The 57,671-nt window shown below is 62.4% G+C and carries 45 protein-coding genes and 2 tRNA genes (2 of these 47 running past the window's edge); 27 read left to right on the forward strand and 20 right to left on the reverse strand.

From position 1 onward, the window contains the following. Positions 1 to 1,487, forward strand: the 3' portion of a protein-coding gene (locus E0E00_RS13100) for an AAA family ATPase (RefSeq protein ID WP_130812982.1). Its footprint begins 589 nt before the window's first position; only the last 1,487 of its 2,076 coding nucleotides appear in the window; its start codon lies beyond the left edge, outside the window; the stop codon is at positions 1,485 to 1,487. A gap of 246 nt (positions 1,488 to 1,733) precedes the next feature. Here the strand turns inward: E0E00_RS13100 and E0E00_RS13105 are convergent, their stop codons facing one another. The 5 genes from E0E00_RS13105 to E0E00_RS13125 all read right to left on the reverse strand — a co-directional run bounded on the left by E0E00_RS13105 (position 1,734) and on the right by E0E00_RS13125 (position 4,060). Further along, positions 1,734 to 1,919, reverse strand: a complete 186-nt coding sequence (locus tag E0E00_RS13105) for a hypothetical protein (protein ID WP_130812983.1) — start codon at positions 1,917 to 1,919, stop codon at positions 1,734 to 1,736. A gap of 123 nt (positions 1,920 to 2,042) precedes the next feature. Then, positions 2,043 to 2,118: transfer RNA gene (locus E0E00_RS13110), tRNA-Phe, on the reverse strand. A 537-nt stretch (positions 2,119 to 2,655) separates the two neighbouring features. Further along, a complete protein-coding gene (locus E0E00_RS13115; protein WP_130812984.1) occupies positions 2,656 to 2,910 on the reverse strand; it encodes a hypothetical protein in 255 nt (84 codons plus the stop codon). Beyond that, entirely contained in the window at positions 2,907 to 3,695 is a 789-nt protein-coding gene (locus E0E00_RS13120; protein WP_130812985.1) for a DNA glycosylase, read from the reverse strand. Before E0E00_RS13120 ends, E0E00_RS13115 begins: the two co-directional genes overlap by 4 nt. An 8-nt stretch (positions 3,696 to 3,703) precedes the next feature. Next, entirely contained in the window at positions 3,704 to 4,060 is a 357-nt protein-coding gene (locus tag E0E00_RS13125) for an acylphosphatase (protein ID WP_130812986.1), read from the reverse strand. Positions 4,061 to 4,202: 142 nt separating this feature from the next. Here E0E00_RS13125 and E0E00_RS13130 point away from each other — a divergent pair, with 142 nt between their 5' ends. Both E0E00_RS13130 and E0E00_RS13135 read left to right on the forward strand, forming a co-directional pair. Next, on the forward strand, positions 4,203 to 5,150 hold the full coding sequence (locus E0E00_RS13130) for a DegV family protein (protein ID WP_130812987.1): 948 nt from the start codon (positions 4,203 to 4,205) through the stop codon (positions 5,148 to 5,150). A 68-nt stretch (positions 5,151 to 5,218) separates the two neighbouring features. Beyond that, the gene (locus tag E0E00_RS13135) at positions 5,219 to 7,204 is read left to right on the forward strand and encodes a subtype A tannase (protein WP_130812988.1); all 1,986 of its coding nucleotides are present in this window, start codon (positions 5,219 to 5,221) and stop codon (positions 7,202 to 7,204) included. A 100-nt stretch (positions 7,205 to 7,304) separates the two neighbouring features. Here the strand turns inward: E0E00_RS13135 and E0E00_RS13140 are convergent, their stop codons facing one another. Next, positions 7,305 to 9,068 (reverse strand): adhesin, encoded by a 1,764-nt coding sequence (locus E0E00_RS13140; protein WP_130812989.1) that lies wholly within the window; start codon positions 9,066 to 9,068, stop codon positions 7,305 to 7,307. Between the two features lie 223 nt (positions 9,069 to 9,291). Between E0E00_RS13140 and E0E00_RS13145 the strand changes: the two genes are divergently transcribed. From E0E00_RS13145 to ilvD, 11 genes are all read left to right on the forward strand, one after another. Continuing rightward, a complete protein-coding gene (locus tag E0E00_RS13145) occupies positions 9,292 to 10,026 on the forward strand; it encodes a peptidylprolyl isomerase (RefSeq protein ID WP_130812990.1) in 735 nt (244 codons plus the stop codon). Between the two features lie 192 nt (positions 10,027 to 10,218). Then, positions 10,219 to 10,719 (forward strand): CarD family transcriptional regulator, encoded by a 501-nt coding sequence (locus E0E00_RS13150; protein ID WP_130812991.1) that lies wholly within the window; start codon positions 10,219 to 10,221, stop codon positions 10,717 to 10,719. A 207-nt stretch (positions 10,720 to 10,926) separates the two neighbouring features. Further along, positions 10,927 to 11,223 carry an ACT domain-containing protein gene (locus E0E00_RS13155; protein WP_130812992.1) on the forward strand — a complete coding sequence of 99 codons (297 nt, stop codon included), beginning with the start codon at positions 10,927 to 10,929 and terminating at the stop codon, positions 11,221 to 11,223. Positions 11,224 to 11,297: 74 nt separating this feature from the next. Beyond that, entirely contained in the window at positions 11,298 to 12,827 is a 1,530-nt protein-coding gene (locus E0E00_RS13160) for a citrate synthase (RefSeq protein WP_242622276.1), read from the forward strand. Further along, the gene (locus E0E00_RS13165; protein ID WP_165443705.1) at positions 12,817 to 13,707 is read left to right on the forward strand and encodes an HAD family hydrolase; all 891 of its coding nucleotides are present in this window, start codon (positions 12,817 to 12,819) and stop codon (positions 13,705 to 13,707) included. The genes E0E00_RS13160 and E0E00_RS13165 overlap by 11 nt, the downstream gene beginning before the upstream one ends. 302 nt (positions 13,708 to 14,009) lie before the next feature. Continuing rightward, positions 14,010 to 15,020 carry a phosphoglycerate dehydrogenase gene (locus E0E00_RS13170; RefSeq protein WP_130812994.1) on the forward strand — a complete coding sequence of 337 codons (1,011 nt, stop codon included), beginning with the start codon at positions 14,010 to 14,012 and terminating at the stop codon, positions 15,018 to 15,020. A 385-nt stretch (positions 15,021 to 15,405) separates the two neighbouring features. Beyond that, entirely contained in the window at positions 15,406 to 16,035 is a 630-nt protein-coding gene (locus E0E00_RS13175; RefSeq protein ID WP_130812995.1) for a bifunctional 4-hydroxy-2-oxoglutarate aldolase/2-dehydro-3-deoxy-phosphogluconate aldolase, read from the forward strand. Between the two features lie 18 nt (positions 16,036 to 16,053). Then, the gene (locus E0E00_RS13180; protein WP_130812996.1) at positions 16,054 to 16,515 is read left to right on the forward strand and encodes a PTS sugar transporter subunit IIA; all 462 of its coding nucleotides are present in this window, start codon (positions 16,054 to 16,056) and stop codon (positions 16,513 to 16,515) included. Between the two features lie 50 nt (positions 16,516 to 16,565). Continuing rightward, positions 16,566 to 16,850 carry a PTS sugar transporter subunit IIB gene (locus E0E00_RS13185; protein WP_130812997.1) on the forward strand — a complete coding sequence of 95 codons (285 nt, stop codon included), beginning with the start codon at positions 16,566 to 16,568 and terminating at the stop codon, positions 16,848 to 16,850. Positions 16,851 to 16,917: 67 nt separating this feature from the next. Continuing rightward, complete coding sequence (locus E0E00_RS13190) at positions 16,918 to 18,294, forward strand: PTS galactitol transporter subunit IIC (RefSeq protein WP_130812998.1); 1,377 nt, start codon at positions 16,918 to 16,920, stop codon at positions 18,292 to 18,294. 79 nt (positions 18,295 to 18,373) lie between these two features. Next, positions 18,374 to 20,014, forward strand: a complete 1,641-nt coding sequence (gene ilvD, locus E0E00_RS13195; protein WP_130812999.1) for a dihydroxy-acid dehydratase — start codon at positions 18,374 to 18,376, stop codon at positions 20,012 to 20,014. A gap of 185 nt (positions 20,015 to 20,199) precedes the next feature. Here ilvD and E0E00_RS13200 read toward each other — a convergent pair whose 3' ends face one another. Further along, complete coding sequence (locus E0E00_RS13200; protein WP_130813000.1) at positions 20,200 to 22,536, reverse strand: KUP/HAK/KT family potassium transporter; 2,337 nt, start codon at positions 22,534 to 22,536, stop codon at positions 20,200 to 20,202. A 458-nt stretch (positions 22,537 to 22,994) separates the two neighbouring features. On the opposite strand from E0E00_RS13200, the gene E0E00_RS13205 reads away from it, so the two are divergent. Further along, on the forward strand, positions 22,995 to 24,497 hold the full coding sequence (locus E0E00_RS13205; RefSeq protein ID WP_130813001.1) for a S10 family peptidase: 1,503 nt from the start codon (positions 22,995 to 22,997) through the stop codon (positions 24,495 to 24,497). Between the two features lie 24 nt (positions 24,498 to 24,521). Here E0E00_RS13205 and rlmKL read toward each other — a convergent pair whose 3' ends face one another. Continuing rightward, positions 24,522 to 26,801, reverse strand: a complete 2,280-nt coding sequence (gene rlmKL, locus E0E00_RS13210; RefSeq protein ID WP_130813002.1) for a bifunctional 23S rRNA (guanine(2069)-N(7))-methyltransferase RlmK/23S rRNA (guanine(2445)-N(2))-methyltransferase RlmL — start codon at positions 26,799 to 26,801, stop codon at positions 24,522 to 24,524. Between the two features lie 273 nt (positions 26,802 to 27,074). Here rlmKL and E0E00_RS13215 point away from each other — a divergent pair, with 273 nt between their 5' ends. Then, positions 27,075 to 28,799, forward strand: a complete 1,725-nt coding sequence (locus E0E00_RS13215) for a phospho-sugar mutase (protein WP_130813003.1) — start codon at positions 27,075 to 27,077, stop codon at positions 28,797 to 28,799. 104 nt (positions 28,800 to 28,903) lie between these two features. Here the strand turns inward: E0E00_RS13215 and E0E00_RS13220 are convergent, their stop codons facing one another. Together E0E00_RS13220 and E0E00_RS13225 are read right to left on the reverse strand one after the other, a co-directional pair. Next, positions 28,904 to 29,707: a tyrosine-protein phosphatase gene (locus tag E0E00_RS13220; protein WP_130813004.1), complete on the reverse strand. Its 804-nt coding sequence runs from the start codon at positions 29,705 to 29,707 to the stop codon at positions 28,904 to 28,906. Next, positions 29,688 to 30,023: a hypothetical protein gene (locus tag E0E00_RS13225; protein WP_207302766.1), complete on the reverse strand. Its 336-nt coding sequence runs from the start codon at positions 30,021 to 30,023 to the stop codon at positions 29,688 to 29,690. The genes E0E00_RS13220 and E0E00_RS13225 overlap by 20 nt, the downstream gene beginning before the upstream one ends. A 647-nt stretch (positions 30,024 to 30,670) precedes the next feature. Between E0E00_RS13225 and E0E00_RS13230 the strand changes: the two genes are divergently transcribed. The 7 genes from E0E00_RS13230 to E0E00_RS13260 all read left to right on the forward strand — a co-directional run bounded on the left by E0E00_RS13230 (position 30,671) and on the right by E0E00_RS13260 (position 37,338). Continuing rightward, positions 30,671 to 31,240 carry a low molecular weight protein-tyrosine-phosphatase gene (locus E0E00_RS13230; protein WP_130813005.1) on the forward strand — a complete coding sequence of 190 codons (570 nt, stop codon included), beginning with the start codon at positions 30,671 to 30,673 and terminating at the stop codon, positions 31,238 to 31,240. Positions 31,241 to 31,455: 215 nt separating this feature from the next. After that, the gene (locus tag E0E00_RS13235) at positions 31,456 to 31,611 is read left to right on the forward strand and encodes an FAD/NAD(P)-binding oxidoreductase (RefSeq protein ID WP_207302767.1); all 156 of its coding nucleotides are present in this window, start codon (positions 31,456 to 31,458) and stop codon (positions 31,609 to 31,611) included. After that, the gene (locus E0E00_RS13240) at positions 31,608 to 31,766 is read left to right on the forward strand and encodes a hypothetical protein (RefSeq protein WP_242622277.1); all 159 of its coding nucleotides are present in this window, start codon (positions 31,608 to 31,610) and stop codon (positions 31,764 to 31,766) included. Before E0E00_RS13235 ends, E0E00_RS13240 begins: the two co-directional genes overlap by 4 nt. 382 nt (positions 31,767 to 32,148) lie before the next feature. Beyond that, entirely contained in the window at positions 32,149 to 34,659 is a 2,511-nt protein-coding gene (locus tag E0E00_RS13245) for an ATP-dependent helicase (RefSeq protein ID WP_130813006.1), read from the forward strand. 608 nt (positions 34,660 to 35,267) lie between these two features. Then, positions 35,268 to 36,080: a mechanosensitive ion channel family protein gene (locus tag E0E00_RS13250; RefSeq protein WP_130813007.1), complete on the forward strand. Its 813-nt coding sequence runs from the start codon at positions 35,268 to 35,270 to the stop codon at positions 36,078 to 36,080. A 15-nt stretch (positions 36,081 to 36,095) separates the two neighbouring features. Next, positions 36,096 to 36,620, forward strand: coding sequence for an S-ribosylhomocysteine lyase (locus E0E00_RS13255; protein WP_130813008.1), 525 nt, complete (start codon positions 36,096 to 36,098; stop codon positions 36,618 to 36,620). Further along, the gene (locus E0E00_RS13260) at positions 36,610 to 37,338 is read left to right on the forward strand and encodes a 5'-methylthioadenosine/adenosylhomocysteine nucleosidase (RefSeq protein ID WP_242622278.1); all 729 of its coding nucleotides are present in this window, start codon (positions 36,610 to 36,612) and stop codon (positions 37,336 to 37,338) included. The genes E0E00_RS13255 and E0E00_RS13260 overlap by 11 nt, the downstream gene beginning before the upstream one ends. 413 nt (positions 37,339 to 37,751) lie before the next feature. On the opposite strand, the gene E0E00_RS13265 is transcribed toward E0E00_RS13260, so the two are convergent. Continuing rightward, positions 37,752 to 38,609, reverse strand: a complete 858-nt coding sequence (locus E0E00_RS13265) for a DegV family protein (protein ID WP_130813009.1) — start codon at positions 38,607 to 38,609, stop codon at positions 37,752 to 37,754. Positions 38,610 to 38,743: 134 nt separating this feature from the next. Between E0E00_RS13265 and E0E00_RS13270 the strand changes: the two genes are divergently transcribed. Together E0E00_RS13270 and nhaA are read left to right on the forward strand one after the other, a co-directional pair. After that, on the forward strand, positions 38,744 to 39,421 hold the full coding sequence (locus E0E00_RS13270; RefSeq protein WP_130813010.1) for a DUF1836 domain-containing protein: 678 nt from the start codon (positions 38,744 to 38,746) through the stop codon (positions 39,419 to 39,421). 82 nt (positions 39,422 to 39,503) lie between these two features. Continuing rightward, positions 39,504 to 40,922, forward strand: a complete 1,419-nt coding sequence (gene nhaA / locus E0E00_RS13275; RefSeq protein WP_130813011.1) for a Na+/H+ antiporter NhaA — start codon at positions 39,504 to 39,506, stop codon at positions 40,920 to 40,922. 59 nt (positions 40,923 to 40,981) lie between these two features. Here nhaA and E0E00_RS13280 read toward each other — a convergent pair whose 3' ends face one another. Next, positions 40,982 to 42,418, reverse strand: a complete 1,437-nt coding sequence (locus E0E00_RS13280) for a lipopolysaccharide biosynthesis protein (RefSeq protein ID WP_242622279.1) — start codon at positions 42,416 to 42,418, stop codon at positions 40,982 to 40,984. A gap of 270 nt (positions 42,419 to 42,688) precedes the next feature. Between E0E00_RS13280 and E0E00_RS13285 the strand changes: the two genes are divergently transcribed. Both E0E00_RS13285 and E0E00_RS13290 read left to right on the forward strand, forming a co-directional pair. Further along, a complete protein-coding gene (locus tag E0E00_RS13285) occupies positions 42,689 to 45,451 on the forward strand; it encodes a phosphoenolpyruvate carboxylase (RefSeq protein WP_130813012.1) in 2,763 nt (920 codons plus the stop codon). Positions 45,452 to 45,727: 276 nt separating this feature from the next. After that, a tRNA-Val gene (locus E0E00_RS13290) sits at positions 45,728 to 45,802 on the forward strand. A 330-nt stretch (positions 45,803 to 46,132) separates the two neighbouring features. Here E0E00_RS13290 and E0E00_RS13295 read toward each other — a convergent pair. The 8 genes from E0E00_RS13295 to E0E00_RS13330 form a co-directional block, all read right to left on the reverse strand. Beyond that, a complete protein-coding gene (locus tag E0E00_RS13295; RefSeq protein ID WP_130813013.1) occupies positions 46,133 to 46,852 on the reverse strand; it encodes a hypothetical protein in 720 nt (239 codons plus the stop codon). Positions 46,853 to 46,860: 8 nt separating this feature from the next. Beyond that, a complete protein-coding gene (locus E0E00_RS13300; RefSeq protein WP_130813014.1) occupies positions 46,861 to 49,995 on the reverse strand; it encodes a type I restriction endonuclease subunit R in 3,135 nt (1,044 codons plus the stop codon). 4 nt (positions 49,996 to 49,999) lie between these two features. After that, complete coding sequence (locus E0E00_RS13305) at positions 50,000 to 51,283, reverse strand: restriction endonuclease subunit S (protein ID WP_130813015.1); 1,284 nt, start codon at positions 51,281 to 51,283, stop codon at positions 50,000 to 50,002. A gap of 2 nt (positions 51,284 to 51,285) precedes the next feature. Continuing rightward, complete coding sequence (locus E0E00_RS13310; protein WP_130813016.1) at positions 51,286 to 53,088, reverse strand: class I SAM-dependent DNA methyltransferase; 1,803 nt, start codon at positions 53,086 to 53,088, stop codon at positions 51,286 to 51,288. A 45-nt stretch (positions 53,089 to 53,133) separates the two neighbouring features. Beyond that, positions 53,134 to 53,661, reverse strand: coding sequence for a hypothetical protein (locus tag E0E00_RS13315; RefSeq protein ID WP_130813017.1), 528 nt, complete (start codon positions 53,659 to 53,661; stop codon positions 53,134 to 53,136). After that, a complete protein-coding gene (locus E0E00_RS13320) occupies positions 53,658 to 55,394 on the reverse strand; it encodes an N-6 DNA methylase (RefSeq protein WP_165443706.1) in 1,737 nt (578 codons plus the stop codon). The genes E0E00_RS13315 and E0E00_RS13320 overlap by 4 nt, the downstream gene beginning before the upstream one ends. Positions 55,395 to 56,273: 879 nt before the next feature. Then, complete coding sequence (locus E0E00_RS13325) at positions 56,274 to 57,164, reverse strand: DUF4238 domain-containing protein (protein ID WP_130813019.1); 891 nt, start codon at positions 57,162 to 57,164, stop codon at positions 56,274 to 56,276. Between the two features lie 9 nt (positions 57,165 to 57,173). Continuing rightward, positions 57,174 to 57,671, reverse strand: the 3' end of a protein-coding gene (locus tag E0E00_RS13330) for a S8 family peptidase (RefSeq protein ID WP_130813020.1). Its footprint extends 1,959 nt past the window's final position; only the last 498 of its 2,457 coding nucleotides appear in the window; the start codon falls outside the window, past its right edge; the stop codon is at positions 57,174 to 57,176.

Here is a 57,671-nt window from a genome sequence, read left to right on the forward strand (position 1 = left end):
TGGCCGTGGATACGCTTGTGCCGCAGCATCCCGCCCAAGGTGCGACGCCAGGCGCGGAGACAGTCATGGACCGCATGCGCCGAAGCTCGAAGTGGGGCGATATATCTCGCCTGTGGGAGGGGGATACGTCGTCCCACGGCGGGGACCACTCTGCGGCTGACCAGGCGCTGTGCAACCACCTCGCGTACTATTGCGACCGCGACGAGGCCATGGTGGACGAGCTTTTCCGCCGCTCTGGTCTCATGCGCGACAAGTGGGACGAGGTTCATGACGGGGAACACACCTATGGCTGGATGACGATTCACGATGCGGTGACAACGTGCCGCGAGTGCTACTCCGAGCGCCACACCACGAGAGAGCCAGCGGCAGGCACAGCCACAAAAGGAGAGTGGAGAAGTCTCATGGGGTGGATAGACGATGACGTGCCAGAGGACCCCGAACTCATAGCCGGGCTTCTCAGGAGCGGAGAGAAGTCGATTCTTTACGGCGCGTCCAAGGCAGGCAAGTCGTGGGTGTCCATGCACCTGGCAGCGTCACTCGCGGCAGGAATCCCGTTCCTCGGGCACGAGTGCGTCTCTGGGCCTGTCAGGGTCTGGTACCTCAACCTAGAGATCCACGACAACATGTTCAGGAAGAGGATGCGTGGGATATGGCGCGCACGGGGCATCGACCGCGACGCACAGGCTCTTTTCATGTGGGAGCCGAGGAGCAAGGCAGTGAGGAGCGCAGCGGACGCAGAGAGCGCCACAAACGACCTGCTGTGCATGGTGTCAGCAGGTGACTTCGTAGTGCTCGACTGCCTTTATATGATGCTCAACGGGGGCGACGAGAACTCGGCACAGACTATGCAGCCCATGATGAGGCAGTTCGACCGCCTCCTCACGGAGGGCGGGTGCTCGGGGGTGTGGCTTGTGCACCACCAGGCGAAGGGAGCGGCAGGCCAGAAGTCCGTCATAGACCGTGGCGCAGGCTCTGGCGTCTCCTCGCGGTTCGTAGACAACGTGTTCTCGCTCAACCACCTGGACGCCGACCCCGACAGCGAGTTCATCTCGCAGGCAAGCGCAAAGAAGCTTCACCCGCGCCGCCTGTCCTGCGTCATGCGCAACGCGGAGGATGACGAGGACGTGGACTTCCTGTTCGGCGGACCACGGCTGGTGCCAGTCACAGACGGGAACCTCGCGGACTTCTATGTCACGGGAAGCCCGCAGGCCAACGGCAGGCACGCGAAGAAAGCGAACGAGGAGCGCGCAGAACGCAACTGGGCCAAGAAGGTGGCGATGGTAGAGGCTGCCATTGCTGCCGCTGAGGCCGAGGGAGCGGAACCCACGAGGGGGTATGTGGTCAACTGGTGCACCGCAAACCACTCGGAATACGGCGTAGACAGAACATCAGAGAGCACCTTGGAGAAGTGGTTCCAGCCCAGCTTCGATAGAATGCCGTTCGTCATGGACAAGGGCAGCAAGACCGTAGTGGCCGTGGATGGATGACAACCGCTTAAGGGGCTACCGTCCATCCATCCGTCCGCGAATGACTTCTGAATATCCCACAGGAGGGAGCGTCCATAGACGGATGGACGCTCTACTCTTTAGCGGTAGACATCCATCCATCCACGTACCCCCCACTACCCGACCACCCCTCTGAAATAATCCGCGTGGACCGGCGGCCCCTCCACGAATTTTGACTGGCTGGCCCGAAGTAAAAAATTTCCCACTAGAAGCTTCACCCGCGCCTAGTCATTTGTTCGTGTGGGATTCCATGTCCTCGCGTATGAGCCGCTTGATGTACCCCTGTTTGTTGGGCTGTGCGGACAGCCATTCCCAGAGGTCTGCCTCTGTGGGGTAGAAGCGTGTGGTCAGCTGCCTCACGCTCTCCTTGCGGTACCTCTCGCTGGCCCTCTTCTGGGCCTCCGAGACTGCCATCAGCGCCTCCCTCGCGAAGGGAAACCGCGAATGTGGTAACCAATGTGGTAACCAGCATAGTAACCAAGCGCCCCGAAGCAAAGCCCCCGCACCGCATTTACGCAGGTACGGGGGCCTTTCTTATGGTGGCGGGGAAGGGAATCGAACCCCTGACACGGGGATTTTCAGTCCCCTGCTCTACCAACTGAGCTACCCAGCCAAAAGGCTTGCTCTTGCAAGCTCGTTTACTATATCAAACCGGAAGCAGACGTCAACGCCAAAGTTTCGCCAAACGAGAAAATCATCGTTGTGCTGTGGCTTGGAACTGGGCCTGATGGCTTTGGGGATGGCTTGCTTGTTGGATTCCCTGGGTCTCTCAGCACTGATGGCGCTTGTGTGGCAGAGGTTGGCCATCGTGCGTACGCACGACGGAGAAAAACTGGCAGGTTGGGGCCTTGACTGAGATGTTATGGCAGAACAGGTCCGTTGTGCGTACGCACGACTGACAATTCCTGACAAGGCTTCGGCGTTTGCCCAGTTGGGCGAGAGAGACACGTCAACGATTTGGGGTTGTGCGTACGCACGACAGCACTTTTCTGCCACACGGCGGCTATGAAAGGGTCAATTGGGCAGAAAATCCCAGTTGTGCGTACACACGATGGCACTTTTCTGCCAGCAGCGAGATTTTGGACGGCCAGCGATGCCCAAGCGGTGAGACTCCGCGGTTTGCAACGCCGGCACTCCCGCCGCCCGGCCCCTATGCAAGCCGAAACGACTTTCCGTCCTCGTCGAATGCCACGGGCTTCGTGCGCCCCACGAAGTACGAGCTCACAACCTCGCGCGCCGATGCCAGCACCGCCGCCTCGTCCTTCTCGGCAACTGCCTCGCGGCTCACCTCTACCCAGAGCGACTGTCCACCGCACGCATCGCGCAGCCGCACGCGCGCGGGAATGCCTGCGTTGAGCAGTGCCTCGTTGACGTCCGCAATCTCCAGGATGTTGACAACCTTCATCTCTCGCGCCCCTTCTCGCGCATCCACGCGAATACGAACTGCTGCTGGATTCCGCCCCACACCGGGTCCCACGTCACGTGGTACTCGCGCTCGGCTCGCTTGATCCAGGTGTCACGCGGCACTGCCTCGAGATATCCCAACCCAAAGAGGCAGATGCAACTTGCCACCTTAGGACCAATGCCTGCGCTCTCCTCGAGCTCTTCCATGGACTCCTCGAGCGTGACGTCGCTACGGTCAAGCCGCATGGGATGCCACGTGGCCGCGCGCTCGGCAAGCGCCTCAAGGTAGGGCCTGCGGTATCCCAGCTTGAGTCCCTCGGCAAACGACTCGTCGGCGAGAAGCGCCGCCAGCTCGCCTGGTCCAGGGACGTATCCCGCACCCGCGTCGAGCAGTGCGTCCATCGTCCTCTGTATGCGTGCGATGTTCGAGTTCTGCGACACAACAAAGCTCACGGTAGTGTCCCACCAGTTCTGCGCAAGCACCCGGATTCCAGCGCCCACGCGAATCACCTCGTCAGGCATCGCAAGCTCGCCCAGAATCTTCTCGTAATCCACGTCGAGGGCCAGGTAGTGGCACCAGAAGGCAAGTTCGCCGACCTCAACGTCTTCCCCGTTGGCGCGTCGCACGCACACCGCGCCCTGCTCGGCACCGCCCTTCTGCGAGAGCAGGCAGCGCCTGTGACCGCTGGCCACGAGCCAGCCATTCTCGACCTGCCGCCACGTGAAGACCTGACCCGATGCGGCAACGGCATCAAGCGAGAAAAGCGCGGTCTCAATCGTCGCCATGGAGACGCCTAGAAGCGCACGGAGAACTCGGTCTCGTCCGGGACGGGCGCGATGTCCTCCTTGGCGTCGATGGAGTAGCGGATGGGGAAACGCCGGTAGCTCTCGAGGAGGCGCGTGAAGAACGTGGAGACAGTCTCATCCGGCCCCTGGAGCTCCATGCTCACGGAACCGTCCGGCTCGTTTCTCACCCAGCCGGTGAGTCCAAGATCAAGTGCCACGCGCTGGCTGGTCCACCTAAAGCCCACGCCTTGGACCTGGCCCACGAAGCGCACGCGGATGCGCCGCGTGCCACCGCCGCCAGCCGCCGCTGCGCCGCCAGTCGTCGCGTTGTCCCTTCGCCTGCCCTCGTGCCTTTTCCCAAACATGGTACCTCCCTCGAACGCCCGCCTGCGTCACCAAGCCCCCTGCCGGCTTTCCATTTCTCGTGGTTGTTGCCTGCGCAGCAGCCCGCGTACACGGGTACGCTTACAATACTACCCGGATATCAAGGGCAACTGAGGAGACCACATGGCGACCAAGTGCAACATCATGACGGACTCGTGCTGCGACTTTTCCGTCGGGGAGGTCGAGCAGGCGGGCATCACGTGCCTCTCGTTCACCTACACCGAGGCCGGCAAGCCCGACGGTGGCCTCTCGGGTGTCGATGACCTCTTCCAGTCCCGCACCGCCCATGAGTTCTACTCCGCCATCGAGAACGGCGCTTGCCCCATGACCTCGCAGCCCTCGCAGATGGCCTACGAGGAGGCGTTCGAGAAGGCCATTGCCTCCGGTGTCCCCACGGTCCACTTTGCCCTCTCCAGCGGCATCTCCGGCGCGTATAACGGTGCCGTTACGGCCCTTGAGCGCGTGCGCGAGAGGCACGGCGGCACGCTCCCTACGCCCATCTACGTTATTGACTGCCTTATCGGCTCCACCACGCAGAACCTACTTGTCCACGCTGCCGTCGAGAAGCGCGACCAGGGTATGACCGCGGAGGAGATTGTCACGTGGGCCGAGGATGCGCGCTTCCACGCGCACACCATCTTCATGGTGGACAACCTCGACGCGCTGCACCGCGGCGGACGCATCCCCAAGTCGGTTGCCGTGGTGGGCGGTCTTCTCGACGTGAAGCCGCTTCTCACCTTTAACCTCGACGGCTCGCTGGCCATCATGGGCATGGCGCGCGGGCGCAGGAAGGCCATGCGCAAGATGGCCGACTTCTACGAGGAGCTCCACGATTCGTCCTACCTCGGCCATGTGGTGGCCATTGGCGACGCGGACTGCGTGGCCGACGGTGACTCGCTCGCCCGCATACTCAAGCCGTCCGAGCACGCGCTCAAGGTCTATCGCTCCACCATTGGCCCAACCATCGGCTGCCACGTTGGGCCCGGCATGTACTCCTGCTGCTTCTGGGGTCCGGACCGTCGCGATGACAGGTACAACGATGCCAAGAACAAGGGCAAGTCGGCCAAGTAGGCACGTCTCGCCACACCAATCACGTTTTCTGGGGCAGCGCGCCCCATCGCATCCAGGGGAGGTCTGCAATGAGCTGGACAAGAAGGGAATTCCTCGAGCTTGCATCGGCTGGTGCGGCGAGCGTGGGCCTTGCTGCCTGCAGCGCTCCCACGCGGCAGCAGCCTAGTGACACCACAGACCAGTCGGTCGATTCGACCTTGCAGCCCGCGGAGAACGTTGACCTGGGCGAGTTCAAGAGCCTGGCGCTCGACACCACTGCCTGGAAGTACGATGCAGACAACGACGTCTACTACCAGCTTGGCCTTACGTACTGCCTGAAGCCCGCCACGACCACCTACGAATCCCTGGCGATCTTCGTCCCCGGCAAGTACTTCACCGCCGAGAAGAAAGGCGACACCTACTCCTGCACCATAAACGATAAGGCCGTGGTGGGTGGCTTCACGCCGTCGACGGCGCCCATCCTTCTGCCCATCAACAGCGGCACGCTCTCCCCGCAGGCGAGTCCCACCAAGTACGGCTATGACGGGCTGGGCACCTTCCTCGATGCCGGCTGTATCTACGTCTATGCGGGCTTTCGCGGGAGAAGTGCCGGCTACGACTCCTCGAACGGCTCGACCGACCTCTATCCCGGAGGCGCCCCCTGGCCGGTGGTGGACCTCAAGGCTGCCATCCGCTACCTGCGCTACAACAAGGACGTGCTCCCCTGTGACGCGTCGCGGGTCTTCTCGTTTGGCTTCTCGGCGGGCGGCGGCGTAAGCGCGCTCCTCGGCTCTGCCGGTGATGCGGAGGCCTACCAGCCCTACCTGGACTCCATTGGCGCCATCACGCACGACGCCGAAGGCAACACGGTCTCCGACGCCATCTTTGGCAGCGCCTCATGGTGCCCCGTTACCTCCTTCGACACTGCCGACGCCTCCTACGAGTGGATGATGGGGCAGTTCTCGACCGCGGCCACACGCGCCGACGGCACATGGACTGCAGCTCTCTCACAGGGGCTTGCCGCAGACTACGCCAGCTACATCAACGCGATGGACCTACGCGATTCCGATGACTCCCAGCTCACGCTCGACGAGTCGGAGGGCAGCGTTTACACGCTGGGCTCCTACGCGAGCCAGATCCTCTCCATCCTCGACGAGTCTGCGACCAACTTTGTCTCGGACACCACGTTCCCGTACACGTACACACCGCAGCGTATCGACGACCCAACCTTTCCCGGCGATCCCAACCTTGCGACCACGCGAGCGTCAGAGGCTGCCGTGGCGGCGGCCAAACAGGGAGCCCAGTCCTCGGCAGAGGCGCAGTCTTCGGCAGAGACATCGGCCGACGGCAGCACGGAGACCACGGAGTCGACAGACGCGACCACGACGACTACGACAACCACGACCACGACGCTCCCCACGGGGACCACGCAGGTGCAGTCCACCATTTACGACACCGTGCAGAATTACTTCTCGGCACTGAACTCCGACTACTGGTGGATCAACTACAACGTGAGCCGCCAGACGGTCTCGATCTCGAGCCTGCGCGACTTCTCGACGCATCTGTGCCCCGCCGAGGCTTCGGTTCCCGCCTTCGACGCTGCTGACCGCTCCACCAAGACCAACCAGCTCTTTGGCATTGGCGAGGAGAGCACCCTGCACTTTGACGAGATCGTTGGCAATCGCGTGGCGGCAAACGCGGACAGCTACGCCACGCTCCAGGGCTGGGACGGGCCCTTTGCTACGGCCTGGCAGGACGACCTCGAGAAGACCGACTCCCTCGACACCGACATGGTCACACGCGTCTCGATGTTCAACCCGCTCTATTTCCTGAGTGGCACCTACGCAGGCTATGGCACGGGTGCGGTGGCGCCGCATTGGCGCATCAGCGACGGCGTCTTTGACACCACGACGCCGCTTGCCGTCTCGGCCAACCTGGCTTTGGCACTGCGCCACTTTAGCGGGGTCGAGGATGTGTCCTACGTGCCCGTGTGGGGTCAGGGCCACGTGATGGCCGAGCGCTCGGGCACCGCGAACGACAACCTTCTCGCCTGGATCGCCTCCTGCTGCGCATGAGACAAGGGACGGTCCCCTTGTCTCATGAGTGCGCCCCCGGTAGGTGGGATACCGGGGGCGTATGTGCATGGCAGCAAGGCTGGGGAAGAGGAGGGACAGCCTACCTGCCTGAGAAGAAATCGACGATTGCGTTCCAGATGTCGAGAAAGACGTTGCCCGTGCTCGTGGAGCCGCTTGCGGTGGGTTCCTCCGAGGTTGCAGTGCCATCCTGCGCTGTGTCCGACACAGTGGTGGCAGCGGTGATGTCTGAGTCGCCCATGGCAAATGTGGTGCTCGTGCCGCATTCCGCGTCGAAGGTACTGCGGTCGATGAGGTCGGTGCTGGCAGTCGATGCGCCCGTGCCGTCGTAGGTCGTGGAGTAGGCGCCTGTCACGGTGACGGTGAGGTCGGAGGTGCCCTGGACCATGGTCTGGCCGTTGGCCACGATTGTCACGGTCTTGCCGCTCTCGTCCACCACGCTTCCGCCGGAGGCCACGTTGAGCGCCGAGACGGTCGAGTCTGCCGTCACAACCCACGTTGACCCGTCGTCTACGTTTACGGTGATGGGGGAGTCGCTGGTAGAACCATTGGCGTTCTCAGTGATCGAGACCGCGCCCGTCCAGGTGCTGCTGTCTGTAAGGTAGAGCGCCAACGAGGAGGTCGTGTCCACGCTCACGTTGCCCCTGACATTCTCATCCGCAAGCGTCAGCGTTGCCGTGCCTCCGTTGGAGCCAGCCGTACCCCAGTTGTTGGAGTCGTTGCCCTCGATCTGGATGAGGTTGGCTGCCGAAGAGTCGTAATCGAGCTGTGTACCCTCAAGCAGGATGTTTGCCGTGGTGTTGGTCACGTAGAAGAACGACCCAGACTGGATGGCACTCGAGAGCTTGGAGCCAACCGCCTGGAAGCATGCTGCCTCGCCGGTTGTCGACTCGGCGTCACCCGAGGTGGACTGGTAGATGATGACCGCGTTGGCCACGGGGTCCGAAGCGGTCTTTTCGGTGATGGTGCTCGAAAGCGTCGAGTTGTTGATGAGGATGGTGTTGAGCCCCTCCATGCCGGCGATCTGGCTGCCGGTGGCGGTGCCCGTCACGCCCGAGACCTCGATGTCGCCGGTCGAGTAGAGCAGAGGCGAGCCGGACCCCGCAGTCGAGAGCGTGGAGCTGGTGACCGAGATGTTGCCGCCGCCACGGTCGGTGGCGATGCTTGCGCAGTGGTCGCCCTCGGTCGAGATGCCCATCTCGTTCGCGATGATGGTGCCGTCGTAGGTGGCATCAAGGCCACGCGAGTTGTCGGCCGAGGTCGTGATGGTGTCGCCGTTTGCGTAGATGGTTGCGCCGTCGGTGGCAAAGATTGCGTTGGAACCCTCGCTTGTGGCATTGAGCTTGGAGTTTGAGACCTTTGCGGTTGTCCCATCGCCCACGGCGAGAAGGATTGAGTTCACGCCATAGAAGTTGCAGTTGTCGCCGTTGGTGTCGTCGCCGGACTTCTCGAGCGTGACGCCGGAGAGCGCGAGTGTGCCGCCGTCCTCGGCCAGCGCCGCGTTGACGTCTGCATCGGTCGCGGTGATGGTCTGGCTTGAGGCCTCCTGCGTGTCTCCGTTGGCCACGAGGGTGCCGCAGAGGGCGCCCGTGTAGTCGTAGGTCATCGTGTTGGCTCCGCCGCCTGCGTCGCCGGGCGCACCTCCGTTGCCGGGTGCCTCGCCTCCACCGGAGGGCGGCTGTCCCGACGGGGCGGTTTGGCTCGCTTCGGCGCCGGAGCCGCTGGTACTGGAGCCCGCTGCCAGCGCGGGTAGGGGAGCAAGCGAGAGGAGCAGCGCTCCTGTGACAACTGCGATGCCTGCCTTGTGTACGATCTGGTCCACACACCCCATATTGTCTCTTCTCATCCCGGACCTCCTATGATGTGGTCTGGCAACGTTCCCTGGCCTCAGTATGTCCAGCCAAGGGCTGGGCTCCCGCGTCGTGGGCGCATCGACAGCACGTGGGCATAATGTTGAATCAACTCTCAAAGGTCCCTGTGTGAATACTGAAGTGAGACAAGGGGGCTGTCCCTCTGTCTCCTGCTATTGTTAGCGGAGGAAACGGCACACCCAGACGATTGGCACGCACATGGATCAGGACACGTTCGGCGAGAACAGCGCACGTACGACAGCCACAGCCCTTACCAGGCGGGGATTCTTGACCCTGACGCTTGTTGCGGCGTCGCTCTCGCTTGCCGCCTGCGGCACCCCTTCTGACGCGGGTGGCGAGAGCAGCACAAGCTCGACGACTTCCTCCTCGGATGGCTCCACCAGCGTCTCGACTGACGCTGACACCAGCGGCCAGCCCACGGGGACCTACGCCTCGGGCGTCCACCACGCGACCATCGACGTCACGGATTACGGCACCATCTCGGTCGCGCTCAACGCCGACGTTGCGCCCATCACCGTCTCGAACTTCGCCGGCCTTGTCGAGCAGGGCTTCTACAACGGCCTTACCTTCCACCGTGTGGTGAGGGACTTCATGATTCAAGGCGGCGACCCCAATGGCGACGGCACGGGCGGCTCTGACAAAACCATCAAGGGAGAGTTCTCTGCCAATGGGGTCACGAACAGCATTGCCCACGTGCGCGGCACCATCTCGATGGCGCGTTCGTCGGATTACAACTCGGCCAGCTCGCAGTTCTTTATCGTTCAGAAGGCGGCCTCGTCGCTCAACGGGCAGTACGCCGCCTTCGGCAACGTGACCGATGGCATGGACGTGGTTGACGCCATCGTGGACGCAACGGCCGACAAGGGAGATTCCAACGGCATTCTTCCCGCCGGGGACCAGCCGGTGATTGCCTCCATCGCGATGGCGGACTAACGCCGGCGCTGGCGGTTTTGCTCCCGGCGCCTGTACGCGGCCCATCCGACATCTTGGAAATCGTGCATCACGTCATCGAAATAAACGTAATAAAATAGTGGCCTTTGCGCCATATGGCAAGGGGTATATCAAAAAGCTATAAAAAACGCTGCTATGCTGCTATAATCTCATACATGAGAAAGGAGATTCTGCATGTATGAGATTGGTGAGTATGTTGTCCATCCGGGTCAGGGCGTGTGCCGCGTCGAGGATGTGACGGATGGTCCCAGCCCCTGCTACCAGCTCATGCCCGTGGGTGAGCGCCGCCCCATGCGCATCAGCTACCCTGTCTCCAGTGAGTCTCGCCTGCGTCCGGTCCTCTCGGCCGAAGAGGCTCGCGCCATTATTGACGAGTATCCCACCATGGAGGCGGAGCCGTACTCAGAGCATAGTGGGACCCTTGAAGAGCAGCACTTCAAGGACGAGATTCGCCGTGGCAGCTGCCTAGATTCCGTGCGCATCGCGAAGACCTTCCGCGAGCGCATCGACAAGGCCAAGTCCCGCAACAAGAAGCCACCCGTGGCATTCGACCGCATACTCAAGCTGGCAACCGCCCGCTCGCTCCAGGAGCTCTCCGTCGCGCTTGACACTACGCCCGAGGACGTCCAGGCGCTCTTCCAGGGCGCACTCGACGCCGCAGAAGGGGAGAACTAGCGAGAGAAGCACGATTCCGCGGCAACCGCCGCCGGCTGCCTCCCACACAACGCCGGCCGCCACGCGCGGTCGGCGCTCTCTCGTATGCGACCCTTGTCGTGCGCATTCTTTCCGCTGCGTTGCCATTCCCGGTGGCAGGCGACCTGTGCCGCTCTTCTTGAGTAGAATTAGCTCCAAATACAAGATGGCCTCGACCGAGGAGGGTTCGTGCCTACCGCAGACGAGACAGACAAGAACCGCGCGATCATCACCGTCCTAGGGCATGACCGCCCGGGTATTGTTGCAGCAGTGTCCACGGAGCTCTCCGAGCGTTCCGTAAACATCCTCGACATCTCGCAGACCATTCTGCAGGGCACGTTCACGATGACCATGCTCGTGGACCTGGCCGAGGTCGAGACGGACTTCTCCGAACTCAAGGGGGCTCTCGACGCGCTCTCGGAGCGACTGGGCGTTCAGATTCGCATCCAGCGCGAGGAAGTCTTCCACTATATGTACCGCCTGTAGCCCATATCCGCGCAAATACACGGCCAGTTTTGCGTTCGCCCCGCGTTTTAGGGCGGAGAGAAAGGTGTTAGGCAATGCCCCTTTTCAAAACAAACCGCAGCAGGAACGAGGTCTTTGGGCCCATCCTCTCGACGCTCGACACCTCCGCCATGACCCACGTGGTGGATGCCTACCCCATGCCCTCCAAGGGGCTGGGACGGCCTCCCGTCTCTGATGGCCTCTACGAGGGCTACAAGGACGCCGACGTCTTTGACGGAGGCCTCTACGGCCGCTACGACGTGAAACGCGGCCTGCGCAACGCCGATGGCTCTGGCGTGCTGGTGGGTCTCACCACCATCTCGAACGTGCACGGCTACGCCAAGGAGAACGGCGTTGTTATGCCCGACAAGGGCGACCTCATCCTTCGCGGCTACCATATCGAGGACTTGGTGGCAGGTCCGCAGAGAGAGGACCGCTTTGGCTACGAGGAGGTTGCCTACCTTGTGATCACGGGGCACCTGCCCACGGCTGGCGAGCTGGACGACTTCCGTGCCCGCATCGACTCGCGCAGGCAGCTTCCCGACGGCTACCTCTCGATCTTCCCCCGCACTACCTACAGCCACTCGATCATGAATGTGCTGCAGCGCGCGACGCTCCTGCTGTATGCCTTCGACCCCATGCCTGACGACACGTCACCTGAGCACGAGATTGACGTGGCGCTCTCGCTTCTCGGCCGCTGGCCGCGCACGGCTGCCGTGGCGCACGCCGCAAGCGAGGCTGCCATGAACGAGGACCGTCTGGTGGTGCCGCCCGCGCGCGAGGGCTTCTCGATGGCCGAGACGGTGCTCGACGTGCTCCGCGGCGACGAGGGCTTCTCGCACGAAGAGGCCATGATGCTCGATGTGATGCTCACGCTTCACGTCGAGCACGGCGGCGGCAACAACTCCACGTTCACCACGCGCGTGCTGTCGTCTTCGGGCACCGACGCATACTCCGCCTACGCTGCCGCTCTGGGCTCGCTCAAGGGTCCCAAGCACGGCGGCGCCAACTTCAAGGTTGGCCAGATGATTGACGACATCGGCGCACACGTGGCCGATTGGACCAATGACGACGAGGTTGCAGGCTATCTCGAGAAGATCGTCCGAGGCGAGGCGTTTGACCAGACTGGGCTCATCTATGGCTTGGGCCATGCGGTCTACACGCTCTCCGATCCCCGCGCACAGCTGGTCAAGCGCTACGCGCGCAAGCTCGCGCGCCAGAAGGGCGCCGAGGACAAGCTCGACCTCATCGAGAGCATCGAGCGCCTGGGGCCACAGGTCATGCGCGACGTGAAGGGGACCAAAAAGCCCCTCTGCGCCAACATCGACATGTATACCGGTTTTGTGTACTCAATGCTGGGTGTGCCCAAGGACCTCTACACCCCGATCTTTGCCATGGCTCGCGTGGCCGGCTGGGCTGCGCACCGCATGGAGGAGCTCTACGGTGCGGGCCGCATCATCCGACCGGCGTACCGCTCGGTCTTCGACATGCGCGACTATGTGCCGCTGGCGGAGCGCGGAGCCGCAGCAGGGAGCGACGCGGCTGCGGACGCGGGTGTCGAAGAGGGCGAGACGGATGGCCGCTAGCTGGCATCCCGGCTCGGGTGGTGCTTCTGGCAACCGCGTGCGGCCGCGCATCGTCTTCGCCGACATGGACGATACCTTCCTCGCCCCAGACAAGACGCTGCTGCCGCGCAACATGGACATGCTCGACCGTCTCGCCGAGGAGGGCATCGAGTTTGTGCCATGCACGGGTCGCGCTTGGAGCTCCATTCCGACCGCGGTCCGGTGCCATCCGGCCACACGCTATGCCGTGCCAGACGATGGTTCGGTGGTGGTGGAGGCACCGTCAGGGCACGTGATCTTCGATTGCGCCGTTGGTGTCAATCGTGCGCTGTTGCTCTTCTCGCGCGTTGAGGGCCTTCTCGACAGAGCGACCTTCGACGTGTTTGCCGACGGGCTGGTGTACGTGGACCAGGCGGGATGGGACCTCCTGGGGTGTTTGGGCCTCTCTGAGGTGCAGCTTGCCTACATGCGTCGGTCGCGCACGATTGCGACGCTGCCGCTGCCGCGACTCATGCGCGAGGCTGGGCTGGTGGAGCGCGTGGGCATGTGCTGGGGGGACGTCCCGGGGGCGGCTGGGGTTGGCGCGGCTGCGCGCACTGCCGTCGAGCGTGACCCCACGCTGCGCTATACCGGCTCGTACGGGAGCGCCATCGAGATCGTCGACGCCCGCGCCTCCAAGGGGGCGGCGCTCACGTGGCTCTGCGGGTACCTGGGGATTTCCGTCGAGGCCTCCGTGGCCTTTGGCGACTCTCCCAACGACCTCGAGATGATTCGCGCGGCGGGGGATGGCGTGGCCGTGGGCAACGCGTGCGACGCACTGCGAGGCGAAGCGGACCACGTGACGGCGACTAATGCCGAGAGTGGCTTCGCGACGTACCTGGAGGGCGTGCTGGGGGCGTAGATTGCGCCGCCCGCCGCGACGCTTGTCTCCCTGCCAAGACGTCGAGGCAAACGGTTGGGTTGCGGTTGGCACATCTGCCACTCTCGATGGCGTCGCAAGCCTCTGCCTGCCAGGCTTTGCCGACTATGCGGCAAGCAGGATGCCGGGGAAGTGATATCCAAGCGGGCGAGAGGCCCTGATGGACGGAGTTTGCAAATCCTTGGCTAAGCGCTGCGTCAGGCAGTGCGGGCACATACAATGTGACGCAGAGCAGCGCGCTGCTCTCGGGCTCTATGGGTTCAGGCGTCCTTGCGGAGAATGATATGAGTTCCAACTGGATTGTGTGCTCCACAGCAGTTACGTTTGGCAGGGGCTCGGACGAGCCCATCGAGCGGCTAAAGGCTGCCGGCTGCGAGGTTCGCCTCAACCCGTATGGCCGCCCACTCACAAAGGAGGAGATGCTCGACTTCGCGGGAGATGCCAGCGCAATTATCTTGGGCAACGATGACCTGCCCGCCAGCGTCATTCGCCGTCTGAAGAGGCTCCGCATCATTGCCCGGTATGGCGTCGGTTTTGATGGCGTTGACATTGCCGAGGCACGTGACCTGGGTATCGAGGTCACCTATGCCCCGGCTTCCAACCGAGAGGAGACGGCAGATTTCACCTTTGGTCTCATCCTTGACCTGGAGCGCCATATCTCGCAGATGGTCATTGACACTCGTTCCGGCGGTTGGACCAAACTCACTGGGACCAGCCTTTACGGGAAGACCATCGGCATAATAGGGGTGGGGCAGATTGGCTGCGCTGTTGCCCGACGAGCAATGGGCTTTGGCATGGACATATTGGGCTACGACATTGTCCAGCGCAATGAGGCCACGGTTTACGGGGTTGTCTACACCACCCTCAACGACCTGTTGAGAAGGTCTGACATCATCACCATTCACTTGCCTTTGGACGAATCGACGAGGAACCTTCTCGGGGCGCGTGAGCTTAGGCTCGTAAAGCCGGGCTCCATTCTCATCAACACGGCGCGAGCGGGAATCGTTAGGCACGGTGCGCTCGACAACGCACTCCAATCAGGCGCGCTCGCCGGTTTTGCGATTGACGTGTTCTCCAAGGAGCCGCCCGAGCACCAGCCCTACTACGACTACGACAATGTGCTGGTCACACCTCACGTTGCCGGGAATACTTTCGAGAGTAGCCGTCGCATGGGCAATATCGTGGTGGACAACATACTGGCTGTGAAGTCTGGGGTGGAGCCCCCTGATCCCATTACGCCTCAGCATCTCTACGAGTCGATGATTGTGATGGGGCAGTCCACCGGGAAACAGTAGGCCACGGCTTGTCCTGTGGTATCTACCGTGCCAGATGGGTAGGACCGGACTCTTCGAGCCCGTGCGTCGGCTCAGCTGACGAGCACTGTCCTCATTTATGCATTTATTTGGTAAACTAATGCACTATTAATAGCGAAAAAAGCATTATTTCGGCGTTTAAAATATGAAGAAATGATGAATATACCTCTCTATCATTAAAAAGTATGCATTTAAAATTCTTAAATACCATGAATAATGGCATTTAATCTCACAAATTAATACAAAAAATGCGCATTCAAAAATACTGGTTGTACTTATGGTGAGATTGTGGTCAAATTTCCTTAACAAGCACAGTTAATGCAATTGTCTCAACGTATGCTCGCAATGCAAATCAGGAGGGTATGACGTGATTGACCCCAGTATCACCAAGTTCCCCAAAGTAACGGTCATTCTCCGGGGATACACGTATGAGCAAGTTCGATGCGTAGTAAAAAACATGGTTGGCACTAGGCTGAGAGCCGTCGAGGTTGCCATGAACACGACTGACGCAGCGAAGATCATCGAGGGAGTCTCCAGGGAATTTGGCGATGAGGTTCTAGTTGGCGCTGGTACCGTCATCTCCAGTGTCCGGGCAAATGCCGCAGTTGAGGCAGGGGCTCGTTTTGCGCTCTCGCCCATCTGCTTCACGCAGGAGATCTTTAGCATCTGCAAGGCAAACGGCCTCATGACCGTCCCCTCGGCCTTCTCGCCTTCCGAGGTCTGGAACATGTTCGAGATGGGCGCAGACATCGTGAAGGTCTTTCCGGCGGGGACCCTTGGCCCCAAGTACGTAAGGGATATCCAGGCGCCTCTCAACCCCATGCCCATCATGGTCGTGGGCGGGGTGAATGGCGACAACTGCCAGGAGTTCTTTGACAACGGTGCCAGCTATGCAGGCATCGGCTCCGGGATCTTTGACCCCAAGCACATCATCGAAGCCGATGACGCGGGGCTCAAGGCGGATATCGAGGCGTTTGAGCAAAAGGTCCGCTGGTAGGAGAGAGGAGGATCCGGAATGGCAGACGTTGCATTTGGCCCTGAGCTCGTTGTGATTCTCGACGGAGCCAAGAGCTATCAGGATGTCGAGAAGGCACTTGCAAGTAGGCTCGTAGAGCTGGGGTACGCAAAGGAGAGTTACCCACAGGCCATCGCCGAGCGCGAGGTTGACTATCCAACCGCTCTTGATGTCCAAGGTATAAACGCCGCAATGCCGCACTGTGCCGTGGAGAACGTGAACAAGGCAGCCGTATGTGTTGGGGTACTCAAGGAGCCTGTGGACTGGCGCAAGATGGATGACCCTGACTCAACGTGCAAGGTGTCGCTGGTTGCCATGCTTGCCCTTGTTGAGGCCCATGCGCATTTGGACATGCTGCAGAAGGTCGTTTCTCTCATCCAAAACCAAGGACTCATGAAGAGAATCATCGCTTCTGGTAGCAAAGAAGAGACCTTCGAGCTGCTGAAAGGCAGTCTTGCATAGGGTTTGATGCACGTAATGGTGATGGTACGCGGATAGGGAAGGGATTAGAAATGGCAAAGCGCATATTGGTTGCGTGTGGCAATGGGGTTGCAACGTCAACCGTAGTCGCAAGCAAGATTAGAGACTACTGCAAGTCTAAGGGTTTGGATGTTCAGACCAATCAGTGCAGAATGATTGAGCTACACGACAAGGGCGATGGATACGACCTGATTGTGACTTCGGGCAAGTTCTCCGATCCCGACATCAAGACGCCCGTAATCATGGGCATCAGCCTTCTGACTGGCATTGGTGCCGACAAGACCCTCGAGCAGATTTACCAGGCAGTAAAGGACTAAATGCCCGCTGCATTTGAGACTGGGCGGAGTAGTGATACGGCAGAACTCCCGAGAAAAAGGATCCTGAATGGACGTTGTTGTTAACGGCATCTACGCCGCGTTCCAAGCCTTCCTGAGTGCAGGCGCATACGTGATGCTTCCCGTGATTATTACCGTCCTTGGACTGGTCTTTAGACTAAAGGTCTCCAAGGCGTTCCAGTGCGGCATCACCATTACGTGTGGCTTTGTTGGGATTAACCTCCTTGTAAACCTCTTGAAGACAGCTGTGACCCCTGCGGCATCGGGGATGGTTACCAACTTTGGCCTGTCCCTTGACGTGACTGATGTAGGTTGGGGTGCCGTCTCTTCTGTTACTTGGGCGTCACCAATCGTCGCCTTCTTGGTGTTCGAGATTTTGGGCATTAACATCCTCATGCTTGTCCTTAAGAAGACCAACACCATGGATGTTGATATCTGGAACTACCACCACATGATGATTGCCGGAATCCTCGTCTTCTTTGTGACCAGCAACTTCGTGCTTGCCCTAGTTGCAACTGGTCTGATGGCCATCATTTCCTTCAAGCTTTGCGACTGGACCCAGCCGCTTGTCGAGCACTTCTTCGGCATTCCCGACGTTTCCCTGCCTACGGTTTCCTACATCTCCTCAATCATCATTGCGGCTCCTATCAACTGGCTCATTGACCGCATTCCCGGGGTGCGTGACATCAGCTTCTCCATTAAGGGCGTGCAGAAGAAGATTGGCTTCATTGGCGACCCGATGATCCTTGGCTTCATTCTTGGCTGCGCAATGGGTCTTCTTGCTTGGCTGCCTTGGAGCCAGGTTGTCCTCACCGGAGTTAACGTTGCTGCCGTCATGGCGCTTATGCCCAAGATGACCTCCATGTTCGTCGAGGGTCTCATGCCCATCTCCGAGGCTGCCCAGGAGTTCACCTCCAAGAAGTTTGGTGGAAAGGCCCTGACCATCGGACTGGATGCGGCGGTTGTTGTTGGAAACCCTGACGTTATCACCACGGCCCTTATCATGATCCCCATCACAATTCTTCTCGCCTTCATCCTTCCGGGCAACCACATGATGCCGCTTGCCGACCTTGCTGTTGTCACGTTCCGAGTGGCTCTGGTTGTGGCCCTCTGCCGTGGCAATGTCTTCCGCTCCATTCTCGTGTCGATTCCTGTCATGGCGGCCATTCTCTACGCTGGGACCGCTGCCGCGCCGTTCATGACCGGGCTTGCTCAGTCCGCCGGTCTTGCTTTTGATGGCCAGATTGCTTCTATGGCTGGCCCGTCTCTTACCCAGACTGCAATCGTCTTCTGGACCTGCATCTCCGCTAATCCTTGGCTCGGCATCGCTATTCTCGTTGCGGTGTTTGCCTTCGTGTGGTGGTTTGTCGAGGAGAAGGTCACCATGGAGAAGATTCAGGCATACGCAGAGCAGGCTCAGGAGTAGTGGGATTCCCATTGCCCTGACGGATCGAAAGGCGGATTCTGCCGTAGGGACAGTGTCCGCCTTCGTGCAAGGAGTAGATATGCAACGCAAGATAGATCAGCTCGAGCCGTTCCAGAGGGCAATCTCCAAGGCGCACCTTGCCTCGGCCGGCATCTCCATCGACTCGCTCGAGGATCCCGACAGGCCCCTCATTGCCATTGCGAACAGCTGGAACGAGGTATGTCCCGGCCACGAGCCATTGCGCCAGCTTGCGGCGGAGGTCAAGAAGGGAATACTCGAGGCGGGTGGGGAGCCCATCGAGTTCAACACGATTGGCATGTGCGATGGCGTTGCGCAGGGGCATCCCGGCATGCGCTACTGCCTGCCCCACCGTGACCTCATCACGGACTCCTGCGAGGCCATGATCGTGGGCGAAGGCGTCTTTGACGGCGTGGTCTACATGGGCTCCTGCGACAAGATCATCCCCGGCATGCTCAACGCCGCCGCGCGAATCGACCTCCCCTCGGCCATCGTTACCGCTGGTCCCTGCTATGACGAGATCAGGCCGTCCGAGTCCAAGGCGCTGAGGGCGCGCTTCCTTCGCGGCGAGGCGACGGAGCGCGAGGTCATCGAGGGTACGCTCAGGTACTACACCGGGCCTGGCGTCTGCCCCTTCCTGGGCACCGCCAACACCATGGGGTGCCTCTCCGAGGGCTTGGGAATGATGCTTCCGTACGGTGCCCTTTGGCCAAGCTCTACAAGCCAACGGCGCTTCTCGGCACGTCAGACCGGTGCTCGTGTGGTTGACCTCGTGCGCAGGGGCATCCGGCCCTCGGACATCATGACGCAAGCATCGCTCGACAACGCGGTGAGGCTCCTTGCCTCCATCGGTGGGTCTCTCAACGCCATGGTGCACCTGCCTGCCCTTGCCCGCGAGCTGGGGCTGGAGGTCACATGGGACAAGGTCGCGGACATCACCAGCCGAACCCCGGTCGTGTGCGATGTGGTCCCCAACGGGGACATCAGCTGCATCAACCTCTACAAGGCAGGCGGCGTCCCGGCGGTTCTCAAGACCATCGAGGGAGACCTCGACACTTCCGTGATGACCGTCACCGGAAGGACCCTTGGCGAGAACCTTGACCGAGAAGTGCAGGTCGACCGTGCCGTCATTCGCACGCAGGACGACTCTGCTTCCGTGTGCAACGGCATCCAGGTGCTGTATGGAAACCTGGCCTCCGAGGGTGCACTCGTGAAGACAAGCGCCGTGCCTGCGGGGCAGCATGTCTGGACTGGTCGTGCCCAAGTGTTCAACTCCGAGGAGGAGGCGTTTGCGGCGTACAACCGGCATGCCATCACGGCCGGCACCGGCGTCGTCGTGCGCTACGAGGGTCCGAAGGGCGGCCCCGGCATGAAGGAGCTGCACCGTGTGACCGAAATCATGAAGGGCATCCCCAACTCCGCGGTCATCACCGACGGACGCTTCTCTGGAGCTTCGGGCGGGCTCTCCGTTGGGTACCTCTGCCCAGAGGCCCTCGATGGCGGGGCAATCGCCCTGGTTCGGGATGGGGACGAGATCCACGTCGATCTCTCGAAGAACCTCATAGAGCTGCATGTCTCAGACGAGGAGCTTGCCGCGCGCCGTGCGACATGGAAGCCTGTCATCCGCGAGAATGGCGGGCACCTGCTCAAGCGGTATGCGGAACAGGTGGAGTCCGCGAAGGCCGGAGCCGTGCTGCGCTAAGGCTTCTGGACTGTTGGGTCGGGGCTCAGGCCCCGGGTGGCGGCAAACCCAGCCTCCTGGTGCCCAGAACCCGACCTTCCGCCGCAGCATCCCCGCCGATGCCCCGCGCTCACTACAAGAAGCGGCGCCCTGCGCGTGCGCGCAGGGCGCCGCAACAAGATTTCGTGGCTCTTCTCGGCTGGCCCTTAGTTGGACTCGTCGCGGTCATCGAGGTTGAGCTTGGCCTCCGCCGCCCTCACGGCGCACTCGAGTTCCTCCTGTTCCTCCTCCCCGTCGGAGTCCTCCTCGTCGCCGTCGTCGATACGCAGCGGCTTGAAGCTTGCCGTGTCACCGCCAACCAGGGTCCTCTCGGCGTCCGACGCGTTCTCCTCGCGCTCGTTGTGCATGGAGGCCGAGAAGATGTCCTCGTCATCGGAGTCGTCGTTGTTCTCGGCGGGTCTGGCTGGGGCCTTGGGTGCCGCTGCCAGCACCGCGTTGGCGTCAAGTGGGATGCGTGTGAGCTTGTGCTGACGCTTGGTCTTGGCAAAGAGCGGCACGTACTCAAAGATTACCGAGGAGTTCTCGAGCCCGTACCAGCGCATGGGCGTGCCGCACAGGCGACGGATGAAGTACTTCATCTCGATGGTGTGCGTGTCTGTGCCGGAGATGTCGGTCTCGGGCGAGAGAACCTTGCGAATCAGGCAGAAGCGGAAGTCGCCGACGATGCTGTGCTTGCGGTAGATCGAGTACTTGTGGTCCTGCGGCGCCAGCTGGTTGTGCTCCACGAGATCCTCGACAATCTGGTAGAGGTACGTGTTCACGCGCTGGTTCACGCGGAAGCCCAGACGCAGCTGCACCTTGAACACGAAGTCGGTGTCAAAGGCGTTGACTATGTACTCATGGGTGTAGGGCTCGTCGGTCACCTGGACGTTAAGGAAGTAGTAGGCCTTTGCGCGCTTGGGGCGCTTGTCCAGGATCGAGTAGAGGATGTCGCGGTCGAGCTTGTCGAGCGACGAATCGTTGGTGAGAAAGACCAGGTTGTCGGCAAGCAGGGGATAGGACTCGTCGTGCGAGAGGTCGAAGAGTTGGTCGAGGTACTTGCGGACCGGCAGGTAGACAGACTGCGTGCGCTCGATGGCCGTGCCGCGGCGCCAGATGTACATGACCAGGAAGAGCACCGTGGCGAGAAGAACGGTGACGTACCCGCCGTGGAAGAACTTGGTGAGGCTCGAGAAGAAGAACATGAGTTCGACGGTGCCAAAGAAAACGAGGAACACCACGGCCGCCACGGGCTTGCGACGGGTGTGCGAGAGGTACGTGAACAGCAGGATCGTGGTCATGAGCATGGTGCAGGTGATAGCCAGGCCGTAGGCTGCTTCCATGTGCTCGGAGGTCTGGAAGAGCAGGACCACACCCATGCAGCCAATCCACATGATGTTGTTGACCAGCGGGATGTAAATCTGGCCGCGCGTCTCGGAGGGGTAGTTGATCTTCATGTGGGGCATGAGGTCAAGGCGGATGGCCTCAGAGACAATGGAGTAGGAGCCGGTGATGAGGGCCTGCGAGGCGATGATGGCCGCGAAGGTGGAGAGAATCACGGCAAAGACGCGGGACTCCTCGGGCAGCATCTGGAAGAAGGGGTTGAGGTCCGTGATGGCGGCAAGCTCGCTGCTGCCGTGGTTGGCGACGATCCAGGCCCCCTGGCCCAAGTAGTTGAGGATGAGGCAGAGCTTCACGAACGGCCAGGAGAGGTAGATGTTCGCCTTGCCCACGTGGCCCATGTCGGAGTAGAGGGCCTCGGCGCCGGTGGTGCAGAGGAAGACGTTGCCTAGGACCATGAGGCCGGCGGCGTTGAGGTGGTTGTCAAAGAGGAACATGATGCCACGCAGCGGGTTGAGCGCACGGAAGACGTTGAGGTCGAGGCCCACGTTGAGAAGGCCGGCGATGCCCAGGAAGAGGAACCACACGGTCATGACCGGGCCAAAGGCCTTGCCAATGGTGGAGGTGCCCGCCCTCTGCAAGGCAAAGAGGATGCAGAGGATGATGAGAGTGATGCCGACCACGATGGCCTGGTTGGTTCCGATGATGCCGTAGAAGAAGTCGATGGTGCGCAGGCCCTCGATGGCGGTGGTTACCGTGACGGCGGGCGTCAGGATGCCGTCGGCGAGAAGGGCCGCGCCGCCGATCATGGCGGGGATGATGAGCCACTTGCCGCAGCGCTTGACGAGGCTGTACAGCGCGAAGATGCCGCCCTCGTTATGGTTGTCGGCCTTCATTGCCACCAGCACGTACTTGACCGTGGTGATGAGCGTGATGGTCCAGATGAGTAGCGACAGCGCCCCCAGGACCACGTCCTCGCCCATCGTGGACAGACCGCCGTTGCCGGTCATGATTGCCTTGAGGGTGTACATGGGACTCGTACCGATGTCGCCGTAGACGACGCCCAGCGTTACGAGAACCATCCCTGCCGAGAGTGGAATGCCGCCCTTCCTGACGGGCTTCCTGGCTCGTTTGGCTGCGATTGGTGCATTGGATGTGGCCATGACGCTCCAATTTCCGTGGGTCCTACCTGCGTAACCCCGTGTTTCCCGACGTATCCCAGATACAAGTCGCTAAATATAGCACTCTCCTATAGCACTCTCCTATAGCACTCTCCTGAAAGGAGTACGAGTGCTCCACTCTTCTGACAAGTATATGCAGTTGGGGCGGGTTTTGTCCGGTGGCGTTCGCAATGGCGAGAAGGGCTGGCGCTGCGTTGGCGTTTGGGTGCCCCACGCGCGGCAGCGGAGGACGCGTGACCGTCCGGAATTTCCGGCGCGCCCCTCGTCTTGTGAAGAATCGCCGGTTGGGCGGCCGTAACCATTCGGAATTTGCGGCATTCACCGTGACGCCTGCCCCTCTCGTCCCTCTCGCCTGCTGCCACCACGCCGCAGCGCGCACTCGCCTAGAATGGGGCACGCTTACCATCTCGTAATAGGCACTTCACAAGGAAGGGACTCTCATGGCAGATAACCAGACGCAGACGGTGCCCGCGGCGGAGGCGTCGCGCCGCCCGCACGAGGACGTGCCCGCAAATGCGGTGAGAGGCGTGCCGGACCCGGCAAGCGCGCGCCTCTCGTGGGCAGACGGCGAGAGGGCCATCGACTACGTGGCCACGGCCGCCCATCTCGACGTGCGCGACGACTCCGGTCGCCTCGAAGGCAAGATGTTCTCGCTATCGTACGTCGCAGTGGACGAGGAGGGCCAGCCTAACGCAGCCAGGCCGGTGACTTTTGCCTACAACGGCGGCCCGGGTTCGGCGTCGGTGCCCATCAACTTTGGCGGTATCGGCCCTCGCCGAGTCCAGACAGACGGCACGAACCACCTCGCCGCTTCGGCCCCGGTGGCCGACAACCCCCACACGCTGCTCAAGGACTCCGACCTCGTGTTTCTCGATGCGCTGGGCACCGGCTGGTCTGTTGTCGCCGATGACTGCGACCCTGCGACGGTCTTCTCGGTCGACGGTGACGCTGACGCCTTCGCACGTGCGATCATGGACTGGCTCGAGAAGAACCACCGCTGGTCAAGCCCCATCTACCTCTTTGGTGAGTCCTATGGCACCTTTAGGAACGCCGTGCTCATGAGGCTTTTGGGCGAGAGGTCCGTGAAGCTCACGGGCGTGGTGATGCTCTCCGCCATCTGGGACTGGGTGCAGACGCTTCCCGGCGAGGACCTCTACTACCTGGGCATGATGCCCACCTACGCCGCTGCGGCGCAGTTCTTTGGGCGTGCCGGACAGGGTGTGGATCCAGATGTCTGGTTTGACCGTGCGATGGGCTTTGCCGATGATACGCTGGCCCCGGCCCTTCTCCGCGGCGACCGCCTGGGCGAGGAGCTCGAGCGCGACGTTGCCCGGCAGCTCTCGGAGTTTGTGGGCCTGCCCGTCGGGTACCTTGTCCGCCACCACCTGCGCGTCGAGCTCACGGAGTTCCGCCGCGAGCTCCTGCGCGACGAGGGCCGTGTGTGTGGCCGCCTCGACATGCGCTTCTGCTCGGACGAGCCCTCGCCCATGCAGGCAAGCTTCGACTGGCTGGGCGGCGAGGATGCGGCCGACGATGCCGTGGAGGCCAACTGGGCCAACGCATTCCGCGCGTTCTGCGCAGACGAGCTTGGCTACCAGGGACCCTCCGTCTACCTAGGGCAGAACTGGGAGAAGGTTGGCCACAAGTGGGTCTGGCAGCACGAGGTGCCGGGGACGGGCGAGAAGGTCGGTGCGCCTAACGTGACCGGTGACGTGGCGCTTGCGCTGCGCCGCAACCCCACGATGAAGCTTGCCATCATCGGCGGTCGCTACGACGCGGCGACCACGTTCTGGAACGTGCGTCACGACCTGAGTTGCCAGTTCCTCTCGCCCGCGCTCAAGGGGCGCGTGACGTGGCTGCGCTACGGCTGCGGGCACATGGCCTACGTGGACGAGCCCACGCTCGAGGCCATGGACCGCGACCTCCACGCGTTCTACGAGTGAGACAAGGGGACTGTCCCCCTTGCCTCACTGCCTCACCAGGTAGGCATGGTGGATCTTGGGGTTTCTCGCGTAGTCCTCAGGGATGGTCTTTGCCGTAATGTCCTCGAGGGCTACGCCTGCCTTGGCAAGCGTCTCAATGTCGGGCTTGAAGTTGCGCAGGTTGCACGAGAAAATCGCGCAGCCGCCGGGCGAGAGCAGCCTCGAGACCGAGATGATGAGGTCGGCGTGGTCGCGTTGCACGTCCCAGGACCTAGCGTGCATGCGGTTTGAGTTGGAGAACGTGGGCACGTCGCAGAAGATGAGATCCCAGGTGTAGCGGCGCTCGTGGCGGCGGTCGGCCACCCACTGCAGCACGTCTGCCTGGATAAACTCGTGGCTGCGGCCGTAAAATCCGTTTCTCTCCATGTTGCGGCGCGCCCAATCGAGAGACGGCCGCGAGAGGTCGACCGTGGTGGTGAGGCCCGCGCCGCCGTCTGCGGCGTAGCAGCTTGCCGTGCCTGTGTAGGCAAAGAGGTTGAGAAAGCTCCCGCCCGGGGTGCGCTTCATGAGTTCGCGCACCATCGAGCGCGTCTCGCGGTGGTCGAGAAACAGGCCGCAGTCCAGCCGCTCAGAGAAGTTCACCTCAAACGTAAGGCCACCCTCGTCTACGAGGTGCGCACCGCGGGGAAGCTCCACGCGCCCGTCATGCCTGCGTGAGGGGCGCACGTCGCGGCCACCTTCGCGGCCAAAGCCGCCGCGCCCCTCTCGCCCGCCGTCTGCGTACTGCGAGCCGCCACGCGCATGCGTGCGCACGCGCACGAACACGTTGGAAGGCTCGACGCCCATCACGCGCGGGGTAATTGCCAGCACGTCGAGAAGGCGCCTGCGCGCAAGACCCGCATCCACGTCGCGTGGGGCGGCGTACTCCGAGACGTAGAGCCAGCGTCCCGGCGTCTCAGAACCCTGGTACAGGTCAATCGAGACGGAATAGTCCGGCAGGTCGGCGTCATAGACACGGTAGCAGCTCACGTCCTCGCGCGCCGCCCACTTGGCGCGCTGCTTCGCCACCTTGGCGAGACGAGCGGCAAACTGGTCAGAGGCCCCCACTAGCACGGGCACGCTTCCGGTGCCCCCGCGAAGCTCCACCACGGGGTGCTCTGCCGAGAGGGACATGGTATCGTAGCAGCGGATCGTTGCATCATCGCGACCAACGATCACGTCGATGGCCCCTGCGGGCTCGCCGCCCGCCGCGGCGTCCGCGGCGTTGTCGGCACAGAGTGCGACCGCGCCCGCGCCGTCGTGTCCGGCAACAGCCCCAGCCCCTGCCGAGAAGAGCGAGAGCGCCTCGGCCTCGCTGGCAAGGTCATCCGGCTGCGGCCACGCAAGGTCAGCCACCACGAGGGGAGAGGCACCGCCCACAGCGGCAGCGAGCTCCCCTGCGGAGACAAACCGCGGCTCCACGCCCATGCCCGCCCCGCGCAGCGACCTTCTCGCCGCGCCCTCCGCGCCGGGACGCGTGTCGCAAAGCACGAGGTCAACGCTGTTCTCAGCACCCACTGCGGCGCGGTCGGCGGCCTCGGTGGCAAGCTCGACCCAAGCGTCTTCGTCATGGCCGGCCCAGCGCGAGAAGCCCCATCGCACGCGCAGCAGCCCCGGCGCGCGGTCAAGCGCCTGCGCTGCCGCCTCGACGGCAACGCTCCCTGTTCCGGAAAAGAGGTTAACCAGTACGGGCGACCCGTGGCGCACATCCCTAAACCAGCAGCCCGCCTCCAGGAGCGCTGCAGCGTAGTCCGCACGCCTCGGCGAAAGACGACCGCGGCTGGGAGGTGCCGCTTCCCAGCCGCGGCTGAAGAGCGGCTCGCCCGCAAGGTCAATGCCCACGGTTGCGCGCTCGTGCGAGAGGCGCACCACGATGCCCACATCCGGCACATCAGTGTTGACCACGGGTCGCGCTCCCCTGCGCGAAAGGAGCCTGTCGGCCACGGCGTCTTTCGAGCGCAGCGCCACAAACTGCGTGTTTCTCAGCTGCTCGTTGGTGCCGTGCGCCTCAATGGCCATCGTCGCGCCGGGTGCCACGTGGTCCTCCCAAGGGATTGCCGAGAGGCCCTCGTAGAGCGCGTCGGCGTTGGTGGCGCCCACGCGTGCCAGTACGAGCGTCACATTGGAGGCAAGGCGCGACCACAGGCAGCAGCGGTAGGCATCTCTCAGCGCTCCCGTGAACGAGACCCGGCCCACGAGCGGACGCACGCCCTTGGCGCCAAGTGCGTGAAGCTCTCCTGCCAGAAGCGACTCAAAGCCCTTGGGACACGTTGCGACAAACTCCATCGGGACACCTTTCGCCCGTAACCTGCGTGTCAGCCGGCACGCCTAGCGACGCCGTGCGCCGCGAATTCCGTTGCGACCATCATACGTGTTGCTTGTCCCGTGCGCCCGCCGACACCTATGCAGCCGCTTACAGCTCCACAAAGTCATTCGTCCGCATGAGCGCGCCAAGCGAGCCCGGCACGGATAGAATCTAAGGAGCAATGCTCGCACTTGTTCGTTGGCAGCCATGCTTGCACCGCACGTGCACGCATGGCAGGGAAGCAAGGGGGAACCATGGACGCAGGCGTGAAGGATACCATCAAGCTTTGGCAGGACAACGTCACCGAGCCAGACCTCAAGGCCGAACTCGACGCCCTTGTCAGCGCTGGGGACGAGGACGCGCTCAACGACGCCTTCTATCGCAACCTCGAGTTTGGCACCGCAGGCCTGCGCGGCACCCTCGGCGTGGGCACCAACCGCATGAACGTCTACGTGGTGGCCCAGGCAACCCAGGGCGTGGCCAACTACCTGAACGCTCACTACGACCACCCCACCATTGCCATCGCGCGCGATTCTCGCCTGAAGGGCGAGGACTTCCAGCGCGTGGTCGCCGGTGTGCTTGCGGCCAATGGCGTGCACGTCTATGTCTATCCGCGCATCGAGCCCGTTCCCACGCTCTCCTTTGCGGTGCGCCACCTGCACACTTCCGCGGGCATCGTGCTTACGGCGTCGCACAACCCGGCGCAGTACAACGGCTACAAGGTCTACAATGACAACGGCGGCCAGATCGCCAACGAGGCGGCCGACGAGATCAGTGTCTCCATCGCGGAGACGCCCGTCTTTGGCGGCGTCAAGATGATGGACTTCGATGAGGGCATCAAGCAGGGCCTCATTGAGTGGACGCCCGAAGAGGTTCTCGACGCCTTCATCGAGGCCGTCAAGAAGGTCTCCATCCCCGGCTTCAAGGCGCCCGAGGGCTACAAGGTCGTCTACACGCCGCTCAACGGCACGGGCATGGAGTGCGTCACGCGCATCCTGAAGGAGATCGGCGTGAACGACGTGACCGTGGTGCCCGAGCAGGCCGAGCCAGACGGCAACTTCCCCACGTGCAAGTACCCCAACCCGGAGTTCCGTGAGGCGCTGCAGCTGGCGCTCGACCTTGCCGAGAAGGTCAAGCCCAACCTCGTTGTGGCCACCGATCCCGACGCCGACCGCATGGGCACCGCCATCCCGCACGATGGTGAGTACAAGCTGCTCAGCGGCAACGAGATGGGCGTCCTCATGATGGACTGGCTCATCAAGATGGCAATCGATCGCGGCGAGGACCCCAAGCGCAAGGTGGCCGTCTCTACGATCGTCTCGTCCGTAATGCCCGACGCCTTGGCCAGGCACTACGGCTTTGAGATGCGCCGCGTGCTCACCGGCTTCAAGTACATTGGCGACCAGATCGACCAGCTCAAGGACGAGGGCGAGGAGGACCGCTTCCTCATGGGCTTCGAGGAGTCCTATGGCTACCTTGTGGGAACTCACGCGCGCGACAAGGACGCCATTGTCGCCGTTGAGATGTGCGTCGAGATGGCGGCCTACTACGCCGCGCGCGGCATGGACCTCTACGAGGCCATGGAGGAACTCTACAAGCAGTACGGCTACTACCTCAACGGCACCGTGAACGCGCAGTTCCCGGGTGAGGCCGGCGCCAAGCGCATGGTCCGGATCATGACCGATCTGCGTGAGAACCCGCTCACCGATATTGCCGGCTACGGAGTCGTTGGCGTGACCGACTTTGGCAAGGGTGCCGAGATGCCGCGCGTCTCTGGCCTGCAGAAGGAGTCCGCACAGGAGCTGCCTGCGGCCAACGTTATCGAGTACCGCCTCGAGGACGACAACAAGGTGATCTTCCGTCCGTCCGGCACCGAGCCCAAGGTCAAGGCATACCTGTTCGCCAAGGGTGCCACGCGCACCGAGGCCGAGGCCGTGCGCGCCAAGCTGCAGGCGGCTGCCGAGAAGGTGCTTTCGTAGGGACTGCGAGGCTCACTATTTTGGGCTGTAAGTGGGACCGGGGTCACGACGAGGTGTCGCGGCCCCGGTCCCTTTGGTTGTCTCGGCGCGGGTCGGGGCCGGGGCTAGCCCACGAGATGCTTGCGCACGCACGTGAGCTGCGCCTGGCTGACGCCACAGGCGAGAAGGTACGCCTCGGCCGACCCGTAGCTCTCGATGAGCCCGTCAAAGACGCGTCCCATGAGCTTTGCCAGCACGTCGACCGTGGTGAAGCTGGGGGAGACTCCCTGGTAGATATAGGCGTCCACCTCCTCGCGCGAGGCAAACGAGTAGGTGTAGTCGGCCACGATGCTCGTGCGGTCCACACCGCAGAGGCCCAGAAGCAGCATCGACGTAATGCCGGTGCGGTCCATGCCCGCCGCGCAGTGGAAAAGCACGCACTCCTTGGGTGTCGCCTCTGCGAACGCTGAGAAGACCTGACGTACGGCGTCATGGTTGTCGAGCATCCTGAGGTAGCCGGTGGCGAGGTAGTCGCGCGTGTCGCCGGGCAATCGCAGCCTGGGGTCGTGCATGTTGATGCCAAAGAGCGGCACATTCACGTAGGTGATGCCGGGACGGCTGGCAAAGACGTCCGGCGAGCTGGTGCACTCTGGGACGCTTCGTAGGTCGATGACGCGGGTGACGCCGTATTCGCGCAGGTAGTGCAGCTCTTTTCGCGAGAGCGTCGAGGTGGAGCCGGAGCGCAGGAAGCGTCTGCGGAGCGTGCTTGCACTGGATGTGCGGCCGGGGCTTGCCGGTAGGGGATAGCCACCCAGCTCACGGCAGTTGTCGCCCACGGGGAGGAGCTGCCCGCCCTCGGTGGGCGCAGGGGCGGGGGCCCCGGTTGGTGTGGCATCTGCGCCGCCTCTCTTATGGAACCAGCCCAGCATGGTCGGGGCCTTTCTCCTCGTCGCGTTCACGGTTGTAGAACTCCGTGACCCTGGCGTTGTAGTACTCGCTCTTCTTGTGCTCGGCCCAGGCGTCACGCTGCTCGACGATGGCTACGGCCTCGTCTGCGGCCTCCTCCATGGTCTTGGGGCGAACCTGCATGAGATAGGCGGCCATGCGCTCCATGGTGCCGACGGAGCCCAGGTAGAGGGCGAGAGCCTCGCCAAACTCAGCCGGCCAGCCACAACGCTCGGCAGCCCGGGCAAGCGCCGCCTGGGCGGTGTTGCGGTCTGCGTCCCTATCGTCTGTCTCGTTCATGGGGGCCTCCTCGTTCTGGTGTGCGTGGGTAATCCTATCAGTGAGTCGTGGAGCGGGAATTGAGGGCCAAGGCCGGCCGGCGAGAAAGTCTGGTCATGCGTACGCACCATCGGCCGTCTCTGCCCGATTGGCCCCTCCAGAGGTGTCTGCTGGCGAGAAACCCGGGTCATGCGTACGCACGACCCCCTCCTGCTGCCAGGCCCCTCTCGCCCACCTGGGCAAACGCCGCGTGGGTGTCAGAAAACCTTGCTCGTGCGTACGCACGACCGAGAAAAACTGCCCAGCGGGTCTCTCCGGGGGCTTCTCCGGCAGAAAACCTGGCTTGTGCGTACGCATGACCGCGCTCTTTTGCCCGATCTCGGTTCGCAACGGTTGTGAGGCCCGCACAATCGTCTGCCAGAGCCCAGGAAATCCTGCCTCCCCCAGAGGAATTGCGCACAGTCGAGAGGTGGGCATGCAAGCCCCAGGCACCTGCAAGGCTTAAGCCCATCCGTGCGTAGTTCGCGTGCCGACGTTGTGTGCGGGGGCATATGCGGGGGCAGGGCCGAACCTCCAGGTTCGTGGAGCTGTCATACTCGCTACGCGGGGCCTGTCGCCGGGACCGCCGGGTCCGCCGCCAAGAACCGCAGTCACAAGGAGAGGCGCGAATGACAAGCGAGAAAACCCAAGACGTACCATCTGCCAGCAACAACGTCGACGTGACAAGAATCCTGTTCGTCTGTCACGGCAACATCTGCCGCTCGACCATGGCTCAGTTCGTGATGGGGGATCTGGTCCGCAGGGCTGGGCGCGAGAGCGACTTCCTCATCGACTCTGCCGCCACCAGCCGCGAGGAGCTTGGTAGCGATGTCCACCCCGGCACGCGCGAGCGACTGCGCCGCGCGGGCGTTCCATGCGGCCATCACGCTGCCCGCCAGATGGGTTCCGAGGACTATGACCGCTTCGATTACATCGTGGGCATGGACCGCGACAACTACGATGGCATGTACCGGCTGCTTTTGGGCGAGAGGGGCATGGGATTCAGCTGGCCGCCCGTCTCGGAGCAGCTCGTTCGCAAGGCCGACCCCAGGCGCAAAGTGTCGCTTCTCCTGGACTGGACAGGACATCCCCGCGACGTGGCCGACCCCTGGTACACGGGCAACTTCGATGTCACCTACAGCGACGTTATGGCTGGCTGTGTCGCCATGCTCGACGTTCTTCTCGCCAAGGGGCGCTGACCACGGGAGTGCCCATCCCATGGGGCTCCTTGCGCCCGCGGGCATAGTAGAGAATGTAGAGAATGCCTCGCCCAGTGCAGGCGGCGCCTGAACCGTCATCGTGCGCCGCCATATATGCTATACAGTAGATGACATTAATCTCGAGCGGTCCGCCGAATCTTTCCGCGGGCTGGTTCCATGTGCCGCGCCAACGTGCGCGGAGAGTAGGGGAGCACATGAGCAAGATCGTCATTGTCGGCGCAAACCACGCGGGCACCGTGGCAGCCAATGCCATCCTCGACAACCATCCTGGTAACGAGGTTGTGATTATCGATCAGAACGGTAACAACAGCTTTCTTGGGTGTGACATGGCACTGTGGATTGGCGCGTGATTGAGAGCGCGGGCATCCACATGTTCTCGCTCGCGATCCAGGAGGGGCTGACCATCGACCGCCTGGCGCTGCTCGACATCTTCTCCCTCCCGCACTTCAATCAGTCGTACAACTACTACACCATGGCCGCCTACTCCGCGGTGCTGGGGGCATAGGGAGCGCGCCGGCGACGTGCGGCGGCGCGCACGTTGCAGCCGCACGTACGTTGCGGCGGCGCCGGAGGGCGCGTTTCCACCGAGGCTCCGGCTCGCGCTGCGCCCGTCGTAGGGTCCCGTTCCGGGGCAAGGGCGAGAGAACGCCACACATTCGTCCTCCGAATGTGTATCGACCTGCGCGGGTCACAGGTTCGTGTCCGAATGTGTGGCGTTAATCGTCGTACGCGGCGCCTCTTGGTGAGTTTGACGACTTCCCAGCTCGACTCAGGTAGCGCCCCTTGCTGTACGCCACTGCATGCGGAACTCTGTTGGAGGTTCCTATTAGTGTTGTCTCCGGGCGTTAGACTCTTGTGAGGCGATTCGATACCCATAGGAGACATGCATGCCCTCTGACCAGCAGTTCTCGTTCTTCTCCGCAGCTCAGGCCGCACAGCTCACGGCTATCACGCGGCCCGGGGCAGCTGCCAGGCGCCCCTCTGCCGTCGATATCGATGGCCTCAACCCTGCGCAGCGCGACGCCGTGCTCTGCACGCACGGCCCGCTCCTCGTGCTCGCGGGCGCTGGCTCCGGCAAGACGCGCGTTCTCACGTACCGCATCGCACACATGGTGGCCGACGAGGGCGTGCGCCCGTGGCAGGTGCTCGCCATCACGTTCACCAACAAGGCAGCGGCCGAGATGCGCGAGCGTCTGGACGCGCTTCTCCCCGGAGGCACGCGCGGCATGTGGGTGTGCACCTTCCATGCCATGTGCGTGCGCATGCTCCGCGATGACCCAGAGCTCGTGGGCTACCGGCCAAACTTCACGATCTATGATGACGATGACTCGAAGCGCCTGGTAAAGACCATCATGTCAGAGCTCGACGTCGACCCCAAGCAGTTTCCCATCCAGGCGATCCGCTCGCAGATCTCGTCCGCAAAGAACGGCCTCATCATGCCCGACGAGATGCAGGGCCAGGCCCAGACTCCGCTCGAGCGCAAGGCGGCGCAGGTCTATCGCGTGCTGCAGAATCGCCTGGAGCGTGCCAACGCTATGGATTTCGATGACCTCCTGGTGAAGGCCTTCGAACTCCTCGCCAAGAATCCGCAGGTACTCGACGCCTACCAGGAGCGCTTCCGTCAGATCAGCGTGGACGAGTACCAGGACACCAATGGCGTCCAGTACGCGATCACCAACCTTCTGGCGCGCAAGTACAGAAACCTCATGGTCGTAGGCGACGACGACCAGTCCATCTACTCCTGGCGCGGCGCCGATATCAAGAATATCCTCTCGTTCGAGAAGGACTACCCTGATGCCCACGTGGTCAAGCTCGAACAGAACTACCGCTCTACCGGCCACATCCTCAGCGCGGCCAACGCCGTTGTGGCCCACAACTCGCACCGCAAGGCCAAGCGCCTCTTTACCGACGCGGGCGATGGCGAGAAGGTCCGCGTGTACCAGTCCGCCGACGAGCGCGACGAGGGCCGCTGGATCGGCTCGGAGATCGAGAAGCTGCACGACAAGGGCGCAAGCTATGATGACATGGCCGTTTTCTACCGCACCAACGCGCAGTCGCGTATCTTGGAAGACATGTTTCTGCGCGCCGGCGTGCCGTACAAAGTAGTGGGCGGCACACGCTTCTTCGATCGCCAGGAGGTCCGCGACGTGATGGCCTACCTCAAGGTCGTCGTGAACCCGGATGACGACGTGGCCGCCCTGCGCGTGGTCAATACGCCGCGCCGCGGCATTGGCTCCACGTCCATCAGCAAGATTCGCGCCTATGCGGCCGAGAACCGCCTATCGTTCTTCTCGGCATGCGAGGCGTGCATTGCCGAGCAGGGCCTGCTTTCGCCCAAGGTGCGCAACGCCCTCTCCGAGTTCACGGGCACGATCGAGGCCGGCCGCCACATGACCGGTGAGCTCTCGGACGTGGTCGAGGCCATTGTCGAGCGGTCAGGCCTCGTTCGTGCGCTGGAAGCCGAGCATTCCGTCGAGGCGGACAGCCGCATCGAGAACATCAAGGAATTCTATGGCGTTGCGGCCGAGTTCGACGAGACCCATGACGACGCCGTCGAGACGCTTGAGAACTTGGAGCAGCTCCGCGCGGCGGGCCTGGCGAGCAGCTCGACTTCCCCTGGCGGCGATTCCGCGAATGGCGCGAGCGAGCAAGCGCCGCAGGGTGGGGCAGGGCTGCCTGACGTTGCGGCTGCGAAGCTCCCGGCACTGCTCGAATGGCTCGCGCTGCGCTCGGACCTGGACTCGCTTGCGGGCTCGTCGAGTGCCGTAACCATGATGACCGTGCACTCGGCCAAGGGCCTGGAGTTCCCGGTGGTCTTTGTCGCCGGCATGGAGGAGGGGATTTTCCCGCATTCCGCGCGCGAGGGGGATCCGGCTTCGATCGAGGAGGAGCGCCGCCTGGCCTACGTTGCCATCACGCGTGCCCGCAAGCGGCTCTACCTCACTTACGCGCTTACGCGCCGCGCCTTTGGCTCTGTGCAGGCCAACCCCCGTAGCCGTTTTGTGAACGAGATGCCCACGGCGGATATCGAGGCCGTGGGCGTGGGCTCTTCGGGCTTTTCGGGCGTGGGCTGGGAGAAGCGCGGGGACAGGCATGGCACCTTTGGCAGCGGGCGAGGCTCCGAGGTCTACGGTGGGCACGTCTTTGGCTCGCGTACGCGCTCGACGGGTGGCCCGGCTGTGCCCAGTGCGGCGGCCCCTCGCCCGCAGGCTCCGCGACGCGACGCGGCAAAGGCCGTGGAGTCTTTCTCGGCAGGCGATCGCGTCTCACACAAGACCTTTGGGCCTGGGGTGGTGATTTCGGCAAAGGGCGACACCATTGAGGTCCGCTTTGCCCGCACGGGCAAGACCAAGAAGCTGATGAAGGGCTTCGCACCCATTGTGAAGATCGAGGGGTAGGGGGCCGGCGCGACCGGTGGAGGATGTCTGCTGGCCGCGCCGGCCGCTGGATTATTGCGCGCGATTTTACGCTTGCTGCATGATTGCCCAGTTGAGCTTTAGAATCCGATAAAAACGCGCGCAATACTCCGAGACAGCATCCGTACCCTTTACCCTCGATAGGGGAGGCGCGGTATTCCCGATAGCACGAATTGACGGTTGGTGGCAGTTTGGGCTAAATTCTTGATATGATTCCGTTCTAGTGCCAAATCGCTGACCAGCACTTCAACAAATCTCAAACCAGTTTGTACTTCGGGTACCCGTAAAAAACTGCCACCAACCGTCAATTCGTGCCAAAGGGCCCACACCCCCATGCCATTATCGCCTCGTCGCGTTGCCGACTCACCGTCAGACCATCGTATGAGCGAGTACGCGGCACGGCCGTACCACGGCGAGAAAAGCGGCCGAGCGGGCTGCGTTTGGCGCGGTGAGCGTATCGTTTGCGGCCACACGTGTTGTGGCGACCTCGCGCGGGACGGGACCCCCGCGCCCTTCCGCGTCGCCTCGTCGGGCGTCGGAGAGTATCATTGCCTCTCACGAAATGTTCGACTTCCACGTCTGGGGGCGTGATGGAGGATTTCCTCGGAAATATCGACACGTCGGTGCTTGTCGGCAAGATTGCCTTTCTTGCCGTTGTCATTGGAGTCGCGCTGCTCGTGCAACGTGTGGTGGTGCATGGGCTGCGGCGCGCGCTGGATGCGGCGGGCGTGCCCAAGGCATCGATCTTTGTCAACATCGTTCGCACCATCATCTGGGCGTTTGCGCTTCTTGCCGTGCTCCAGCCGGTCTTTGGGATTCAGCCCACGGCCTTCGTTGCCGCCTTGGGTGTGACTTCCGTGGTCATCTCCCTTGGCCTGCAGGACACGGTGTCAAACGTCGTTGCTGGTCTGGGTCTTATGCTGGGGCGCGTGGTCCGGCCCGGTGACCAGGTTACCATTGGCGGCTTCTCCGGTGAGGTCGTAGACGTTACCTGGCGCTCCACGATGGTGCGCGACCGCGGTGGCAAGGTTGAGGTCATCCCCAACTCCGTCCTCAACAAGACCGCACTTACGCGCGAGACGGACTGGTCGGTCACGGACTGCCCGGTGGAGTTCTACGCCGAGCCCGGTTGCGACCTTGATGCTGTGGCCCTCGAGGTGCAGCACCTTGCTCGCGAGGCCTGCGGGGGCGCGCTTGCGCCCGGATTCACGACCGAGGCCCTTTTCGACGGCCTCGGTCCCTTGGGCATTCACGGCACGACTCACCTGCATCTTGTTGCCGGAACGAACTACTCGGTGCAGGCCGACGCCCTCGTGCGTGCCATCTCACGTGCGCCGTGGATTGCGCGGCCGACAACGGCTGCCGCCAACGTGGCAGCAGCGGACAAGGGCACAACCAACTGAAAGGCAGTGACGCACATGAAGACCATCGCAAGCTTCACCGTGAACCACCTGGTGCTCGAGCCCGGCGTCTACGTGAGTCGTGTGGACGAGGACCCCGTCACCGAAGCCGTGGTCACGACCTTTGACTTGCGCCTTACGGCGCCCAACCGCGAGCCGGTGATGGACACCGCAGCTGTCCACGCAATCGAGCACCTGGGTGCGACCTTCCTGAGAAGCGATCCCGAGTGGGCCAGCCGCGTGGTCTACTTTGGTCCCATGGGATGTCGCACGGGCTTCTACCTTGTGGTCTTTGGCCAATGCAGCTCGCGAGAGGTGCTGCCGCTCGTGCGTAGGTGCTTTGGGTTCATCCGCGACTTCGAGGGAGAGATTCCCGGAGCCAGGCCCGAGGCCTGCGGCAACTGGCACGATGCCGACCTCAACCTGGCGCACTGGTGGGCGCGCCGTTACCTCGCCAGCACGCTTGAGGTTATCGATGACGCGCACCTCACGTATCCGGCACTGCTCGACGACGGGAAGGACGAGGAGAGCCATGATGCGTAGCAACGCCCGCGTTCATATCAAAGTTGGTATTATTGGCTCCATGGAGGTCGAGGTGTCGCGCCTTGTGGCAAGCCTTGAGGACGAGTCGGTCTCGACTGTTGCGGGCATGGACTTCCACTCAGGGACGCTTGACGGCGTGCCGGTGGTTGTCGTGCGATCGGGCGTGGGCAAGGTCAACGCTGGCATGTGCGTGCAGGTGCTGGTCGACCGTTACGGTGTGACCCACGTGGTCAACACGGGCATAGCCGGGTCGCTCGACGCGCGTATCGACGTGGGAGACGTTGTGGTTTCGACCGACTGCCGCTACCACGACGTGGACGCAACGGTATTTGGCTACGAACCGGGCGAGATCCCGCAACTGGGATGCGTGGGCTTCTCGGCAGACGAGGGCCTGCGTGCGCAGGCGGTTGCCGCCGTGCACGACGTCGCGGGCGACGTGCGGGCTTTCGAGGGGCGCGTGGTCTCGGGTGACGTCTTTGTGGCGGATGCTGGCGAGAGGGAGCGTCTTGCTCGCGACTTTGGCGGGATGTGCTGCGAGATGGAGGGTGCCGCGGTTGCACAGGCGGCGTGGCTCAACCGTGTGCCGTTCGTGGTGGTACGTGCGATCTCTGACAAGCCGGGGTCGACAACGCCCATGGAGTACTCCGCTTTTGAGACGGCCGCGGCCGAGCATTGCGCCGCCATCGTGGAGCGCATGGTGACGCGCCTGGGGGAGTAGGAAGGTGCGCTCGTTGAGGCTGCCACCACACTCCCGAGGGGCCTGCGTTGTGAGCTGCGACTTTCCGAGCGCATGGCCCGTCATCACCCCTCTTGGCCCCGGCGGACTCCCCCAATGGCACGAATTGACGGTTGGTGGCAGTTTTTTGGGGACCCCCGAAGTACAAAATGGTTTGAGGTCTGATAAACCGCAGGTCAGGGAATTGCCATCACACATGTAATATATAAAAGACTTTCCCGAAACTGCCACAAACCGTCATTTTGCGATTCTAGCGCTAGAGAGCTACGTCCCGCCATCCCGAACCCTTGGTTCTCAGGCAAAGCGCAGTGCGCTAAACGAGCGTGACGCCGGGGGTGTCTATCGTCGAGAAGCGCAAAAGGAGGCCCTGCGTCGCCAATGCCCGCGCGTCGCCCCTACGCCCCCTGGATGCAGATGCCCACGACCTCGGGGCCAGTGTGCACGAGAAGGTCGGCCGAGACGCCGGACCGTATGATCTCCACGGCGTTATCGATTTGGGCAAGCAACCGTTCCTCAAGCTCGTCGAACATCTCGCACGCACTTGAGCAACAAATGGCCATGTGCACCTTGTCGTACTTTCTCGCCTGCTCTTCAACCAGGGAGACCTGCGTGTCGATGGACCGCTCCCACCCGCGCGCCTTGCGCACCACCACGTAGGAGCCCCCTTCGTTGCAGGTGATTACAGGCTTGATGTTGAGTACGGATCCCAGCCGGTACACGGCGGTGCCAATCCTCCCGCCCTTGTAGAGGTAATCCAGGCTCTTTACCGAGAAGAACACGGAGTTCTTGCGCGCCACCAGCTCGAGCATCGCCCCGATGTGTTGCAGCGTGATGCCGTCCTCGACCATCCGAACGGCTTCCATCACAACGAGGCCTGCGCCAATGCCGATGCTCTTGGTGTCCACCACGACTACGGGGAAGCCGTCCAGCTGGTCGGCAACCATGCGCACGGTGTCACAGGTGGCCGAGAGACCCGACGAGATGCTCACGAAGATCGCCGCCACGTACCCGTCGTCGTGCGCGCGGTCAAACTCGCGGCGGATGGTTGCGGGCGAGGGGAGCGAGGTCGTGGGCGTCTCGGTGGCCATACGCTCGATGAGCCGCTCGGGCGTGATGCTAACGCCGCTCTCGTACGTCGAGCCGTCCGAGAAGTTTATACGCAACGGAACGACGCGAACATCGTGCTCACGCGCGAAGACCGTGGGTGTATCCGTGCCCGAGTCGGTGATGACTGCGATCTTCTGGCTATTCAACGTTCCCTCCAAAGAACATCGGAGAAGAGGGCGCATCCGATTTTTTTATTGTAACAACTATAGCCATTGCATCTAGTTTTTGATACTAGATAATCTAATCAATAGAATTCAAGACGTCGTGGAGAGGAGTAACGATGGCAGACGAGCAGGACCGCATACGTCACTCCAGCAGCTCCAGCGCGTATTGCAACCTTGCGGATCAAATGACGGGCGTCCACATCTCGCGCCTCTCGGAACTCCCGCGCATAGAGCTCTACCTGGACCAGCTGCTCTCCTTGGTTGACGAGGAGCTCTCGTTCATGCGCCTGCCAGACGAAGGCCCCCTGGTCACGGGCTCCATGGTGAACAACTACGTGAAGCGCCACGTGGTTCCCGCGCCTGTCAAGCACCGCTACACCAAGCGTCACATCTGCTACGTGACCTGCGTGTGCCTCTTCAAGCGCATACTCTCGATCGAGCAGGTGGCGAATCTCATCCACCGTGTGGACGAGGAGAACCTCGACCTTGCACACACCTACGATGAGCTCTGCAAGGCGCTGGAATGTGCGCTTGCCGAGCAGTTTGCCGTGGGACCGGATTTCGTGGCGCCGGCGGTCGAACCCGTGATAGACCTGCGTGATGCCAACGGCATGCGGGTCGATTCGCCCCTTGACAGGACCATCGAGGCCGCGGTTGTAAGCCTTGCCGCAAAGATTTATGTCGAGCAGGTCCTGGCGCTGGATGAGGCGGCTGCTAAGGAGCCGGCCGCGCCTCTCGCCCCCAACCAGGCTCCCTCGGAAGCCGTGCCCGATGCCATAACGACGGATGCATAAATCCGTGGCATTGGTTGGGTAGGATAGAGAGGTAACGAAGGGCCCGAGCGGCCTCTCCTCAAGGAAACGGAAAACACAGCCAATGGCAAGCATCTACGGTGAGCCCGCAGTCCTCAGGCGCATCGAGCAGCGCAGTGCGGTCCACAAGGTGACTTCGAACGGGACGATAGCTGCCGCGGTCATGGTGCTCGCCGCCATCGCGGCGGTCATCACGGCCAACTCGCCTGCCTATGAGGTGATCGAGGAGGTTCTCCAGGCACCGCTCTCTGTGGGCATTGGCCCGGCGGTCTTCTCGGTTTCCCTCGAGGCCTTTGTGAACGACTTTCTCATGGCCATCTTCTTCCTTCTCGTGGGCATCGAACTCAAGTACGAGATAACCGTGGGCCAGCTGAGAAAACCCAGGCAGGCGGCGCTTCCCATGCTGGCTGCCGTGGGTGGCGTTGCCGCGCCCGCGCTGATCTATCTCGTCATCAACGCCGGTGGCGCCGTGCACGGGTGGGCTACGCCCATCGCGACCGACATCGCCTTTGCGCTGGGTGTGATGTCGCTTCTCGGCGACCGCATTGCACCAGCTACGAAGGTATTCTTCCAGACGCTGGCCATCGCTGACGACATCTTGGCTATCGTCGTCATCGCGCTTTTCTACGGGCAGGCCCCCAGTGTGGCCTGGGTGGCTGCGTCGGTTGGCGTGGTCATCGTGCTGTGGATCATCTCGCGTATGAAGGTCTACTCTGCAAAGCCCTACATGCTGGTGGGGCTTGTGCTGTGGGTGTGCATGTACAGCTCCGGCATCCACGCCACGCTGGCCGGCGTCATTCTGGCGTTCTTCCTTCCCGCCCGGTCCGACGTGCGCCTCTCCAAGGTGGGCAACTGGCTTGACGCCCGCGCCCGCGAGCTGGATGACACGTATGACGACGAGAGCCACGTGCTTGGCCAGCATGACTTCACCACTGCCGCAGCGCGTGTAGAGCGCGTGATGCACCATGTTACGCCACCGCTGGAGCGCATGGAGCGCTACATCTCGGTACCGGTGAACTTTGTGATCCTGCCCATCTTTGCGTTTGTGAACGCGCAAGTGAGGATTGTGGACATGGACCTCTCCGCAATCGTTGCGAATTCGGTGACCAAGGGCGTCTACTTTGGCGCCGTGCTGGGAAAGCCGCTGGGCATCATCCTGGTGACGTGGCTTCTCGTGCGCATTGGCTTTGCCAAGCTGCCCAAGCACGTGGACTGGCTGCAGATCATTGCGGTGGGCATCATGGGCGGCTTGGGCTTTACGATGTCGATTCTCATCTCGGGGCTGGCCTTTGCCGACCCCGGCGAGGCCATGGCAGCAAAGTGCGCGATCCTCGCAGGGTCGGTCACGTCGGCGGCGCTGGGGTTGCTGTTCGTGCATGTGACGAGTGCCGCAAAAGAGCGGCGAGACTCGCGTGCGAACGCGCTTGAGATGGGCGACGAGAAGGGCGACGATGCCGGCGGGGACGCGGCGTCAGGCCGGTAGCCGGCGGGTTGCGACGGCAGGCCACACCGGTGGGCCGTGCACCCAGCCCCGACCCCGCGCTAGTACCGCTCGAGGCGCTTGCGGATCGCGAAGTACTCCGAGAGCAGCAGCACCAAAAGGATGCTCATCACCACCACGGCGCCCACGACGGCGCCGGAGAGCCCCGAGAACCCAACGAGCAGCCACAGCACCGGCACGGAGAAGGCAAACGTAATGAGGTATAGCCTGCTCACGGCCTGCTGCTCGCGCAGCACCGTGATGATCTGGTACAGAAAGTCGATTGCCGCGCAGATGCCGCCGTTGGCCACCATCACGTAGACGAGCGGTCTGAACTGCTCGAAGTCTACGCCGTACAGGAACCCCATGATGGGGATGCCCAACCAGCCCATGAAGAGGCCGACAACCACGGTAATCGCCGCGATGACGCCCATCATGGCGAGGATGATCAGGTCGAAGCGCTTGTGCTGCACGGGGTCGTCCCAAATGCTCGCCAGACGCAGCAGCTGCGGCTTGTAGATCATCGCTGCCGCCATGAGGATGGCGTGGGCGGGGAAGTACATGGCGTTGTAGTAGAGCTGGTTGTCGTAGGAGAGCGCGCCCTCGATGGCAAACTTGGGCATGGAGTCGATGAGGTTGTAGAGAAACATCGCCAGGAAGAGCGGGAAGCAGTTGACGAAGATCTCCCTCACGCCACGCCAGGTGAGCGGCAGCGACCGCTCCGTCTCCATGAGCGCCAAAGGAAGCGTAAGCAGCACGAAGGATGCGGCGGCACCCATGGCCATGCCCACGCTCGCAACCATGAGGTTGCGCGTGAGGAGCAAGAGCACCGTGAACACCACAAACGCAAGCGCGCAGCGCACGGCCTGCGAGATTCCGGCCAAGTAGAGCTTGTCTTTCTGCTGCAGCCTGCCCTCGTACACGTCGCCCAGTGCATCAAAGAACCTAAAGCCCATGACGCCGCACACGATGGTGGTCATGTCAGCGTCGTATCCACGGATGCGGCAGTACAGCAGGCCGATAAGTACCATGGCAACGCACGTGACAATGCGGTTGACCTGGTAGTCGTAGAACGAGTCCATCTCGTCTATGTCCGAGACCTGGTAGGTGCGCACGCCGTAGTTGCCCGCAAAGTACAGAAGCGTGCCCACAACCATGGCCATCGAGAAGAGACCGGCGTTCTCCGTACCCACAAACTGCGTGGCCACGATGGTCAGCAGCGGAAAGAAACCGCCCCAGGCCGCCTGGCCAATGGAGTTGCACACGTAGTCGCGTGTGGTCTGGTGCGCCAGGTACTGCTCGGACTGCTCGGAGATGGAGCCCGAGAAGACCGAGGAGATCAGGCGGTTCCACCAATGGTTGGTCACGCGGCGGAGAAAGCCTTCCTTCTTGGGCTTTGCGGCAGAGAGGGGGCCCTCGTGCTTGCCGGCGCGCGAACCAACGAGCGAGCTCAGACTTTCCTGCCGGGTGTTCCCGCGTCGCCTGCTCGTGCGTGTCATGCGCCAATCATCCTCTCGTGGCCGCGGGGGCCAAGCTCGTCTCGCCTCTCGGGTCTTCTCGCCTGTGCGTGCGTGTCATTGTATCGCGACGCGCCGCAGGCTGCCCGGTCCTGATGCGCCCCATCGTGTACGTTGCGTTTCGCCTTCGTGGCCGCTTGGTGGGATTTGCACCGCCCTTACAGGAGCTTGCTAAGGTAGCACCTGTATGCTGAGACATGTGGTGCACGTGCACGTCCGTCGGCGGGACCGGCGGGAGCTGAGGGGGGATACATGACATCAACCGAGGTGCCAAGCCTAGGTGATGGGAGCGCCTTCGTGGGACCAAGCGAGGTCGAGCAGGCGCGCTCTGCGCTCGCGCTGGTGGACGTTCCCGAGGAGCTCCGCGACAACCTGGCACTCTTCCTGCGCCTGGTCCGCAAGGTGCTTGCGGAGAATGACCCAGACCTTCTCGCCACCTTCGACCTTCTGTTGGGCGATGCCATCCGCGTGACGTATGCAGACAGCGTGGCACACACGGACGAGAAGGCTGCCCAGGCCCAGAGGGCGTTCAACGAGTTTGTCTCGACCATCGACGGGCTTTCCATGGACAGGGCAACGCTGCTCATGCGCGCTTTTGTCACCTACTTCCATCTGGCAAACATCTGCGAGGAGAACTACCGCGTCTCATCGCTGCGCCGCCGCGAGGGCGAGGTCCCCACAACGGAGTCCGCAGACCCCATCAACGATCTTACGGTTGCCTATGGGCGGTTGGTTGACGAGTGCGGCCGCGCCAAGGCAGTGGCGCTTCTCAACCGCCTGGAGTTCCACCCGGTCTTCACCGCGCACCCCACCGAGGCGCGGCGCAAGGCGGTCGAGGGCAAGATCAGCCGCATCTCCGGGCTGCTCACCAGGCGCGCGACGCTCGCAGGCCTGGAGCTGGTGGAGAACGAGCGGCTCATGCTGCAGGAGATTGACGCCCTGGTGCGCACCTCGCCCATCGCGTACAAGAAGCCGACGCCCGTCGAGGAGGCCGACACCGTCATCGACATCTTCGACGCCACCCTCTTCGACATGGTGCCCGAGGTCTACCGGCGCTTTGACGACTGGGAGCTGGGCTCGCGTGCCGGCACCGTGCCGCCCATGTGCCCGGCGTTCTTCCACCCCGGCAGCTGGATTGGCTCCGACCGCGATGGCAACCCCAACGTTACCGCAAAGGTGAGTCGCAAGGTGGCCGAGAAGTTCCGCGTCCACATGCTGGAGGCGCTGGCCGACAGGACCTACTACGTGGGCAAAAACCTCACGCTGGATACGCGCTTCACCAAGCCCTCCGACGCGCTCCTGAACCTGTGGAACCACCAGGTCGAGATGAGCGAGGTCCTCTCGCAGCGTGCACTTGAGGTCTCGACCTCCGAGCTCCACCGCGCCATCATGATCGTAATCTCTGATCGCCTGCGCGCCACCATTCAGCGTACGGCCGACATCATGTACGCCTCGGCCGACGACTACATCGTCGACCTGCGGGTTGTTCAGCGCTCGCTCGCCGCGGCCGGTGCCGTGCGCACCGCTTACGGCCCCTTGCAAAAGCTCATCTGGCAGGCGGAGACCTTCGGGTTCTGCCTGGTGGAGATGGAGTTTCGTCAGCACTCGCTCGTGCACGCGCGTGCGCTCGAGGACATCCGCGAGCATGGGCGCTGGGGCGAGAGGGGAGAGCTCCAGCCCATGACGCGCGAGGTCCTCGACACCTTCCGCGCCATCGGCAGCATCCAGCGCGTGAACGGCGAGAAGGCCGCGCGGCGCTACATCATCTCGTTCACGCAGTCGGCGCAGAACGTGGCCGACGTGTACGAGCTGGCCCAGCTCGCCTTTGCCCACAAGTCTGACGTGCCGGTGCTCGACGTGATTCCGCTCTTCGAGCAGGTCGAGGACCTTGAGAGCGCCGTGGACACGCTCGACCAGATCATCAGGCTCGAACCCGTGCAGAGGCGACTTGCCCAGACCGGCAGGCGCATGGAGGTCATGCTCGGCTACTCCGACTCCTCGAAGGATGCCGGCCCCACCTCGGCCACGCTGGTGCTTCACGCGGCGCAGGCGGCCATCGCGCAGTGGGCCGAGAGGAACGACATCGACCTGGTGCTCATGCATGGCCGCGGCGGCGCGGTGGGACGCGGCGGCGGCCCGGCCAACCGCGCGGTTCTCTCGCAGCCCAAGGGCTCGGTCAACTGCCGCTTTAAGCTTACAGAGCAGGGCGAGGTCATCTTCGCTCGCTATGGCGACCCCACGCTGGCCAGACGCCATGTGGAGTCTGTGGCCGGCGCGACGCTTCTGCAGTCATCGCCTTCCATCGAGTACGTGAACACCGAGACCACGGCCAAGTACGCCGACCTTGCAGCCAGGCTGGATGTCTTGTCGCGCAAGCGCTATCGCGAGCTGCTCGAGACCGAGGGGTTTGCGGAGTGGTTCTCCACGGTCACGCCGCTTACCGAGATTGGCCTCATGCCCATAGGGTCGCGTCCGGCCAAGCGTGGCTTGGGGGCCAAGTCCTTGGACGACCTGCGCACCATCCCGTGGATCTTCTCGTGGTCTCAGGCGCGCATCAACCTGGCAGCGTGGTACGGTTTGGGAACGGCATGCGAGGAGCTTGACGACCTCGGGCTTCTCCGCCAGGCCTATGCCGAGTGGCCACTCTTCACGACGTTCATCGACAACATTGAGATGTCGCTCTCAAAGACCGACGAGCGCATTGGCCGCATGTATCTGGCGCTGGGCTCGCGTGACGACCTCGCGGAGAAGGTTCTGGACGAGATGCGCCTTACGCGCAAGTGGGTACTGGCGATTGTTGGTGACGAGTGGCCGCTTGAGCACAGACGCGTGCTGGGGCCGGTGATCCGCGCGAGGCTGCCGTTCGTGAACGTGCTTTCGGTGACGCAGGTGCGCGCGCTGCGCGAGATGCGCACGCGCGGCGAGCACCTCACGCCGGAAGAGCGCGAGCGATTCATCTATCTCATCCTGTGCACCGTGTCCGGGGTTGCTGCCGGGCTGCAGAATACGGGATGACGGTTCTGACACGGTAGATCTGCCGACCACGTTGACGACACTGCTCGACGAACGTGTTGCGGTCTGCAACACGTTCGTCGACGTTTCTGTGACGTCCTGCGCGCGTCACACGTTTGTGTACGATTGTGTGACGGTTCGCAATACATTCGGTGTCGAGTGGGGTAGCCTCTGGCTGAGCAGCATTTGTGAAGCGAGAAAAACTTGGGATTGACGGTTGCGTTACACGAGCATTTTCGCGTAAGATACTCCTCGCTGCATCCCCGGCAGCACAGATTTGGGCGTTTAGCTCAGGGGGAGAGCGCTTCCCTGACACGGAAGAGGTCAGAAGTTCAAATCTTCTAACGCCCACCATAAACTCGCAGGCCAGAGGGTGTTTCCTCTGGCCTGTTTTTTGTGCCCACCATATGCCCACCACGGTGTCCACCAAAACTGCAGTGGGGTGCTCGTGTTGCTGCGTGCCCACTGCGGCTTGGTGGGCACGAGTTGTGGAGAAATCATCTAAGTACGAAAGAGGCCGGAGAGGCATCCCTCTCCGGCCTGCATATGGGGCCTCCCGGGTTTCGGAAGGGCATCCCTCCGACCCACAGACTACGTCGGACGTCCGTCGCTGTAATACGCTTCACAAAGTCTTCTTTACGCTGTCAGTTAGTTGCATGATAAGCGCCGAACTATCGTTCTCCATTACCCTAATCCCATCCAGATGGTCAATAGAGCGCCGAGAACGGTACATACGACGCCGGTGATAATCGGGACGACAATGTTCCATGCAACCTTAGAAGTCCAAGACTCTTTTTCGACAATCTGGACGGGGAGGCCAAGAGTCTCATTGATGGCAGCATTGCCTTGCGCTGTCTTTGAGGCATCTACCTTAATGCCAAGCTTGTCGAGCTTGCCGTGTTGATCCTCAAGCATCATCAGCGCCTTGATGATGCGGTTGTTTACCTCTGCAAGGACTTTGCCATAGGCAGAAGAGGGAATGAGCTGACGGATACTCACGCATTGTATGCCGCCGGACTTCTTAAGCACCTCGCCGGCAAGAAACGAGAGGTCACGGTATCCGCCAGGATCTGCCTCGGAGAGCTTCTGGACGGAAAGAATATCCTCTCTGATTGGAACGTCGGCAATCTCGTCGAGCGTGTCGCTGCTTAAACATCCAACAGGAAGTGGGACGTTATTGACCTGAACCATCAGGTTGAATCCTGAGTAAGTAATGTTCAGGCTTTTCGTCCTGCGGTAATCTGGGACGTCATCAGTCCCCAGGTATCCCGTCAGCTCATTCTCCGCCCATCTCTCAAGCTCCTCGTTATGCACGTCATGCGCAAGCACCTGAAGCCTCTTGAGGGACTTCTCGATGGGCACGTCACCGTTAACGGCGTCGATGATGATCTGGCTCTTGGGCATCCGTCTCCTTACTCGTCATCGGAATCAGAATCGTCGTCCTCGTCCCACCCACGACGTGCCTGTCGGATCAGCATCTCGGCGATGGCCCTCATGATGGCCTCGTACTTCTCCCTGTCCTGGAACATGGAGGCGAAGGCGTCCTGGCTTCCCATGTAGGCGTCCATGGCCTCGTCACCAAAGATCTTGGGGAAGGTGCTGTCGGTGAAGACGGTCTCCCCGTCGTGAGTGAGGCTCTCGCGCACGCGCTCGTTCTTGGAGAGGCGGCGGTACAGCGCGTCCACCACCACGCGGTCGTCCTCGGTGAAGTCGCCCGCGTACTCCTCGTTTATCTTGGCCACGAGCTCGGAGAGCGGGTCCTCACGCTTGTCGAGACTGCTCTGCGCCCTCTTGTCGTTCTGCTCCAGCTCGCCCTTCTCGTCGGCCAGCTCGATGGCCCCGCGGTAGGTCTCCGTGAGCTTGTAGTAGTCCATCTGCACCTTGTCGTCGATGGCGTCCACGTTGATCTTGTCGGCGGTCAGCAGGTGTGAGAGGTACGAGAGGAGGATGTACTCCTTGTGCATCTCGCGGTCGAACATGCGGACGATCTGCGTCACGTAGCCGTACCACTTGATGAAGCTGCGGACCTTGCGCCTGAACTGGTAACGGTCCTCCTCGGAGAGCTCGTTGTAGCGCTTGGCGCAGGGGGTGAGCAGAGACTTGATCCTGCCCTGCACGTTCTTGCGGTTCTTGCCGAACTCAAGCGCCGCGACCGCGTCGGCGTCCTTCTCCGTGTACACGTGGTAGCCGTGGATCTCGCGCAAAAGGCCGTAGATCCTGTCGGTGTCGATGGGCTCGGCGAGGTCGGTCTCGATGTAGTAGGGCTGGAATGCCTTGAGGATGTCGTCGCGCGTGTTGGCGAAGTCGATGACGAGTGTGTCCGTCTTGCCACGGCACGTGCGGTCGATGCGGCAGATCGTCTGCACCGCCTTCACGTCGCGCAGCCGCTTGTCGATGACCAGCGTGTGGAGCAGCGGCTCGTCGAAGCCCGTCTGGTACTTCTCGGCAACCACGAGGATGGCGCCCCAGTTGTGGAACTCCTTCTTGGTCTGCGACTCCTTCACGTGCTGGCCGTCGTAGCCCACGTTCATGCCGCCCTCGGTGTACTCGGGGCCGTCCGTGCCGTCGGCCGGGTCCTGCAGCGCGCCCGAGAAGGCCACGAGCACCTCGATGCCGCGGTAGCCCTGCGACTCGATGTAGCCCTTGATGGCGCGCTGGTAGCGCACAGCTGCGAGCCGCGAGCCGGTGACTACCATCATCTTGCCACGCCCGCCGATCTTCCTGCCCGTAATCTCGCGATAGGCCTCCACGATGACGCGGGCCTTCTGCTCGATGGCGTAGGGGTGGAGCTCGGTGTACTTGCGCAGCAGCTTGAGCGTGGGCGAGCTTGGCACGTCGGGGTCGTCGGGGATGGACTTCGCCAACTGCACCGCCTCGTCGTAGGTCACGTAGTTGGCGAGCGGGTCCAGGATGAAGCCCTCCTCTATGGCCTGCCGCATGCTGTACACGTGGAAGGGCGCATACGAGCCGTCCGGCATCTCCTCCCCGAAGAGCTCGAGCGTCTGCTTCTTGGGCGTGGCCGTGAAGGCGAGGAAGGTTATGTTGTCGTGCCTGCCCTGCGCGGCCATCTGACGCAGCATCCCGTCGCGCTCGTAGTCGCTCGCGTCCTCCCACTGTTCCTCGTAGTCGGCGAACTCCTTGAGCGCCTCCTCGGTGTCCGCTAGGGCCTGCTTGAGATGTATGGCGTGGCTGCCAGTCTGCGAGCTGTGGGCCTCGTCCACGATGACGCAGAACCTCTTGCCAGTCGAATGCACCTCCTCATAGATTATCGAGTACTTCTGCAGCGTGGAGACGATGAGCTTGGCACCGTCGTTGAGTGCGTCGCGGAGGTCCTTGGAGGTGCACTTGTCGTCAATGACGGTGACCTGCCCTTTCTGGTGGTCGAGCCCTCCCACGGTCTCCTGGAGCTGTCGGTCGAGGACCGTGCGGTCAGTCACGATGACCACGGAGTCGAACATGGGCCTGTCGTTCTCGTCGAACATGGTGGAGAGCTGATAGGCGCACCACGCGATCGAGTTCGACTTGCCCGAGCCCGCGCTGTGCTGCACGAGGTAGCTGTGCCCCGGCCCCTTGGCACGTACGTCACGCGTGATCCTGCGCACCACGTCGAGCTGGTGGTAGCGCGGGAAGATAATGTGCCGAACTGTCTTTACCTGCTCCTGCCCATCCGCGTCGATAAATGTCTCCTGCTTCTCCTCCACGTGCTCGTAGCGGTTGAGGATGTCGAGCAGGGAGTCGGCCTGAAGCACATCCTCCCAGAGGTAGCTCGTCTGATAGCCGTCGGGGTTGGGCGGGTTCCCCCTGCCGCCGTCGACACCGGGCCCGTTCGAGCCCTGGTTGAACGGCAGAAAGTAGGTGTCCTCACCCCTGAGCTCGGTCGCCAACCACGCCTGCGAGAGATCCACGGCGAAGAACGCCACGATGCGCGAGTCGAAGCGGAAAGCCTCCTCGCGCGGATCGCGGTCGAGTTTCCACTGACGGATGGCGTCCTCGTGGGTCTGTCCCGTGAACTGGTCCTTGAGCTCCAAGGCGACGAGCGGGATGCCGTTCACGTCGAGCACCACGTCTACGGTGTTTCGCGTGTCGGTGGCCGAGTAGTGGAACTGGCGGATGCAGCGCAGGCAGTTCTTCCGGTAGAGCCTCTCGGTCTTGGGGTTGAGCCCCGACTCGGGGCGAAACTCAACGACCTTGAACTTGAGTCCACGGTGCTTGAACCCATGCTTCAGCACGTGAAGGATGCCGTCGTGGCTCACCGCGTCCTGGAAGGCCTTGAAGAACATCCGGGTGGGGTCGGCCGTCTTGCAGCGCTTCTCGAAGAGCCCCCACGTCTTGGGCTGCGTGGTCTGGACGTAGTTGACCAGCGTGGCGATGTCGATGCCATGGCCAGGCATGTCCGAATAGCCGTGCCCCTCGAGGGCCTGGTACGTGCCATCTTCGACGTAGATGAACGACTGCTTGTCAGATGCCTTGAGCCAACCTCCCTCCTCTGAGGTGAGGTAAGCCTCGATATCCTCCTCGAGGTTGCGCTCTTTTGTATCGGTCGCCATGGGGCTACACCTCCCGCTTTCCAGTGACCACCTCGTAGATGAGCGACTGTTTGTAGGCCTTAAGGTCATCGATGATGGATTGCTTCTGGGCAATTGCCTGGTCGATTGCGTCGCACTTTGAATCAAGCTGATTGGCAATCAAGAGCTGCTCATCTAGATTAGGAAGCGGCACTTGCGCCTGCGCGAGCATGTTGGCGGCTAGGTTTTGACTTGTTGCGCCTATGGCTGTTGCCACGGCTTGGTTTAACGTGGAAGAGCTTGCAAGTGCATAGTTGAGCCAGGAGGGGTTGCAGCCCTTGGGCCTTGCCACCGTGAGTGAAGAAGCGACTGTTCCTTCGTCTTCTTGTACGTTGAGCGCGCACTTTCCAACACTACCCCTGAGACAATAAACTACGTCGTCAATATGCAGCCTGACACCTCCGAGGGAGTCATATTTCATCTGCGTTATGTGCTTTGAGAACGTGTGGGAGAGATGTCTTCCGTTCAACTCTGCGGATGTGACGAACGGTATTCCATCGGAGACAATGTCATCGCCCGAAGGGTACCGCGCACTTCTATCACCGTTTAGGAAGAAGGCAACGTGCTTAAAACGCACAAGCGGCCAGTTAGCGGGCTTGTTGCCAATGAACGCATTGCCGCTTGGGACCATCTCGGCATAGGCATTGACTCCAGAGTTCACGGTATGGGTTATAAGGGCTTGCTCATAAAGCTCATACTCCGAAATCAAAGCTTCAGCATGGCTAATTGCCGTGTCAACTTCGGTGCACTTGGCGTCAAGGTAGTCGGCAATGCGTCGCTGCTCATTAAGTGGCGGCAAAGGAATATAGGTGTTTAAGAAGTCATCTACGTGCAAGTCCCATTGCCCAACACGAAGCCCGGTTGAAAGACCCCTCCAGAGATCAGAGAGCGAGCTGCAACGAAGAAGATAATGAGCATACCGAGGCCAGAGCCCTTCCGACCTGAACTTAAAAACGTGGTAAGCAGGGCTAACGATGCCATCATAACCAGACAAGGCCATAGAGCCTTGCCAGGCCTTCATTTTGTTGATTACAAAGTCACCTCTGTTCACATACTTGTACTTTGATGTGTCGCGTGAGGTGACATTGTGATTGTCGTCACGGCTGTCCTTGGGTATCACGCCATAATCACGATAAAGCGATAAGACCCTGGCATCGAGTTTGTTAGTTATTGCGGATGGGGTGAAAAAAGCCTTAAGCCGGAACAGATTCCATTGGGCAGGAATCACCCCAATATATGGCAAACCGCTATCCTTCATCTCCCGTGCCACGTTTATCGCCCCTCACCGAACAGCGCTTCAAGGCTGGCTTCGAGTGCCTTCTCGTGCTCGACGATGCGCTTGGCGATCTCTTCGGCGGGTTCCAGCTCCTTGTACTTGTAGAACGCCCGCGTGAACGGGATGGTGTAGCCGCGCTGGACCTTCTTCTTGTCGAACCAGGCGCCGGGGTTGTAGGGCTCCACCTCGCGCTGCATGTAGGCGTCGATGTTCTCGCCCAGAGGGACGTCCTCGGTGTCGGTGACCTTCTTGCCGTCCTCGTCCGTTTTGGCGACGGGCTTGCCCTTCCTGTCTCGGACGACAGTGCCGTCCTCGTCGCGCTCGGGCGTGTACACGGTGATGCGGTCGAAGCCGAACTCCGTCGAGTCGAAGAGCTTGGCTTCCACGCTCACGGCCGAGCCATCCTCGGCCGTGCCCTCGTAGGTTCCGTCGGCCCAGCTGCCATAGGCCTTCACGATGAGGTCACGGCACACCTTGGTGATGTCGTTCTTCTTGTCGCCGATGCCCTTGCGGCGCTTCACGAAGGCGTTGCTGGCGTCCACGAGGAGAACCTTGCCCCTGTGGCTCTCGGGCTTGTCCTTGTCGAAGAGCCAGATGTAGGTGGCGATGCCCGTGTTCACGAAGGAGTCAGTCGAGAGCTGGATGATGGCGTCGAGCCAATCGTTCTCAAGTATGTAGCGGCGGTAGTCGTCCTCGCCCCTGCCAGGCTTGCCCTTGTAGAGCGGCGAGGCGTCCTGGACGATGGCCATGATGCCCTCGTCCTTGAGCTTGGCGAGGCCGTTCAGGGCGAAGAGCGTCTGCCCATCGCCCACTGCCGGCAGCTCGCAGGGGAAGCGCCCCTCGCCGCCCTTGGCATGCTCGGCCTTGATGGCGGCCTGCCGAGCGGCGAACGAGATGCCGAAGGGCGGGTTCTGTATCACGTAGTCGAACTTGTAGCCGGGAAACTGGTCGTTGTCGTAGGTGTTGCCGCGTCGCATGTTGTCGGCGTCCTCGCCGCGGATGAGCGCCGAGGCCTTGGCGATGGCGAAGGTGAACGGGTTGAGCTCCTGCCCGAAGGTCTGCACATCCGCCTCAGAGTCGAGCGCGAGCAGCCGCTCGCGCATGCAGCTGAGCATCTGCGAGGTGCCCATGGAGCCGTCGTACACGAGCCGGCGGATGTGGTCGCCCTCGAACACGCGCGGGTCGGCGGAGATGACGAGGTCAGTCATGAGATAGACGATGTCGCGGCTGGTGAAGTGCTCCCCGGCCTCATCTGTCTCGGAGAAGCGGCTCACAAGGTTCTCGAAGATGCCGCCCATCTCGACCTCGGTCACTTTGCTGGGGCTGAAGTCCCCCTTGCTGCCGCCGAAGTCCTTTACGACCTGATACAGCACTCCGCTGTCCGCCATCGTGCGGATCTCGTTGTCGAACTTCATGCCGGACTGGAAGAGGATGTCCTGCACGTTCTCGGAAAAGCCCTGAAGGTAGTCCGTGAAGTTTTCTTCTATGCCTGCTGGGTCGGCCAGCAGGGTCTCCCACGTGAAGGAGGACGTGTTGTAGAAGTCGTAGCCCGAGGCGCGGCGCAGGAATCCGTCGCGTACGTCGAGCCCGGCAGTCCTCTTGGCGGTTTCGAGCACGTTCTCGTGCGTGGGTAGCAGGCAGTCGTGGAAGCGCTTCACGATGGTCATGGGCAGGATCACGCGCCCGTACTCGACGGGCTTGTAGAGCCCGCGCAGGGTGTCGGCGATGCTCCACACGAGCGCTGCCTTCTCGGCGGCCTGTTTTGTGGTCGTCGCTTGGAGCTCTCTTTCGTCAGTCAATTCGATTCAGCCTTTCATCGGTGTCATTGTTGATATTCTAAGACCTCAATAGGTGGCGTTCAGCGTGTCCAGCGCCCGTGCGAAGCTGTTGTTCGTTATCTTCAGCCCGTTGGAGTCCTCCATCCTTATGACGGGCGGGTACGTCTCTGGGTGCGCCTCCATCTCTGCGACGGCGCTGGATGCGCCCAGCTTGCCGGGCGTGCTGTGCGGCATCGGCCCCACGAGAACGGCCCGGTAGACGTACGAGTTGCGCAGCTTCGCGAAGTTGAAGTGCTTCAGCTCGTCGTAGTCGAGCGCGCATTCCAGGTCGTTGGAGGAGATGCCGCGCCTCCTCGCGATGCTCCGGAGCTTCCCCTCGCTCGTCATGCTGTCGCCGATCACGAGGACCTTGGTGGGGCGGACCTCGGCCCGCCCGTCGTCGCCCAGGAGGTCGGACATCCCAAGGAGGCGAAGAAGCTCGTCAAGCTCGCCCGTCCGGTTCGCCATGGTGAGGGCCGGCAGGAGGCCGTCCTCCAGGCGCTCTTCCACGGCCTGGCCCAGGTCGTAGAGCTCGGCGGCGGAGAGGGGCGTCAACGTCCCACCGCCTCGTCGTAGGCGCCGGCCGCGGCCTCGCGGGACTTGCGGATGCGTATCTTCAGGACGGAGATCTCGTCGAGGCGGGCCCGGTACCCGTCGGCAGCCTTCTTCTGCACGTCGGCCGGCGGCACGGGTATCTGGATCTGCCTGAGGTTCCGAAGCGGCAGGTTGGGGATGGTCGTCCCTACGACCATCTGCTCCAGGCTACGCTTCCCGTCCTCGCTTGCGAGGAACGCCGCCACGAAGTAGGGGTCCACGCGGTCGGTGTCGAGCCTGATGACGTAGAGGTTGCCGTTGGCGAGTATGGTCCTGCCCTCGGGCACGTCCGCCACTGCCACCTTAAAGGGCGCGCCGTTCTTGGAAATCACGAGGTCGCCGGTGCGCAGCCACTGCCTCTCGGTCTTCTGGTCGAGGCTAGTGAGGTTCGGCAGGTCGTCCGAGATGGCGCCGTCCTCGATGTCCGAGAGCCGAACGTAGAAGAGCCCCGTGTCCTCCTCGGTCGTGAGCGCGTCGAGCTCCCTCGCGCTGAAGCCCGCCCCTCGCTCGATTGCGAGCGACAGGTCGCCGAGCGGCCTGGGGTTCACAAGGTCGGGGGCCTGGCCGAGGTAGCGGCTGGCGTAGAGGCTGTAGCCGCGCGAGGCGATGTCGGCGCGCTCGGCGCGGCGACTCATGGGCCCGTCCTCGCCGAGGCGGCCCACGATCTCAGAGACGGCCTCGTCGGAGAGCGTGTTCCAGCGGCGCCCCTCGTCGGCGAGGTCGGAGGCGTCGACCATGCGGACCGGCCCGTCGTTGCGGCCGAGCACGAGGAGCGCGCAGCCGAGGGCCGTCGAGCGGAAGAGCCTGGTCGGGAGGGCCACCACAGCCCGGAGCATCCCGTTCTCCACGAAGTAGCGCCGCGCCCGCTGGTCGCCGCCGTTGCCAAGGGCTCCGTTGGTGACGATGGCCACGGCGGTGCCGCCCTCGGCGAGGGAGTCGTACGCGAGCCGGGCGAACACCCAGTCGGCGGAGGCGGGCCGTCCCATGGGGTCAGTCTCGTCCACGAAGGGGGCGAGGTAGTCGGCGCCGGGATTGCGCATGAAGGCCAACTTCATGCCGAAGGGCGGGTTGGCGAAGACCTTGTCGTAGGCAACGAGGGAGGGCCTGTGGAACACGTCGCCCAGGCCGACGGGGCGGTCCCCAGGGAGCAGCCTCATGCGGGCTACGGCCAGGCATGCCGCGTCCTGGCTCACGTCGACGCCGTAGGTCCTGATGCCGGGATTCCTCTCGATGGCATCGACGAGAAGGGAGCCAGCGCCGCAGCACGCGTCGTAGAGGCGGTCGCCGTCGTGGCAGTCAAGGATGGCGAGCGCGAGGGCGCGAAGGGGCTCGGGGGTCGTGAGCTCCCTCCGCATGCCGAAGCTCCTGTCCTCGTCCACGTTGTAGTGGAGCACGAAGTCGCGCAGCTCGTCAGTGGTGTAGGGACTCCCGAAGAGGTGTAGGGCGGCGCTCTCGAAGGCCCCGTCGGGGCCAGTGACGAAGCGGTCGCGCAGGATGGGGTCGAGCTGGTGGTCGCCGACGACCGAGAGGTACTGCTCGTGGTCAATGCCGTGGCGGTCAAGGCCCTTCTCTATCAGGAGGAGGGCGGCGTATGCCGCGAGGTTGGCGTCCACGCCCATGTCGCCCAAGGGCTCGATGTGGTCGAGGTCCTTTGCAATCATGATGCGGCTGGTCTGCTCTGGAGTAAGTGACAAGGCAACCTCCTGGTTATCGGTAACCGTATTACTATGGTTAAGAGTAACCAGATGAAGCAAAGCTGTCAAGTGCAATAGATGGTTATTGTTAACCAATAACTGAGCCACAGGCGATAGCGCTCGGGGACGTGTAGTCTGGCTTGAGTTGAAGGGAAGAGGACCTTTCACGTCCCACTGCCCGCCGGACGCTCGCCGGGGATCCGGTGCCGCCGCATGCTGCCCCGTCGTGGGTCGTCCGTGCCATGTGCGGGGCCGGGCCGTTCGTGCCACGGGGCTCCGCGCGCCCTGGGAGGTCACCGGGGCAGCCGGGACTCCTCCGCGGTCTGTCCTCGCGTGCGGGCCTGCGGCAGCCGGCATCGTCGGGCCGGTCTTCGGCCGCCCATGGCAGCCAGCAAGCTGTCTGCCATGGGTCCCCGGCCTCAGCCCGTCCCTCCTCAGCCGTCTGCCTCCGGCACCGCGCTCGTCCAGCCCGCTCCGTTGCTCCCGGCTGCCGTGCACGGTTGCCGTTTTGGCGTGCTACGCCCCGCGTCACGGACGTCCTGCCGGCCCCGCACATGGCGCTGCGTTATGTCGCTCGCCCGCATGCGCCGTCACCGGATCCGTGGGGCCGTCTCGGTCCGGCGGGCAGTGGGACGTGATGCTCGCAAGCAGCTGGCATGCAGCTCGCAGCAATCTTGCCTCTGGCCAGCACCGAGCTCGCAGCAATCTTGCACGCCACCGGCGCAACGCTTATAGCACTCCAAGTCCCGTAGGCCTTTCAGAGCTCACCAGACGGCACAAGTGGCCGCCTCAGACCCCGAACAGCCCACCGGTGACCGAATTATCGGTGCGGGCATCGTCACCGCACCGGCGAGCCCCCGGCCGCGTCGTCCGAACCCTCTACAGGTGTTCGAGCTCCTTGCAACGGTTGACAGCTGCCTTCACGGGGCCGACCGCCCTCCCGAACGCCGTGGTCCAAATCCCGTTGCCGTCGAGGGCGTTGGAGTTGAACTGGACGGTCTCCTCCATGGAAAGCCGCCCATAGCTCTCGGCCCCTTGTCCATCCGCGAACATCGCGGCGAACTTGCTCGAGAGCGGCAGGATGGTGGCCGTGAAGTCACTGTAGTCATCGGTGATACCGATGAACGAGACTGGCATCGAGCACGAGATGAACGGCATCACGGGCGACGCCTGCAGGACGATCATACGCATCCCGGCCAACCTGTCCCTGATATGGCTGGTTGGGGCCTTCGGATCCCCGGACAGCAGAGTGAACCTCATGATGGCGGCGTCGGCAACGGGCTCCAGACTTCCCCTGAGGCCGATGAGTCCGAGGAGGTCCCAGTCCCCTGGCGTGAGTTTCTCCTCCCGTGCGAACTCTTCGGCGATCTTGGCCGCATGGTCCCTGTCGCTTGCGAGGAAGGAGGGGCTCCTGGCGATGAGGTTGGCAACGAGATCGCACACGGCCAGGCGCCCCTCCTCAAAGCGCTCATTGACATAATCCTGTCTCTCGCAGCATTCCAGCAGGTCATCCAGGCCCTTCGATAGCCTGCCCTCGACTTCGAAAAGCTCGTCCTCGATACGGTTCTCCTGGAAGAAGGCGTCGCCATCCTCGCCGGTGCCTATCCTCGACTCGTACAGGAACCTCTCGCTGCAGATTCCTTCCGGGCGCATGCGAAAGTAGCGGTCGTCGACGCGCCTGTACGCGCTCAGCATACCGTCATTCCCGGCGAAATGCCGCAGATAGAACCTCGGCACGAAGTGCTGCCGCTTGGTGGAGCCCTTTCCCATGGCGGCTTCTTAAATCTGGATGGTGGTCTCGACGGGCACCTTCACCTGCGCGACGACCTCGTTGTAGAGCTGGGATTCCACCTCGGGAGTGTCGATGGTCACGACAAGAGCGTAGCGCACCTTGTTCGTCGCCTTGCCCAGCGCCTTGCGGAAGGCCCACCAGCCCTTCGTGGGGTAGATGGCAACATAGCGCGCGTCGGCAAGGTCGGCAGCATTCATTCTCTTGAAATCGCTGATGATGGAGCCGACATCACGGTTGTCGGCGCCCAGCACCCAGTCCTCCGCGCCAGTGGGGCCTCCGTTGTCGCCCCGACCCTCACGCATTTTCTTGCTTACGGACTTGCGGAAGTCCTCGAGGCTCTGCCTGCGGTCAATCACCTGGAAGCGCAGCCCGCATGACTGGTAGCGGAACTTGCTGCCCCAGCCCCTATCGCCGGGGTTGGGCTCGATGAAGTACGAGAGCGTGACACGCAGCTCGGCCTTGGCCTCGCCGAGCCTCAGCAGCTC

The organism is Olsenella sp. Marseille-P4559, assembly GCF_900605015.1.
Classification (GTDB): Bacteria; Actinomycetota; Coriobacteriia; order Coriobacteriales; family Atopobiaceae; genus Tractidigestivibacter.

Coding starts and splice junctions, on each gene's coding strand:
- rlmKL (WP_130813002.1), bottom strand. CDS start 26,801: ATGGAGTTTGTCGCAACGTGTCCCAAGGGCTTTGAGTCGCTTCTGGCA.
- ilvD (WP_130812999.1), top strand. CDS start 18,374: ATGCAACGCAAGATAGATCAGCTCGAGCCGTTCCAGAGGGCAATCTCC.
- E0E00_RS13160 (WP_242622276.1), top strand. CDS start 11,298: ATGCCCCTTTTCAAAACAAACCGCAGCAGGAACGAGGTCTTTGGGCCC.
- E0E00_RS13180 (WP_130812996.1), top strand. CDS start 16,054: ATGGCAGACGTTGCATTTGGCCCTGAGCTCGTTGTGATTCTCGACGGA.
- E0E00_RS13200 (WP_130813000.1), bottom strand. CDS start 22,536: ATGGCCACATCCAATGCACCAATCGCAGCCAAACGAGCCAGGAAGCCC.
- E0E00_RS13300 (WP_130813014.1), bottom strand. CDS start 49,995: ATGGCGACCGATACAAAAGAGCGCAACCTCGAGGAGGATATCGAGGCT.
- E0E00_RS13230 (WP_130813005.1), top strand. CDS start 30,671: ATGACAAGCGAGAAAACCCAAGACGTACCATCTGCCAGCAACAACGTC.
- E0E00_RS13225 (WP_207302766.1), bottom strand. CDS start 30,023: ATGAACGAGACAGACGATAGGGACGCAGACCGCAACACCGCCCAGGCG.
- E0E00_RS13260 (WP_242622278.1), top strand. CDS start 36,610: ATGATGCGTAGCAACGCCCGCGTTCATATCAAAGTTGGTATTATTGGC.
- E0E00_RS13135 (WP_130812988.1), top strand. CDS start 5,219: ATGAGCTGGACAAGAAGGGAATTCCTCGAGCTTGCATCGGCTGGTGCG.
- E0E00_RS13165 (WP_165443705.1), top strand. CDS start 12,817: ATGGCCGCTAGCTGGCATCCCGGCTCGGGTGGTGCTTCTGGCAACCGC.
- E0E00_RS13130 (WP_130812987.1), top strand. CDS start 4,203: ATGGCGACCAAGTGCAACATCATGACGGACTCGTGCTGCGACTTTTCC.
- E0E00_RS13280 (WP_242622279.1), bottom strand. CDS start 42,418: ATGACACGCACGAGCAGGCGACGCGGGAACACCCGGCAGGAAAGTCTG.
- E0E00_RS13295 (WP_130813013.1), bottom strand. CDS start 46,852: ATGCCCAAGAGCCAGATCATCATCGACGCCGTTAACGGTGACGTGCCC.
- E0E00_RS13235 (WP_207302767.1), top strand. CDS start 31,456: ATGAGCAAGATCGTCATTGTCGGCGCAAACCACGCGGGCACCGTGGCA.
- E0E00_RS13120 (WP_130812985.1), bottom strand. CDS start 3,695: ATGGCGACGATTGAGACCGCGCTTTTCTCGCTTGATGCCGTTGCCGCA.
- E0E00_RS13270 (WP_130813010.1), top strand. CDS start 38,744: ATGGCAGACGAGCAGGACCGCATACGTCACTCCAGCAGCTCCAGCGCG.
- E0E00_RS13185 (WP_130812997.1), top strand. CDS start 16,566: ATGGCAAAGCGCATATTGGTTGCGTGTGGCAATGGGGTTGCAACGTCA.
- E0E00_RS13125 (WP_130812986.1), bottom strand. CDS start 4,060: ATGTTTGGGAAAAGGCACGAGGGCAGGCGAAGGGACAACGCGACGACT.
- E0E00_RS13285 (WP_130813012.1), top strand. CDS start 42,689: ATGACATCAACCGAGGTGCCAAGCCTAGGTGATGGGAGCGCCTTCGTG.
- E0E00_RS13245 (WP_130813006.1), top strand. CDS start 32,149: ATGCCCTCTGACCAGCAGTTCTCGTTCTTCTCCGCAGCTCAGGCCGCA.
- E0E00_RS13115 (WP_130812984.1), bottom strand. CDS start 2,910: ATGAAGGTTGTCAACATCCTGGAGATTGCGGACGTCAACGAGGCACTG.
- E0E00_RS13140 (WP_130812989.1), bottom strand. CDS start 9,068: ATGAGAAGAGACAATATGGGGTGTGTGGACCAGATCGTACACAAGGCA.
- E0E00_RS13215 (WP_130813003.1), top strand. CDS start 27,075: ATGGACGCAGGCGTGAAGGATACCATCAAGCTTTGGCAGGACAACGTC.
- E0E00_RS13220 (WP_130813004.1), bottom strand. CDS start 29,707: ATGCTGGGCTGGTTCCATAAGAGAGGCGGCGCAGATGCCACACCAACC.
- E0E00_RS13105 (WP_130812983.1), bottom strand. CDS start 1,919: ATGGCAGTCTCGGAGGCCCAGAAGAGGGCCAGCGAGAGGTACCGCAAG.
- nhaA (WP_130813011.1), top strand. CDS start 39,504: ATGGCAAGCATCTACGGTGAGCCCGCAGTCCTCAGGCGCATCGAGCAG.
- E0E00_RS13150 (WP_130812991.1), top strand. CDS start 10,219: ATGTATGAGATTGGTGAGTATGTTGTCCATCCGGGTCAGGGCGTGTGC.
- E0E00_RS13170 (WP_130812994.1), top strand. CDS start 14,010: ATGAGTTCCAACTGGATTGTGTGCTCCACAGCAGTTACGTTTGGCAGG.
- E0E00_RS13145 (WP_130812990.1), top strand. CDS start 9,292: ATGGATCAGGACACGTTCGGCGAGAACAGCGCACGTACGACAGCCACA.
- E0E00_RS13255 (WP_130813008.1), top strand. CDS start 36,096: ATGAAGACCATCGCAAGCTTCACCGTGAACCACCTGGTGCTCGAGCCC.
- E0E00_RS13205 (WP_130813001.1), top strand. CDS start 22,995: ATGGCAGATAACCAGACGCAGACGGTGCCCGCGGCGGAGGCGTCGCGC.
- E0E00_RS13325 (WP_130813019.1), bottom strand. CDS start 57,164: ATGGGAAAGGGCTCCACCAAGCGGCAGCACTTCGTGCCGAGGTTCTAT.
- E0E00_RS13190 (WP_130812998.1), top strand. CDS start 16,918: ATGGACGTTGTTGTTAACGGCATCTACGCCGCGTTCCAAGCCTTCCTG.
- E0E00_RS13250 (WP_130813007.1), top strand. CDS start 35,268: ATGGAGGATTTCCTCGGAAATATCGACACGTCGGTGCTTGTCGGCAAG.